Here is a 56,647-nt window from a genome sequence, read left to right on the forward strand (position 1 = left end):
ACGTTGTCTTGGTGCCCAGAGACGGAGTCGAACCGCCGACACGAGGATTTTCAATCCTCTGCTCTACCGACTGAGCTATCTGGGCAACGGGGCGCATTAAAAGGCTTTTTCAGGATTGCGTCAACAAAATTTTGAAAAATTTATTCAATTAATACCGACGCTTACGTTTTACGGGGTCATTCGGCCGGTGGAACGTAGCCTTCGGCCTTTGCGTACTCCTCGCCAGAGAAGAACTTGTCCATCTCGCCCTGGATGAACTTGCGGTCTTCGCCGTTCATCATGTTCAGGCGTTTCTCGTTGATGAGCAGGGTCTGGTGCTTCTGCCAGTCGGCCCAGGCCTTCTGCGAGATGTGCTCGTAGATGTCCTGGCCTTTCGGGCCCGGGTACGGTGGGCGCTCGAGGCCCGGCAATTCTTCGTGGTACTTGCGGCACATTACGGTGCGGGTCATGACGACTCTCCTGCAATCAATACGTCGGCCGCGCGTTTGAGCAGCTTCTTGACCGGGGCAGCGAGGCCCAGGCGCGGCGGGGTGGCGAGGTTATACCAGAGCCAGTCAGCCTCGGCCACGTGCGAGCCCTGTTGGCCGACGCGTACCAGCCACGGCTCGATGGCCAACTGGAAATGGCTGAAGGTGTGGGTCAGGCCGCTGAGTGCGTGGCGGGTTTCGATGTTGAGTTGGTGCTGGTCGGCCAGGTGTTCGAGGTCGTCCAGGTCGTCCAGCTCCGGCAAGCTCCACAAACCGCCCCACAGCCCGCTGGAGGGCCTTCGGTAAAGCAGGATGGCGCCCTCGTCGTTGGCGAGCATCGGCATCAGCGTGCGCTTTTGTGGCAGGGCCTTGCGCGGCTTGGGCAGCGGGTAGCGGATCTCCTGGCCGAGCATGTGCGCTTCGCAACCACGCTCCAGCGGGCACAGCAGGCAACTGGGCTTGCTGCGGGTGCAGAGGGTGGCGCCGAGGTCCATCATCGCCTGGGTGTAGTGGTTGACTCGCGCGTGCGGGGTGAAGCGCTCGGCAGTGGCCCACAGCGCCTTGGCCACCTTCGGCTCGCCGGGATAACCCTCTTGCGCGGTGTAGCGGGCCAGCACGCGCTTGACGTTGCCGTCGAGGATCGGCGCGCGCAGGCCCATGCTGATGCTGGCGATGGCGCCGGCAGTGGACAGGCCGATGCCCGGCAGATCGGTGAGTTTTTCCACGTCACGCGGGAATTCGCCGCCGTACTGCTCGACGACGATCCGGGCGGTCTTCTGCAGGTTGCGGGCGCGGGTGTAGTAGCCCAGCCCCGTCCACAAGTGCAGCACTTCGTCCTCGGGCGCCGCGGCCAGGGCCTGGACGTCCGGCAGGGCGTCCATAAAGCGGCTGAAGTAATTGAGCACGGTGCTGACCTGGGTCTGTTGCAACATGATCTCGGAGACCCACACCCGGTACGGGTTGATGCCCTGTTGCCAGGGCAGGTCGTGGCGACCATGGCGGTCGTACCAATCCAGCACGGCGCTGGAAAACTGCTCGGGGTTCATCGTTTGAACAGGCCTTTGAGTGTGTCTTTCAGCTCGGGACTGACCTTGTCGCCAAGCTTCTCGTCGAGTTTTTCATTGAGTTTTTCGTTGATGCGGTTGCCCAGCACCTGGCCGGCCAGCTTGCCGACGCCATCCTTGTCCACGCGGCAGGCGCGGGCGCCGAGTTCCAGCGGACCACGGCAGCGCAGCGGGAATTCCAGGCCGGCGAAGCGTTCGTTGACCTGGCAGGCCGGATCCGGCATGTCGCGCTTGTCGCCTTCGACGATGACGCCAATGCGGTAGTCCATGCCCAGCACGCGCAGGTCGAGGTCGCCGTTGCCGTTGACGGTCAGGCCGGGGATGCGGATTTTCAGGTCCGGGTTGCTGGCCACGCCGTTACGCAGCGTCAGGTTGCCTTTGAGCTCCTGGAACGGCGTGTCCTTGCCGCGTGGCTCGCCGCTCAGGGTCTTGCGGTTGAGCGTGGCGATGCCCTGGCAGAGCTGCTGTTCGAGGTTGGCGTCGACCAGCACGCCGTTGTTGATGACGAAGCTGGCGTTGCCGTTGAGGGTGTCGATCAGGCCCTTCTGGCTGTTGCCGCTGGCGGTCAGGTCGCTGTTGAGGCTGAGCAGGCCCTTGACCGGCGGGTTGTCGCCGTCGTGCTTGATGAAGTGTTCCACCGGCACGCGGTTGATCTTGCTGGTCAGGCCGATCTGCGGCACCTGTGGACGCACGTCGAGGGTGCCGTGGGTTTCGAAGTCGCCGTTGTAGAGGCCGCCGCGCAGGGTTTCGAGGGTGATCAGCCCGCCCTGGCCGTTGGCCTTGAGTTCAGCGTCCTGGATCGGCAGCTTGTTCAGGGTCAGTTCGCCGAAATTCAGGCTGGCTTGCAGGTCCAGTTCGCGCAGGCGGTCTACCGGCAGCAGCTTGTCGCTGCTCCAGGCAACCTGGGTCGGTGCGTCGGGCAGCGGCGTGGTGCCGGAGCCGGCGAGGGCGCTGACTTCGTTGCCCTTGACCTCGGCCTGGCGCGCGGCGGTGGCGCTGGCGGCCGCTTCGCTCTTGGCTAGCAGGTAGCGGTCGGCGTTGAACTTGTCGTTCTTCAACTGGATGCGCAGGGCTTTCTTGGCGAAGTCCTCCACGGCCAGGCGGCCGGTGAAGGTGCTGGCGTCGAGCTTCATCGCCAGGTCTTCCAGGGCCAGGCTGTTCTTGCTGCCTTGCAGGTGGCCGACCAGTTCGAAGCTGGTCAGGGTGGTCGGGTCGTTCATTGCCGGCAGCTCGACGCCGACGCTGTCGAGGAACTTGCGCAGGTCGAGCTGGGCGATGGACAGGCCGCCGCTGATCTTCGGCTCTTTATCCAGCTCGCGCACGCTCAGTTCGCCGAGGGCGCGGAGCTGGTTGGCGGAGAGCTTCAGGCCATTCCATTCGGCGACGTTGGCGGCCAGATCGGCAAGCAACTGGCCTTGTGCGGAGAAGGTCACGCTCTTTTGTTTCAGTGGTTCGCCGGACAGTTCGCCGGTGAGCTTCATGTCTTCGAACTGGTAGCGCTTGAGGGCGCGGTCGAAGCGTCCTTCGCCGGCGAGTTCGATGCGGGCGCGCAGTACCGGCTGGCCGGAACTGAGGAAGGCGGTCATTTTCAGCGGGATGTTGATCCCTTCATGAATGGCTTCGGTGCTCAACTGGATGCTTTCGGCGCTGAAGCTCTGGCCGCTGCGGGCGTCGCTGTATTGCACCCGGGCGTTGTTCACGGTGAGGCTGTCGATATCCAGTTTCACCGGACGTTCGCTGGCGGCCGGTTTGCTCTCGGTCTGCGCCGGCGCCGTGGTGGCTGGTGCCGTTTCAGCGGTCGCGGCCGGGGCGTTGGCGGGCAGCGGTTTGCCGATATCTTCCCAGTTGCCGTGGCCGTTTTCATCGCGGGCCAGGCTCAGGTTCAGCCCTTCCACGCGCACATCGCTCATCTGCACTTCGCGGCGCAGCAGCGGCAGTACGCGCACCGACAGGCCGAGCATTTGCAGGTCGGCGAACGGTTCGGTGGGCTTGTTCAGCGTGGCAATGCTCGCCTCGTGCAGCTCCAGGCCAAGCCAGGGGAACAGGCTCCAGCCGATGTCGCCATTGAGGGTCAGCTCGACATGAGCCTTGTCGCGAGCCAGTTGGCGGATCTCGTCTTTATAGTCGTTGGGATCGAAGAGGTGGGTCAGGGCGAAGCCGCCGGCCACCACGATCAGCAACAGCCCGAGAACCACCAGTCCCAGGATTTTGCCAAACGCTTTCATGGGCGAGTCCTTGTAGTCCGATGTCTGAAAATTCAGCCGCAGAGTATAGCCCCGCGGACTTCGCCACTGCGATTGGTCTGCGGTGAGGAGATTTCGACGGCGCTTGTCGGTGAAAAGTGCCAGTTGAAGCGAAAAACGCGATATCAGTTTGATAATAGTTAGCCGGCTAAATGCTACTCTTTTGGAGTTCCCGGGTCTTGCTGCGACGGATTGTCGCGACGAGGCCGGCTGCCCTCAAAAAACGACTCGTTGCCTGCGTGCGCCAAAGTCGAGGGGTGTCCGGTTCGGCCCGCGAGCCATACCTATCCACGAGGGCAATAATAATGAGCAGCATCACCGCGGGGGCCGTGGGCGGCACGCCCGGCTTCCTTTCCAAGGAGCGCATCGTCGCTCGACCTGGCTTCAATCGCTGGCTGGTTCCACCGGCCGCCCTGGCAATCCACCTCTGCATCGGCATGGCCTACGGCTTCTCGGTGTTCTGGCTGCCGCTGTCCAAGGCGATCGGCATCAGCACCCCGGTGGCTTGCGCGCCGGACATGGGCTTCTTCGCGCAGATGGTGTCTTCCACCTGCGACTGGCCGATCTCCATGCTCGGCTGGATCTACACGCTGTTCTTCATTTTCCTCGGCTGCTCGGCGGCGATCTGGGGTGGCTGGCTTGAACATGCCGGGCCGCGCAAGGCCGGTGTGGTGTCGGCGCTGTGCTGGTGCGGCGGCCTGCTGATTTCCGCGTTCGGGGTCTACACCCATCAGATCTGGCTGATGTGGCTGGGCTCGGGGGTGATCGGTGGTATCGGTCTGGGGCTGGGCTACATCTCGCCGGTTTCGACCCTGATCAAGTGGTTCCCGGACAAACGCGGCATGGCCACCGGCATGGCGATCATGGGCTTCGGCGGCGGTGCGATGGTCGGCGCGCCGCTGGCCGCGGCACTGATGAACCACTTCGCCAGCCCTGAAGGCGTCGGCGTCTGGCAGAGCTTCGTGGTGATGGCGGTGATCTACTTCATCTTCATGATCGGCGGCGCCTTGTCGTACCGCGTGCCGCCTACCGGCTGGAAACCGGAAGGCTGGGTCGCGCCGGCGAAGAAAGCCAGCAACGCGATGATCACCCATCGCCACGTGCACGTCAGCGTGGCCTGGAAAACCCCGCAATTCGCGCTGATCTGGCTGGTGCTGTGCCTGAACGTGTCGGCCGGTATCGGCATCCTCGGCATGGCTTCGCCGCTGTTGCAGGAAGTGTTCGCCGGCAAGCTGCTGGGCAACAACCTGACCTTCAGCGAACTGGACGCCACCCAACTGGGCCAGATCGCGGCGATCGCTGCCGGCTTCACCGGCTTGCTCAGCCTGTTCAACATCGGCGGGCGTTTCTTCTGGGCGTCGTTCTCCGACTACATCGGTCGCAAGAACACCTATTTCGCCTTCTTCGCGCTGGGCTTCGCCCTGTATGCGCTGGTGCCGAACATGGGCCACCTGGGCAACATCGCCCTGTTCGTGGCGGCGTTCTGCATCATTCTGTCGATGTACGGCGGCGGTTTCGCCACGGTGCCGGCGTACCTGGCCGACCTGTTCGGCACGCAGATGGTCGGCGCGATCCACGGCCGGTTGCTGACTGCCTGGGCAGCGGCGGGCGTGCTGGGGCCGGTGCTGGTCAACTACCTGCGTGAGTACCAGTTGAAGATCGGGGTGGAGCGGGCCGCGGCCTATGACATCACCCTGTACATCCTCGCCGGCCTGCTGGTGCTGGGTTTCCTCTGCAACGCGCTGGTGCGCCCGGTGGCGGACAAGTACTTCATGACCGACGCGCAACTGGCTGCCGAGCAGGCGCTGGGGCATGACAAAGGCGCTGACAACAGCACCGTGCTGGAATGGCACGCCTCGCCGGGCAGCAAGCCGCTGGTGATCGCGGCGTGGCTGGCGGTGGGGATTCCGCTGGCGTGGGGTGTGTGGGCGACCTTGCAGAAGACCGCCGTACTGTTCCACTGATTCAGGTAATTCGGGGCCGCTTTGCGGCCCTTCGCGACGGTTCGGCGCCCCGACGAGCTCGCTCCTACAATCGTCTCACGACGCGCAAATGTCCTCCGTAGGAGCGAGCTCGCTCGCGATGGCCCGAAAATCGGGCATCAAACCCCACCACCACACGTCATCTTCGTTTCAAGATGCGACGTTCTGGGCCTATAATGACCGCCTTTTTCGCCTAATGATTTTGCGGAGCTGGTGATGGTCGAACGTAAGGCATCCGTCGAGCGCGATACTCTGGAAACCCAGATCAAAGCCTCGATCAACCTGGATGGCACTGGCAAGGCCCGATTCGATATCGGCGTGCCTTTTCTCGAGCACATGCTGGATCAGATCGCCCGACACGGGTTGATCGACCTGGACATCGAGTGCAAGGGCGACCTGCATATCGACGATCACCATACCGTCGAGGACGTCGGCATCACCCTCGGCCAGGCTTTCAACAAGGCCATCGGTGACAAGAAAGGCATCCGCCGCTACGGCCACGCCTATGTCCCGCTGGACGAAGCGCTGTCGCGGGTGGTCATCGACTTCTCCGGCCGTCCGGGCCTGCAGATGCACGTGCCGTACACCCGCGCGAGCGTCGGCAACTTCGACGTGGACTTGTTCCAGGAGTTCTTCCAGGGCTTCGTCAACCACGCCAACGTCACCCTGCACATCGACAACCTGCGCGGGCACAACACCCACCACCAGATCGAAACCGTGTTCAAGGCTTTCGGCCGCGCGCTGCGCATGGCCGTTGAACTGGACGATCGCATGGCCGGGCAGATGCCTTCGACCAAGGGTTGCCTCTGATGCAGACCGTTGCCGTTATCGACTATGGCATGGGCAACCTGCACTCGGTGTCCAAGGCCCTGGAGCACGTGGGCGCCGGCAAGGTGCTGATCACCAGCGATGCCGCGGTGATTCGCGAGGCCGATCGCGTGGTGTTCCCCGGCGTCGGCGCGATGCGCGATTGCATGGCTGAAATCCGCCGCCTGGGCTTCGATGCGCTGGTCCGGGAAGTCAGCCAGGACCGTCCGTTCCTCGGCATCTGCGTCGGCATGCAGGCCCTGCTGGAGCACAGCGAGGAGAACGACGGTGTCGATGGCATCGGCCTGTTCCCCGGCAAAGTGCGCTTCTTCGGCAAGGACCTGCATGAAGACGGCGAGCACCTGAAAGTGCCGCACATGGGTTGGAACCAGGTCAGCCAAAGCGTCGACCACCCGCTCTGGCACGACATTCCCGACCAGGCGCGCTTCTACTTCGTGCACAGCTACTACATCGAGTCGGGCAAGCCGTCCCAGGTGGTCGGTCGCGGTCACTACGGTGTCGATTTCGCCGCGGCGCTGGCCGAAGGCTCGCGCTTCGCCACCCAGTTCCACCCGGAGAAGAGCCATACCCATGGCCTGCAATTGCTGCAGAACTTCGCTGGCTGGGATGGGCGCTGGTAATGAGCCGCTCCGGTAACAAGGCCCCCACGATCACCCTCACCCCCGAGCAGGAGCGTGAGGCGCTGGACACCCTCAAGCGCTTTCTCGAAGACCGCTTCGAATTGCAATTGGGTTCGTTCGAGGTGGCCGAGGTGCTGGAGCTGTTCAGCAAGGAAATTGCGCCGCATTACTACAACAGGGCGATTTTCGATGTTCAGGCGCATCTCAAAGAGCGCTTCGAGAGCATCGAGAGCGACCTGTGGTCGCTCGAGAAGAACTGACTTCCCGGGCTCACTGTTTACCGAATAGACAGGTTTTCCAGATGCTGATTATCCCCGCTATCGATCTCAAGGACGGTGCTTGCGTACGTCTGCGCCAAGGCCGCATGGAAGATTCCACCGTATTCTCCGACGACCCGGTGAGCATGGCCGCCAAATGGGTTGAAGGTGGCTGCCGCCGTCTGCATCTGGTCGATCTGAACGGTGCCTTCGAAGGCCAGCCGGTCAACGGCGAAGTGGTCACTGCAATCGCCAAGCGCTACCCGAACCTGCCGATCCAGATCGGCGGCGGCATCCGCTCGCTGGAAACCATCGAGCACTACGTCAAGGCCGGCGTCAGCTACGTGATCATCGGCACCAAGGCGGTCAAGCAGCCTGAGTTCGTCGCCGAAGCCTGCCGCGCCTTCCCGGGCAAGGTCATCGTTGGCCTGGACGCCAAGGACGGTTTCGTCGCCACCGACGGCTGGGCTGAAGTCAGCTCGGTACAGGTCATCGACCTGGCCAAGCGCTTCGAAGCTGACGGCGTCTCCGCGATCGTCTACACCGACATCGCCAAGGACGGGATGATGCAGGGCTGCAACGTGCCCTTCACCAAGGCCCTGGCCGAAGCCACGAAGATCCCGGTGATCGCTTCCGGCGGCATCCACAACCTGGGCGACATCAAGGCCCTGCTCGATGCCAAGGCCCCGGGAATCATCGGCGCCATCACCGGCCGCGCAATCTACGAAGGCACCCTGGATGTCGCCGAGGCGCAAGCCTTCTGCGACACCTACAAAGGCTGAGGAGAACGCCATGGCCCTGGCCAAACGCATCATCCCTTGCCTGGACGTGGACAACGGCCGGGTCGTGAAGGGCGTCAAGTTCGAGAACATCCGTGATGCCGGCGACCCGGTGGAAATCGCCCGTCGCTACGACGAGCAGGGTGCCGACGAAATCACCTTCCTCGATATCACCGCCAGCGTCGATGGCCGTGACACCACGCTGCACACCGTCGAGCGCATGGCCAGCCAGGTTTTTATCCCGCTGACCGTGGGCGGCGGCGTGCGCACCGTGCAGGACATCCGCAACCTGCTCAATGCCGGTGCCGACAAGGTGTCGATCAACACCGCGGCGGTGTTCAACCCGGAGTTCGTTGGCGAAGCGGCGGCGCATTTCGGTTCGCAGTGCATCGTCGTGGCGATCGACGCCAAGAAGGTTTCCGGCCCGGGCGAAGCGCCGCGCTGGGAGATCTTCACGCACGGCGGCCGCAAGCCAACCGGGCTGGACGCGGTGGAGTGGGCGAAGAAGATGGAAGGCCTGGGGGCTGGTGAAATTTTGCTCACCAGCATGGACCAGGACGGCATGAAGAGCGGCTTCGACCTCGGCGTCACCCGGGCCATCAGCGACGCGCTGGGTATCCCGGTGATCGCGTCCGGTGGGGTGGGCAACCTGCAGCACCTGGCTGACGGCATCCTTGAAGGTCATGCCAGCGCAGTATTGGCGGCGAGTATTTTCCACTTCGGCGAGTACACCGTGCCGGAGGCCAAGGCTTATATGGCGCAGCGCGGGATTGTTGTTCGCTGATATTTAGTAGCCCATCGCGAGCAAGCTCGCTCCTACAGGGTCCGAGCGACTAACTGTAGGAGCGAGCTTGCTCGCGATAGCTAATCTCCAGGCCTCTCGAATGCTCACTCGACTCCTGTTCCTCCTCTCCCTCGCAACCACAGCCCAGGCCACCGAACCTCTGGTCCTGCTCACCGAAAACTTCCCGCCCTACAACATGTCCACCGACGGCAAGAGCTTCGCGCGCGAGCCGGAAATCCAGGGCATCGCTGCCGATTTGGTGCGGGAGATGTTCCGCCGCGCGGAAGTCCCCTACAGCATGACCCTGCGCTTCCCCTGGACGCGGGTGTATCAGCAGGCCAGGGACACCCCCAACCACGGCGTTTTCGTCATGGCCCGCCAACCGGACCGCGAGAATCTGTTCAAGTGGGTCGGCCCGTTGGGCCCGGATGACTGGGTGCTGCTGGCGCGGGAAACCAGCGACATCCGGCTCGATAGCCTGGAACAGGCCAAGGGCCTGCGCATTGGCGCCTACAAAGGCGATGCCATTGCCGAGAGCCTGGCGAAGAGCGGCCTGAAGCCGGTGCTGGTCCTGCGTGATCAGGACAACGCCCGGAAGCTCTCCAGCGGCGAAATCGATCTCTGGGCCACCGGCGACCCCGCTGGCCGCTACCTCGCCCGGCAGATCGGCATGACCGCGTTCAAGACGGTACTGCGCTTCAACGGCTCCCAGTTGTACCTGGCGCTGAACAAGCAGGTGCCGGATGAGGTGGTGAAAAAGCTGCAGGACAGCCTGGAGCAGATGCGCGAAGAAGGCTTCGTCGACGCGACCTTCGCCCGCTACCTGTAGATCCCGCCTTTGCCGTGCGCCGGCATGGCGCGGTTGCTGCGCTCGGCGATCATCTGGCGCAGCTCGATCAGATCAACGCCCTGGCCCTTGAGCCGCGGCAGTTCGCGTTCCAGCACCTCAAGCGTCTGTGGATAAGGGTGACCGATCACCACCGCGGTGCCCTGCCGGCGTGCCAGTTCCACCGCCAGGCGCAACTGCCCGGCAATGGCTTCGCTGGTGCGCACATCATCCAGGAACACATCCCGCGATACGCTGGCCAGCCCCTGCGTTTGCGCCTTGGCCGCCGCCACGGTGGTGGCGCTGGTGCGGCTGTCGACGAAGAACAGGTCGCGGCGTTGCAACTCGCCCATCAACCAGGCCATGGCTTCCGGTTGCGCGGTCATGCGGCTGCCCATGTGGTTGTTGAGGCCGGCGGCGTAAGGCACCCGCAGCAGAGCGGCATTCAGGCGTTTTTCCAGTTCCGGCAGCGGCGTGCCGGGGTGCCAGGCGTAGGGGCCGGTCGCCGGGTCCATTGGCATGTGCAGGATGACCGTGCGCCCGGCGTGGTGGGCCTGGCGGGCGAAGTCGGTGGCGTGGGGCGTGTCCGGCATGATCGCCATGGTGACGGGGCCGGGGAGGGCGAGGGTGCGGGCGTCGCGGTCAGGGCTCTGGCCGAGGTCATCGATGATGACGCTCAGGTACGCTCGCTGCGGCTGGGCCGGCGCCGCAAGGGCGGCGCTGGTCAGCAGGCAGAGCAGGGTGAAGAGGAACGCGCGCATCACTTGTCGCGGGTGATGCTCAGGCCCTTGAGCAGGCTGAGGGCCTGGCTGAGCTGGTAGTCATCGTCCTGCGGACGGGCTTTCTTGCCCGTCTTGCCCGCCGTCGCCTTGCTGGTCGAAGGCCGGTCGGCGCCGCCGTTGCCGTTGCCGAGGTGGCCCTGCAGGTCAGCTTCCTTGAAGTTCTCGGTGTCCTGCTCGCTGGTGATCTTCGCCTGGCGCACTTCGATGTCCGGGACGATGCCCTGGGCCTGGATCGAACGGCCGTTGGGCGTGTAGTACAGCGCGGTGGTGATCTTCAGCGCGCGGTCGTTGTTCAGCGGCAGCACGGTTTGCACCGAGCCCTTGCCGAAGCTGTCGGTGCCCATCAGCACGCCGCGTTTCTGGTCTTGCAGGGCGCCGGCGACAATCTCCGAAGCCGAGGCGCTGCCGCCGTTGATCAGTACCACCAGCGGCACGCCTTCGCTGGCGTCGGCCGGGTCGGCCGAGAAGCGCAGCTCGGAGTTGGCGATGCGGCCCTTGGTGTAGACGATCAGGCCCTTGGTCAGGAAGTGGTCGGCCACTTCGACCGCCGATTGCAGGACGCCGCCAGGGTTGTTGCGCAGGTCGAGGACCACGCCGCTGAGCTTCTTGCCGTTGTCCTTGCGCAGCTTGGCCAGGGCCTTGCCGACTTCCTCGCCGGTCTTGACCTGGAACTGGGTGATGCGGATGTAGCCGTAGCCGTCTTCGAGCAGCTGGCTCTTGACGCTCTTGACCTGGATGACCGCGCGGGCAATGGTCACGTCGAATGGCGTGCCGCCGTCGCGGACCAGGGTCAGGGTGATCTTCTCGCCGATCTTGCCGCGCATCTTGTCGACGGCTTCGGTCATGGTCTGGCCGCGGGTCGGCTGGCCGTTGATCTTGACGATCAGGTCGCCCGCCTCGATGCCGGCGCGGGAGGCCGGGGTGTCGTCGATGGGCGAGACCACCTTGACGAAGCCGTCTTCCATGCCGACTTCGATGCCGAGGCCGCCGAATTCGCCGCTGGTGCTTTCCTGCAGTTCCTGGAAATCTTCCGGGCCGAGGTAGGCGGAGTGCGGATCGAGGTTGCTGAGCATGCCCTTGATGGCATTTTCCAGCAGGGTCTTGTCATCCACCGGTTCGACATAGGCCGCCTTGATGCGGTCCAGGACCTCGGCGAAGGTGCGCAGCTCGTCCAGCGGCAGCGGAGCCTTGGCGGTGACCGTCGTCGGTGCGACCGCCGCCGGCTTGGCGGGCTCGGCCGCGAAGGCCAGGGACGCGCCACTGATCAGGGCAACGGCCAGGGCCAGCGAGGTAAGGCGAGGCGAATGCAGCATGTCGAACGAACTCCTGATCCTGTGTGTGCCCCGTATGGAGCATCGCGTCAGCCGCCAGGCGGCCAGCGCGTGAAATAGAGAGGCGAGGCCTATCCCTGGCCACGGCACCATTGCGTCGGGTCGGTCGGCCGACCCTGCTGGCGGATGGCGAAGTACAACGCCGGGGTGCTCTGGCCACCGCTGTTGCCAACGGTGGAGATCGCCTCGCCGGCCTTGACGATGTCGCCGGCATCCTTGAGCAAGGTCTGGTTGTGACCGTACAGACTGAGGTAACCGTTACCGTGGTCGAGAATGACCAGAAGTCCGGCCCCGCGCAACCAGTCGGCGAACACCACGCGCCCGCCGTGCACTGCATGAACCTGGCTACCGGCCGAAGCGCTGATCATCACGCCGTCCCACTTGGCCCGGGCATCATCGCCCCGGGTTTCGCCGAAGCGCGCCAACAGTCGACCATTGACCGGCCAGGGAAGTTTGCCCTGTGCCGCAGAAAAAGCGCCGCCGAACACCGCGCCGTCGCTGGAAACCAGCGGGCCAGGCGTACTTTTCGGCTTTTTCGGGGTGTCATCCTTGGTGTCGCGGGTGGCCAGGGCGGCCTCCTGCTGGCGCTTCTTCTCGGCTTCCTGCGCCGCCAGCAGCGCGCGCTGGCGGGCTTCCTCGGCCTCGCGGGCCTGGCGGGCGAGGGTTTCCTCGATGGTCTTGAGTACGCGGCCCAGCTCGGCTTGGTCCTGTTGGCGGGCGGCGAGTTTCTGATCGTTGTCTTTCAGGGTGCCGTTGAGCTTGGCGAGGATTTCCTGGCGCTCGGCGCGGGTCTTTTCCAGGTCCTGGCGCTGGGCGTCGAGGGTGCCTTGCTGGACCAGCAACTGCGCCTGCTGGTGGGCGATGTCCTTTTCGACATTGGCCAGTTGGCGCAGGGTTTCGTTGAAGGCACGCAACTGCGCCAGGCGGGCCTGGCTCAGGTAGTCGTAATAGGTCAGGGTGCGGGCGAATTTTTCCGGGTTCTGCTGGTTGAGCAGCAGCTTCAGGTATTCCTCGCGGCCGTTGTTCTGGTAGGCGGAGCGGGCCTGGATAGCGATCAGGCGTTGTTGTTCAGTGCGGGCGGACTGGAGGTTTTTCTTTTCAGTGTCGAGGCGCTCCAGTTCGCCCTCGGTCTTTTTTAGTTCTTTTTGCAGGTCCTCCACCTGCTTCTCCAGCTTGCCGATGTCGGTTTCGGTGCCGCGCAGGTCTTTCTGCACGCCGGATTTCTCCTCCTGCAGTTGCCCGAGTTTTTTCTTCAGCTCGGCGATGTCCTGGCGCGTGGCGTCCAGTTGCTGCTGGGTTTGCGCGCGCTCGTCGGCGAAGGCCGGGCCGAGCAGGCAGGTCAAGGCGATAAGGATCAGGGCGCGAAGCATGGAATGGCGATAACCAGGGATGGAGACTGGCCTAGTATGCCCGCCGTTGACGCCAAAAAAAACGCCCCGAAGCAACTGCTTTGGGGCGTTTGTCCGGAATTCCGCTGATCTTCGGGCCGCTTCGCGAGGCAGGCCCTCAGGTTCAGGCTTTGACGAGAATCGACGTCCCGGTCATTTCCTTCGGAATTTCCAGCCCCATCAGCGTCAGCATGGTCGGCGCCACGTCGGCCAGCACGCCGCCTTCGCGGACCTTCAGGTCACGCTTGCCGTAATAGATGAACGGCACCGGCTCGGTGGTGTGCGCGGTGTGCGCCTGGCCGGTGCACTCGTCTTCCATCTGCTCGACGTTGCCGTGGTCGGCGGTGATCAGGGCTTCGCCACCGACCTTGTCCAGCGCCTCGACAATGCGACCGACGCAGCCGTCCAGCGCCTCGACGGCCTTGACCGCCGCGTCGAACACGCCGGTGTGACCGACCATGTCGCCGTTGGCGTAGTTGACCACGATCACGTCGTAGCGCTGCTGCTCGATCGCCTCGACGATGCGGTCGGTGACTTCCGGTGCGCTCATTTCCGGCTGCAGGTCATAGGTGGCGACCTTTGGCGACGGGATCAGGATGCGCTCTTCGCCTTCGAACGGCTCTTCGCGACCACCGGAGAAGAAGAAGGTGACGTGGGCGTATTTCTCGGTTTCGGCGATGCGCAGTTGGGTCTTGCCGTTCTTCGCCAGGTACTCGCCCAGCACGTTTTCCAGGCTGCTAGGCGCGAAGGCGGCCGGCGCGGCGATTTTCGCCGAGTACTGGGTCAGGCCGATGTAGGCGGCCATTTTCGGCAGGCGGGCGCGGGGGAATTCGTTGAACTCGGGTTCGACGAACGCACGGGACAGCTCGCGGGCGCGGTCGGCGCGGAAGTTCATGAAGATCACGGCGTCGCCGTCTTCGACCTTCACGGCGTCGCCGATGCGGGTGGCTTTGACGAACTCGTCGCTCTCGCCACGGGCGTAGGCCGCTTCCAGGCCGGCAACGGCGCTGTCTGCGCTGTACTCGGCGGCGCTGTCGACGATCAGGTTGTAGGCGGCGCTGACACGGTCCCAGCGGTTGTCGCGGTCCATGGCGAAGTAGCGGCCGATCAGGCTGGCGATGCGGCCCTTGCCCAGTCTGGCGAAGGCGGCGTCGAGCAGTTCGATGGAGGATTGCGCGCTTTTCGGCGGGGTGTCGCGGCCGTCGAGGAAGGCGTGCAGGTAGATGCGCTCGGCACCCTGCTGGGCCGCCAGTTCGGCCATGGCGACCAAGTGATCCTGATGACTGTGGACGCCGCCGTCGGAGAGCAGGCCGAGGATGTGCACGGCCTTGCCGGCGCTGACCGCCTTGTCCACCGCGCCCGTGAGCACGGGGTTCTTGAAGAACTCGCCGTCGCGGATCGCCTTGGTCACCCGGGTGAAGTCCTGGTACACGACCCGGCCGGCGCCGAGGTTCATGTGGCCGACTTCGGAGTTGCCCATCTGTCCGTCGGGCAGGCCGACATCCATGCCGGAGCCCGAGATCAAGCCATGCGGCTGGTTGGCGCGCAGGCGATCGTAGACGGGTGTGTTGGCGGCAAAGATGGCGTTGTACTCGGGGCTTTCGCTGTGACCGAAACCATCCAGGATGATCAGGACCAAAGGCTTGGGCGTGCTCGTCATCAAAATCTACTCACGGTTGTAGATGAGAAAGACCCGCATTTTAGGGCAAATTGGCCAGCCTTGACGAATTCCGCGTATTGGCGTGCCGACGGACAGTACCGGGAAGGTGAGAATTGCTGTCGACAACAGGGTCAAGCAGGCTTTGGCGGCCCATGGCTGCTGTGTATACTGGCCGACATTTTTAACGGCCCGGAACACCCTCCCAATGGTTGCTCACCTGATTGAATTCGCAACAAATCACTATCTGCTGGTTGCCATCTTCGCCGTTCTGCTGGTTTTGCTGATCGTCACCGAAGCACGCAAGGGCGGCCGCAGCCTGAGCAATGGCGAACTGACCGCACTGGTCAATGGCGACAAGGGCCTGGTGATCGACATCCGTTCGACCAAGGAATATTCCGCAGGCCACATCGTCGGCGCCGTGAACATCCCGCAGGACAAGTTCGCCGCCCGCATCGGCGAGCTGGAAAAGCACAAGGCGAACAAGACCCTGATCGTGGTCGACAACATGGGCCAGCACGCCGGCGCCATCTGCCGCGACCTGCTCAAGGCCGGTTTCACTGCCGCCAAGTTGTCCGGTGGTGTGTCGAGCTGGAAAGCCGACAACCTGCCGCTGGTGAAGTGACATGACCCAGGTCACCGTGTACTCCAGCGATTACTGCCCCTATTGCATCCGCGCCAAGCAGTTGCTGGCGAGCAAAGGGGTGGACTTCGAAGAAATCAAGGTCGACGGCAAGCCTCAGGTACGCGCGCAAATGGCCCAGAAAGCCGGCCGTACCTCGGTGCCGCAGATCTGGATCGGCGGCGCCCATGTCGGTGGTTGTGATGACCTCTATGCGCTGGAGCGCGCCGGCAAGCTGGATGCGCTGCTCAACGCTTGAATCCAAAACCCTCTAAAGACCCTGCAAAGAAGGATCTGCCATGACTGAGCAACAGACCAACGGCGCCTCGGCTGCCGAAGATAGCGCACCACAATTCTCCCTGCAGCGCATCTATGTGCGTGACCTGTCGTTCGAAGCGCCGAAAAGCCCGGCGATCTTCCGTCAGCAGTGGGAGCCGAGCGTTGCCCTGGACCTGAACACCAAGCAGAAAGGTCTGGAAGGCGACTTCCACGAAGTCGTGCTGACCCTGTCGGTTACCGTGAAAAACGGCGACGAAGTTGCCTTCATCGCTGAAGTGCAGCAGGCCGGTATCTTCCTGATCAAGAACCTCGACGGTGCGTCCTTGAGCCACACCCTCGGCGCGTTCTGCCCGAACATCCTGTTCCCGTACGCTCGCGAAGCGCTGGACAGCCTGGTGACCCGTGGTTCGTTCCCGGCGCTGATGCTGTCCCCGGTGAACTTCGACGCCCTGTACGCGCAAGAAATGCAGCGCATGCAGGAAGCTGGCGAGGCGCCTTCGCTGCAATAAGCGATGGTCTTGCTGGAATGAAAAAGCGCCTCTGAAGGCGCTTTTTTGTTTTGAGGCCGAACCGTCGCGATCAGACGAAACCTTGCTGCCGCCAGGCCTCGTAAACAGCCACGGCGACCGTATTGGACAGATTCAAACTCCGGCACCCCGGCCGCATCGGCAACCGCAGGCGCTGGCCGCTTTCCAGCGCATCCAGCACCTCCGCAGGCAGCCCGCGGCTCTCCGGCCCGAACAGGAACGCATCGCCCGGTTCGAAGGCGACTTCGTGAAACGGCTGCGAGCCCTTGGTGGTGAACGCAAACACGCGCGGCTGCCCAAGGCTTTCCAGGCACGACGCCAGGTCGCTGTGGCGCTTGAGGGTGGCGTACTCGTGGTAATCCAGGCCGGCGCGCCGTAACCGTTTGTCGTCCAGTTCGAAGCCCAGCGGCTCGATCAGGTGCAGGTCGCAGCCGCTGTTGGCGCAGAGCCTGATAATGTTGCCGGTATTCGGCGGAATTTCTGGTTGAAAAAGGATCACGTGAAACATGCACGGCTCCGAGTTTAAAGATGACGCGCATTCTACTCCTGACGAACCGGACCCGCGTTCGAAATCCTGGCCGCGGGTGCTGTTTTCCCTGGCGCTGTTCGGAATGCTGGTGGGCCTGATGATCGGTCGCCTGACCGCGCCCGAACCACGGGTGCTGGAGCGTGTGGAGGTGGTCGCTGGTGGGCTGGACCTGTGGTTCAACGAAGAACCCAAGCTGCACGGCGAAATGGTCGAGGGCACGGTGGCGGTGTTGTTCGAGGCGGAAGGGAAGAGCCAGAAGGGCCAGTTGACCTACGACGGTAAGCCGGTGAGCTGGCGGATACGCAAGAGTGATAAGGGGCTGCTGTTGAGCCTGGTGGCGGCCCGTCCACTGCAGGCCCGCTGGGCGGGTGAGTCAGTGGAGGACCGCTGGCGAGTGCAGGTGAGACTGCACGAATAAAAGAGGGGAATCCCCGGCCTGCCTGTACCAAGGTCCCCAAAACTGGAGATGTCTGTATTAATGCAGACGCCGTGCCAACTTCTCGAAACCCTTTGATCGCAAGGGTTTCAGGACGTTTTCGTGGGTGTGGCGGGCGATTCGCGAGGATTTTTGCCTTCAGGCGGTGCGCCGCGGGCTTTTTCGGTTCATCAATGGGGCATTCGTGCCTTCGCCCGGCTGAAACGACCGCGGGGCAGGCCCTCGTCACAGAAACTCTGTGGGAGGTGCCTGCCCCGCGTCGTGTTCAGCGGCGAATCAGGATTCTTCGTCGTCCCCGTCATCCGCGCCATCGACCTTCATGCCCAGCTCCTTGATCTTCCGGGTCAGGGTGTTGCGACCCCAGCCCAGCAGCACGGCGGCATCGCGACGGCGGCCGGCGGTGTGCTTGAGAGCCGTCTCGATCATGATCCGCTCGAAGCTCGGCACGGCGCTGTCGAGCAGGCTCGACTGGCCGCGGGACAACGCCTGGTCGGCCCATTGGCGCAGCGCCTGTTCCCAGTTGGTCACCGGCACCGCGTCCTGCGGCAGGCTCAGCAGCTCCGGCGGCAGGTCGCCGATGTGCACTTCACGGCCGGAGGCCATGACGGTGATCCAGCGGCAGGTGTTCTCCAGTTGCCGCACGTTGCCCGGCCACGGCAGGTTGCGGATGAACTCCTCGGTCTCTGCCTTGAGCAGCTTGGGCTCGACTGACAGCTCCTGAGCCGCGCGGCCCAGGAAGTGGCGGGCCAGGGTCGGGATGTCTTCGCGGCGGTCGGCCAGGCGCGGGATATGGATGCGGATCACGTTCAGGCGGTGGAACAAGTCTTCGCGGAACTTGCCGGCCTGGACCAGGGTTTCCAGGTTCTGGTGGGTCGCGGCGATGATGCGCACATCGACCTTGACCGGCACATGACCACCGACCCGGTAGAACTCGCCATCGGCCAGAACCCGCAGCAGGCGGGTCTGGGTGTCGGCGGGCATGTCACCGATTTCGTCGAGAAACAGGGTGCCGCCGTCGGCCTGTTCGAAGCGGCCACGGCGCAGGTTGGCGGCACCGGTGAAGGCGCCTTTTTCATGGCCGAACAGCTCCGATTCCATCAGGTCTTTCGGAATCGCCGCCATGTTCAGGGCAATGAAGGGTGCTGCCGCGCGCGGGCTGTGACGGTGCAGGGCGTGGGCTACCAGCTCTTTACCGGTCCCGGACTCGCCGTTGATCAGCACGGTGATGTTGGAATGGCTCAGGCGACCGATGGCGCGGAACACCTCCTGCATCGCCGGCGCTTCACCGATGATTTCCGGGGTGCGGGTCAGGGTGGGTGCCACGTCACCACCCTGTTGTTCCTGGGCATGCTGGTTCGCGCGCTTGACCAGCGAGACGGCTTCGTCGACGTCGAACGGCTTGGGCAGGTACTCGAAGGCACCGCCCTGATACGAAGCCACCGCGCTGTCCAGGTCGGAGTGCGCGGTCATGATGATCACCGGGAGCCGCGGATGCTGCTCGCGAATCTGCGCCAGCAGGTCGAGGCCGCTGGCGCCCGGCATGCGGATATCGGAAATGATCACATCCGGCTGCTGGCGGGCCAGGCGGCTCATGACGCCATCGGCACTGTCGAAGCTTTGGGTGGTCATGCCTTCCTGTTGCAAGGCTTTTTCCAGGACCCAGCGGATGGAACGGTCGTCATCGACGATCCAGACAGTTTCACTACGGCTCATGAGGAAGCGGCTCCTTGTTCCAGTGGCAGGAAGATCGAGAAGGTGGTGTGGCCGGGATGGCTGTCACATTCGATCAGGCCCTGATGCTGGCTGATGATGTTCTGGGTGATGGCCAGGCCCAGCCCGGTGCCGTCCGGGCGGCCGCTGACCATGGGATAGAAGAGGGTGTCCTGGAGTTCCGCGGGGATGCCGGGGCCGTTGTCGATGATCTCGATCTTGGCCACAAGGCGATGGCGGATATGGCCGATGGTGAACTGGCGCATGGCGCGGCTGCGCAGGGTGATGCGGCCCAGGCGCAGTTCGTTCTGCGCGCTGATGGCCTGCATGGCGTTGCGCACGATGTTGAGCACGGCCTGGATCATCTGTTCGCGGTCGATCAGGACGTCCGGCAGGCTCGGGTCGTAGTCGCGCACCAAAGTGATGCCACCCTGGGTTTCGGCCTCGACCAGGCTGCAGACCCGTTCAAGCACTTCGTGGACGTTGGTCAGCGCGAGCATCGGCAGCTTGTTCGAGCCGAGCATGCGGTCCACCAGGTTCCGCAGGCGATCGGCTTCTTCGATGATGACGTTGGTGTAGTCCTTCAATCCTTCGTCGGGCAGCTCACGGGCCAGCAACTGTGCTGCGCCGCGGATGCCGCCCAACGGGTTCTTGATTTCGTGGGCCATGCCGCGCACGAGCATCTTGGTGGTTTCCTGCTTGGACAGTTGCGCTTCTTCCTTGGTGATGCGCAGCAGGCGGTCGCGCGGATGCACTTCGAGCAGCAGCAGGGTCCGGCCACTGTTGAGGATCGGCGTGACGGCGTAGTCGACGGTCAGGCTCTGGCCGGTCAGCGAGGTGAGCATGGCTTCGCGCTTGGTGAACGGATGCGCGTGCTCCACGGCCTGGCGCAGGGAGTGCAGTGCTTCGGTCGATTCGGTGAACAGCTCGCTGATGAACTGGCCATGGCTGCGCTGGCCGCTGATGGCCAGGAGCATTTCCGCCGCCGGGTTCATGTACTCAAGGCGCAGTTCGGCGTTGAGCAGGATGGTGGCGGTGGTCAAGTTGTCCAGTAGTAATCGGTGCAGTGCATCGCTGATGGTCATGTGGCGTCTTTGACCTCTTTTGGCACATTTCGGGCCTGGTGCTAGCCAGGGGCGCGGGCGCTGGTATTCCGCTGATGCGAGGAAAATGCAAAAAGCAAACCAAGGCTCCGAAAAGAAGCGGAATCCCCGGAGAATCACCTGAATCTGCCCGAAAAAGGCCTACAAACGCCTGAGCAGGAAGAATTTATGACCCAAATTGGTGTGAAGGGCGTAGGTGCATGCAATTGCATGCACCAATATAGAGCATAGGTGGGGTCAGGGCTGGGGGTTACACAATTGGGCGCTGGCGCGGATCAAGGCAAGGTTGCGCTGCGGGCCAAGCTTGCGCTGTTCGATCAGCCGGGAGGTCATTCGCGGGCAGTGGGCGGGTCGTGCAACGTCCAGGGCGGCAAGGTTTTCCAGTAACTCGCCTTGCAAGGCGTCCAGGCGCGGGCGTAGCTGAGTGGCCAGGTCCATGCGTGGTATTGACGGCGCGCCGCCCTCGGCGAGCCAGCGTGTCAGCGCGCTGTATTGAAGCAGCTTGTTGGCTTCGATCTGGTCAGCGAAGAAATCATCGACTCGTTGTTCGCTCAGCCCGTGTTGCGCAGCCAGGGAGCGGGCGTTGGCGAGGACTTGGCGTTCACGGGAGGCGGCGTGTACGGGTTGGCCTGTGTCCCATTTGTTCAGTGCGACCGCTTCAGCGAGCTCAAGGCGTTGCTCGATGCTGTCGAGCAGCGCTTGCAGCGCTTCGGTTCCCGGCTCCTGAAATTCCTCGTCCGTTGTGGCGGCCAGCGACAGCGGCATGCTTTCGCTGCCCGCGTAGAACACCATCAGCTCGGCGGGCTGGCTGCCCGTTTTGCCGCGGTGAATGCCATCAACCATCTCCGCCACTGCATCACCGGCTTTCAGGCGTGTCTGCTGTGCGCCGCCTGGCGTTTCGACCAGCAGTTCACCCGATAACAGGTAGGCGGCATTGGGAATCGGGTGGCGGTGCCAGTCGAGGGTGGTGTGGGCCGGAATGCGTATTTTCAGCAGGGTCAGTTCCGGCTGGCCATCGGGATAGCGGGTATAGGGTGAGCCGTCCCATGCCTGGGTGCTGCGCAGGAGTACCCGGGATTCGATACCGGAGTGAGGGGTGGGTGCAGCGCAGGCAACGAGAGGGATAAGCAACGAAAGTAGCGCAAGGAAACGCATCATGCTGATCTCGGTAAAGGGCGAGACAGCATGGGCGAGGCCGTGCAGCGGAACGATCAGAGGGGGCTTATTTTGATGTCTGAAAAGAGCCTTTCAGCGCGAAGCCGTTTTCAATTTTGCAGCACGGCAGCCTCATCACGCGCTCACTCAAAATGCCCCGGCAAGCCGGGGCATTTTGAGTGAGCGCCAAGGACGGTATTTTCATGCCGCCCTTGGGTCACTCCGGAATCAGCAGCTGTAGTACAGCTCGTATTCCAGTGGGTGTACGAAGGTGCGAACCTTGATTTCTTCTTCGGATTTCAGCGCGATGTAGGCATCGATGAAGTCGTCGGAGAACACGCCGCCCTTGGTCAGGAACGCGCGGCCCTTGTCCAGCTCTTCCAGGGCTTCTTTCAGGCTGCCACAAACCTGTGGAATTTCCTTGGCCTCTTCAGGCGGCAGGTCATACAGGTTCTTGTCGGCGGCATCGCCAGGGTGGATCTTGTTCTGGATACCGTCCAGGCCGGCCATCAGCAGTGCTGCGAAGGCCAGGTACGGGTTGGCAGCCGGGTCCGGGAAGCGCGCTTCGATACGGCGGGCTTTCGGGCTGGAAACGTAAGGGATACGGATCGAGGCGGAACGGTTACGAGCCGAGTAGGCCAGCATTACCGGGGCTTCGAAGCCTGGAACCAGACGCTTGTAGGAGTTGGTCGAAGGGTTGGTGAAACCGTTCAGAGCCTTACCGTGCTTGATGATGCCGCCGATGAAGTACAGGGCGGTATCGGACAGGCCGGCATAGCCTTCGCCAGCGAAGGTGTTCTTGCCGTCTTTCCAGATCGACATGTGAACGTGCATGCCCGAGCCGTTGTCGCCGTACAGAGGCTTCGGCATGAAGGTCGCGGTGCGGCCGTAGGCATCGGCAACGTTGTGCACGACGTACTTCAGGGTTTGAACTTCATCGGCCTTCTTCACCAGGGTGTTGAACTTGACGCCGATTTCGTTCTGGCCGGCAGTCGCCACTTCGTGGTGGTGAACTTCGACGGTCTGACCCATTTCTTCCAGTGCGTTGCACATGGCAGTACGGATTTCGTGGTCATGGTCGAACGGCGGAACAGGGAAGTAGCCGCCTTTGACGCCTGGACGGTGGCCTTTGTTGCCGCCTTCGACGTCCTGGTCGGACATCCAGGAACCTTGCTCGGAGAAGATCTTGAACATCGAGCCGGAGATGTCGGACTTGAACTTCACTTCGTCGAAGATGAAGAACTCTGGCTCTGGACCGGCGAATACGGTGTCACCGATCAGGGTGCTTTTCAGGTGCTCTTCAGCGCGCTTGGCGATCGCACGTGGGTCGCGGTCGTAGCCTTGCATGCTCGAAGGTTCGATGATGTCGCAGACCAGGATCAGGGTCGGCTCTTCGGTGAACGGGTCGAGGACGGCAGTATCGTCAACCGGCATCAGGATCATGTCGGAGGCTTCGATGCCTTTCCAGCCAGCGATGGAGGAACCATCGAACATCTTGCCGACTTCGAAGAAGTCGTCATCCAGCGCATCACGGGCTGGCATGGTCACGTGGTGCTGAGTGCCTTTGGTGTCAGTGAAGCGCAGATCAATCCATTTAACGTCATGATCTTTGATGAGTTGAACCGACTTCGACATAGTGTCCTCCGGGTGGGGTAGAGCTTGCCTGTGCAGCCCTTTAATTTGGGTGATGCCGGGCGCGAATACTCGGCCAAGGCAACCTGCCTCACAAGGGAGCAAATTGCATGCCAGTGCCCCGAAGTGGAATTTTTGCCCCAATCTCAAGCGTTTCAGCCAGTCCTGGCGGATTTCCGGCTTTTTTGTGCACTCTTTAGGCGCGTAAATTTGTCGAGGCGACCCAAAACAGTGCAGCTAAAACCTTCTGTACAAAAGTTGGTCAAACCTTGAGCAATTTCCGCTATAATCCGCGCCCCCCTTTTTCGGCTGGCCACTCGCGCGCTGTTTTCATGAAACTAATCGTCAAAGTCTTCCCAGAAATCACCATCAAGAGCCGGCCGGTTCGCAAGCGTTTCATCCGTCAATTGGCCCGCAACATTCGCACCGTGCTCAAGGACCTCGATCCTGCGCTCGCGGTCGACGGTGTCTGGGACAACCTCGAGGTGGTGACCCGCATCGAAGACGAGAAGGTGCTGCGCGAGATGACCGAGCGCCTGAGCTGCACGCCGGGTATCGCGCATTTCCTGCAGGTTGATGAATACCCGCTGGGCGACTTCGACGATATCGTCGCCAAGTGCAAGGCGCACTTCGGCCACCTGCTGGCCGGCAAGCGCTTCGCCGTGCGCTGCAAGCGCGGCGGCCACCACGACTTCACCTCGATGGACGTCGACCGTTATGTTGGCAGCCAGTTGCGCCAGCAGTGCGGAGCCGCCGGCATCGACCTGCGCACCCCTGAAGTCCAGGTGCGCATCGAGATTCGTGACAAGCGCCTGTACGTGATCCACAACCAGCACAAAGGCATCGGCGGTTACCCGCTGGGCGCGCTGGAGCAGACCCTGGTGCTGATGTCCGGTGGTTTCGACTCCACCGTCGCCGCCTACCAGATGATGCGTCGCGGCCTGATGACCCATTTCTGCTTCTTCAACCTGGGTGGCCGTGCGCACGAACTGGGCGTGATGGAAGTTGCTCACTACCTCTGGAAGAAATACGGCAGCAGCCAGCGCGTGCTGTTCGTCAGCGTGCCGTTCGAGGAAGTGGTGGGCGAGATCCTCGGCAAGGTCGACAACAGTTATATGGGCGTGACCCTGAAGCGCATGATGCTGCGCGCCGCCAGCAACATCGCCGACCGCCTGCAGATCGATGCACTGGTGACCGGCGAGGCGATTTCCCAGGTGTCGAGCCAGACCCTGCCGAACCTCGCCGTGATCGACTCGGCCACCGAGAAGCTGGTACTGCGCCCGCTGCTGGCCAGCCACAAGCAAGACATCATCGACCAGGCCTACGAAATCGGCACCGCCGAATTCGCCAAGCACATGCCCGAGTATTGCGGCGTGATTTCGGTGAACCCGACTACCTGCGCCAAGCGTCACCGTGTCGACCACGAAGAGAAGCAGTTCGACATGGCCGTGCTGGAGCGCGCCCTGGAGCGTGCTCGCCTGGTCTCGATCGACAACGTGATCGATGAACTTGGCCAGGATATCCAGATCGAAGAAGTCAGCCAGGCGCTGGCCGGGCACGTGGTGATCGATATTCGTCACCCCGACGCCCAGGAAGACCAGCCCCTGGAACTGGACGGCATCGAGGTCCAGGCCTTGCCGTTCTATGCCCTCAACAGTCGCTTCAAGGAACTGGATGCTACGCGCCAGTACCTGCTGTATTGCGACAAGGGTGTGATGAGCCGGCTGCACGCTCACCACTTGCTGAGTGAGGGACATGCCAATGTGCGCGTTTATCGTCCGACATAAGACGCCCGGGCTGTATGGCGGCAGTATCCGCCACCGCCCTCCCGACCGACGGGTCCGCTGAGCGCCGTTCATTCATATTCGCCACCTAGACTGGGTGGCAACCCGAATCCTCTGATCGAGATACACCACGTGATCGAAAATCTGCGCAACATCGCCATCATTGCCCACGTTGACCATGGTAAAACCACCCTGGTTGACAAACTCCTGCGTCAGTCCGGCACTCTGGAGCGTAACGAGCTCAACGACGAGCGCGTCATGGACTCCAACGACCAGGAAAAAGAGCGCGGCATTACCATTCTGGCGAAGAACACCGCCATCAACTGGAATGGCTACCACATCAACATCGTCGACACCCCCGGCCACGCCGACTTCGGCGGTGAAGTAGAGCGCGTGATGTCGATGGTCGACTCCGTTCTGCTGCTGGTCGACGCTCAAGACGGCCCGATGCCGCAAACCCGCTTCGTGACCAAGAAGGCCTTCGAAGCCGGTCTGAAGCCGATCGTCGTGATCAACAAGGTTGACCGTCCGGGCGCGCGTCCTGACTGGGTTCTGGACCAGATCTTCGACCTGTTCGACAACCTCGGTGCCACCGACGACCAACTGGACTTCCAGGTGGTGTACGCCTCGGCCCTGAACGGCATTGCCGGTCTGGACCACACCGCAATGGGCGAAGACATGACTGCCCTGTACCAGGCGGTCATCGACCACGTTCCAGCGCCAGCTGTTGACCGTGACGGCCCGTTCCAGATGCAGATCTCCGCTCTGGACTACAACAGCTTCCTGGGTGTTATCGGTGTTGGCCGTATTGCCCGTGGTCGCGTCAAGCCGAACACCCCGGTTGTTGCCATCGACGCTGACGGCAAGAGGCGTAACGGCCGTATCCTCAAGCTGATGGGCCACCACGGCCTGCACCGCGTCGACGTCGAAGAAGCCCTGGCTGGCGACATCGTCTGCATCAGCGGTTTCGACGAGCTGTTCATCTCCGACACCCTGTGCGCCCCTGATGCCGTTGAGGCGATGAAGCCGCTGACCGTCGACGAGCCTACCGTTTCGATGACCTTCCAGGTCAACGACTCGCCGTTCTGCGGCAAGGAAGGCAAGTTCGTCACCAGCCGTAACATCAAAGACCGTCTGGACAAAGAGCTGCTGTACAACGTTGCCCTGCGCGTTGAAGAAACCGACTCCCCAGACAAGTTCAAGGTCTCGGGCCGTGGCGAGCTGCACCTCTCGGTTCTGATCGAAACCATGCGTCGCGAAGGCTTCGAACTGGCCCTGGGCCGTCCGGAAGTGATCATCCGTGAAGTGGACGGCGTGAAGCAGGAACCGTTCGAAAACGTCACCATCGACATCCCTGAAGAGTCCCAGGGCAAGGTCATGGAAGAGATGGGCCTGCGTAAAGGCGACCTGACCAACATGGTCCCGGATGGCAAGGGCCGTGTACGCCTGGAATACAACATCCCGGCCCGTGGTCTGATCGGTTTCCGTAACCAGTTCCTGACCCTGACCAACGGTGCAGGCATCCTGACTTCGATCTTCGATCGCTACGACACCGTGAAGTCCGGCCACATGTCCGGCCGTCAGAACGGCGTACTGGTTTCGGTTGAAACCGGCAAAGCCCTTACCTACTCGCTGGAAACCCTGCAGGCGCGCGGCAAGCTGTTCGTCGAGCACGGTCAAGAGGTCTACAACGGCCAGATCGTCGGCCAGAACAGCCGCGACAACGACCTGGGCGTCAACCCTACCAAGGGCAAGAAGCTCGACAACATGCGTGCTTCGGGTAAAGACGAAGTCATCGCCCTGGTTCCGCCTGTTCGCTTCACCCTGGAACAGGCCCTGGAATACATCCAGGAAGACGAGCTGTGTGAAGTGACGCCTAAGTCCATCCGTCTTCGCAAGAAGATCCTGGACGAAAGCGAGCGTACCCGCGCTGCGAAGAAAGCCAAGGCCAACTAAGCCTGGCTTGAAATGAAAACGCCCCCGGTCGAAAGACCGGGGGCGTTTTTGTTTCCGCTGTTTATTGCCAGGCTCAGAGCACTGTAGGAGCGAGCTCGCTCGCGAAGGACCGCAAGGCGGTCCCAAAACCATTCAGCACGAGCCGCAGTCAATCCAGCATCTGATGTAACAGGATATGGGACCGCTGTGCGGTCCTTCGCGAGCAAGCTCGCTCCTACAAGGAGTAGGGGTTAGCGCTGCATCGGCTTCGGCTTGTACGCGCAATACCCCGGGCGCGGCCCGATCTTGGGGTGGTTGCGGCAGGTGTCCGGGCGCTTGTCATAAATGGTGCACAGTCGGCTCTTGCGGTCCAGATAGAGGCAATCGTCGTTGCTCATCCGGGTCAGGGTGAAGATCCCCGACTTCTGACTGAAGCGCTCGACAATGCCGTCCTTCTGCAGGCGCTTGGCGATGTTCTTCGGCGGCTCGCCCAGTTCGAACTCATCGACCACGCCGATGCGGATCAAATCCTTCAACTTGACCTCCACCGGCAGGGTGCAGCAGGTGGACATGCAGCTACCGCACATGTGGCTGGCGTATTTCTGCCACGTCTCGAGACGGTCAAGCTCGGCGGCGGCGATCAGGGTCGGTTTCATCAGGGATCAGGCATATAGGTATAGGAAGGCGCGCGATCATACCGGAGTTGATCAATTTGTGAACAACCAATTGCGCGACAGCCGTCGGCCGGTCCCGCTCTTGCATCTCCTTTTCCCATGAAAGGTGCGAACCAGCGCCTACGCCCTGTGTCGAACCGTCTAGGCTGTCAAATCTCCATCCGCAATCGTCATATTTGCCCGAGGACGTCGCATGTCTCAGGAAACAAACAATCGTGACGCAGAGGTGGCCGCTTTTCGCACCGCTGTGCTGGACAAACTGACCTATGCGGTCGGCAAGGACCCCGAACACGCCTTCGACCACGACTGGTTCGAAGCCATCGCCCTGGCCGCCAGGGACCACATGGTCGATCACTGGATGGACCACACCCGGCAGATCTACCGCAAGAGCCAGAAGCGGGTCTATTACCTCTCCCTTGAATTCCTGATCGGCCGTCTGCTCTACGACAGCCTGAGCAACCTCGGCCTGTTGGACGTCGCCCGCGAGGCGCTGGAAGGCCTCGACGTCGACCTGGAGCGCATCCGCCTGCTGGAGCCGGATGCGGCGCTGGGCAACGGCGGCCTGGGCCGGCTGGCGGCGTGCTTCATGGAAAGCATGTCGACCCTCGGCATCGCCGCCCACGGCTACGGCATCCGCTACGAGCACGGCCTGTTTCGTCAGGCGGTGGTCGATGGCTGGCAGCAGGAGCAGACCGAGAACTGGCTGGATTTCGGTAACCCATGGGAGTTCGAGCGGGCCGAGGTGATCTACCCGATCAGCTTCGGCGGCCGGGTCGAAACCGTGCATAGCGGCGACGGCGAGCCGCGTCAGGTCTGGTGGCCGGCGGAAACGGTACGCGCGGTGGCGTATGACACGCCGGTGGTGGGCTGGCGCGGTTCCAGCGTCAACACCCTGCGCCTGTGGCGTGCGCGGGCGCTGGAGGAGCTGCACCTGGAACGCTTCAACGCCGGCGACCACCTCGGCGCCGTGGCTGAAGTCGCCCGGGCCGAGAGCATCTCCCGCGTGCTGTACCCGGCCGACAGCACCGAGGCCGGCCAGGAACTGCGCCTGCGCCAGGAATACTTCTTCGTTTCGGCCTCGCTGCAAGACCTGCTGCGCCGCCACCTGAACATGCACGACACCCTGCTCAACCTGCCCGAACAGGCGGCCATCCAGCTCAATGACACTCACCCTTCGATTGCCGTGGCCGAACTGATGCGGCTGCTGGTCGACCAGCACGAAGTGCCGTGGGATACCGCCTGGAAAGTGACCGTGGACACCCTGGCCTACACCAACCACACCTTGCTGCCGGAGGCTCTGGAAACCTGGCCCGTGGGCCTGATGGAACGCATGCTGCCGCGGCACATGCAGATCATCTACCTGATCAACGCCTTCCATATCGACGCGCTGCGGGCCAAAGGCATCCACGATTTCGACGTGCTGCGCGCGGTATCGCTGATCGAGGAAGACAACGGCCGCCGGGTACGCATGGGTAACCTGGCGTTCCTCGGTTCCCACAGCATCAACGGCGTGTCGGCGCTGCACACCAAGCTGATGCGCAGCACGGTGTTCGCCGAGCTGCACAAGCTCTACCCGGACCGCATCAACAACAAGACCAACGGCATCACCTTCCGCCGTTGGCTGTACCAGGCCAACCCGCGGCTCACTGGCATGCTGGTGGATGCCCTGGGCAAGGAGCTGCTGGACGACCCGGAAACCTTGCTGCGCGGGCTGGAACCGTTCGCCGACAAACCGGCGTTCCGCAAGAAATTCGCCGAGCAGCGCCTGCACAGCAAGCGCGTGCTGGCGAGCCTGATCCAGGAGCGGGTGGGGATTACCGTCAACCCGGAAGCGATGTTCGATGTGCAGGTCAAGCGCATCCATGAATACAAGCGCCAGTTGCTCAACCTGATGCACACCGTGGCCCTGTACCAGGCGATCCGCGCCGAGCCCGGCACCGACTGGGTGCCGCGGGTGAAGATCTTCGCCGGCAAGGCGGCCGCCAGTTATCACCAGGCCAAGTTGATCATCAAGCTGGCCAACGACATCGCCAAGGTGGTCAACAACGACCCGACCGTGCGCGGCCTGCTCAAGGTGGTGTTCCTGCCCAACTACAACGTCAGCCTGGCGGAAAGCATCATCCCGGCGGCGGACCTCTCCGAGCAGATTTCCACTGCCGGCTACGAGGCGTCCGGCACCAGCAACATGAAGTTCGGCCTCAACGGCGCGCTGACCATCGGCACCCTCGACGGCGCCAACGTGGAAATGTGCGAGCAGGTGGGCGCCGACCACATGTTCATCTTCGGTCTTACCGCCCAGCAGGTGGAGGCGCGCAAGCGCAGTGGCGATTTCGGCGCCGGGGCTGCGCTGGGTGCTTCGCACCGGCTCAACGATGTGCTGCAGGCGATCCGTGGCGGGGTGTTCTCGCCGGACGATCCGGCGCGTTATGTCGGGCTGGTGGACTCGCTGGTGACCTACGACCGCTTCCTGCTCTGCGCCGATTTCGACGCCTACTGGGAAGCCCAGCGGCGGGTCGACGAGCTCTGGCACGAGCCCAATCGCTGGTGGCGCTCGGCGGTGCTCAATACCGCGCGGATGGGCTGGTTCTCCTCGGACCGGACAATCCGCGAATACGCCCGTGAAATCTGGACCGCGCTGGAGTGACCCGCGCCAACCCGGCGGACGGCATGAACTCGCGGGCCGATGTGCCGTCTGATCGGGCAAGCATGTCCTGGTGCTCGCCCGCGCTTCACTCTCCCTGTAAACTGCGTGGGTTTTTCTCTCCCCATTCCTTCGGAGCTATACATGTCCCGCGTTACCCTGAGTCGCTATCTGATTGAGCAGACCCGTAGCAACAGCACCCCTGCCGATCTGCGCTTCCTCATCGAAGTGGTGGCGCGCGCATGCAAGGAAATCAGCCACAACGTGTCCAAAGGCGCCCTGGGCGGCGTGTTGGGCAGCATGGGCACTGAAAACGTGCAGGGCGAAGTCCAGAAGAAACTGGACGTGATTTCCAACGACATCCTGCTTGAAGCCAACGAATGGGGCGGCCACCTGGCCGGCATGGCGTCCGAAGAAATGGACAATGCCTACCAGATCCCCGGCAAATACCCGAAAGGTGCCTACCTGCTGGTCTTCGACCCGCTGGACGGCTCGTCGAACATCGACGTCAACGTTTCCGTCGGCACCATCTTCTCGGTACTGCGTTGCCCGAACGAGTACCTGAGCCAGAACGAAAGCCTGAACGAAAAGGCCTTCCTGCAGCCAGGCACTGAGCAGGTCGCCGCCGGCTACGCGATCTACGGTCCGCAGACCATGCTGATCCTGACCCTGGGCAACGGCGTCAAAGGCTTCACCCTGGACCGTGAGCTGGGCAGCTTCGTCCTGACCCACGAGAACATCAAGGTTCCGGAAACCACCGCCGAATTCGCCATCAACATGTCCAACCAGCGCCACTGGGAAGCCCCGGTCAAGCGCTACGTCGGTGAGCTGCTGGACGGTGAGACCGGCCCGCTGAAGAAAAACTACAACATGCGCTGGATCGCCTCGATGGTTGCCGACGTGCACCGCATCCTGACCCGCGGCGGCCTGTTCATGTACCCGCGCGATGCTCGCGAGCCTTCCAAGCCGGGCAAACTGCGCCTGATGTACGAAGCCAACCCGATGTCCTTCATCATCGAACAGGCCGGCGGTGCTTCCACCGACGGCAAACAGCGCATCCTCGACATCCAGCCGGAGAGCCTGCACCAGCGCGTGGCGGTGTTCCTCGGTTCGAAAGAGGAAGTCGAGCGCGTTACCGGTTATCACCAGGAGTAAACAGGTCATGCTCGCACCTTGGCAGCCGTTGCTGGAGTGGTGGTTCGGTTGGGGCACCAGCCCGCAGGCCGTGGCTGACGAGAAGAGCACGCTGTGGTTCGGCAGGCAGCACGATGCCGAGGCGCAAGAGCGCTTCGGCGACCTGGTCGAGCAGGCGTTGGCCGGCGGTCTGGACGAGTGGCTGCAAAGCCCGCAGGGCTGGCTTGGCCTGGTCCTGTTGCTGGACCAGTTGCCGCGCATGATCCACCGCGACACGCCGCGCGCCTTCGATGGCGACCGGCGTGCCCAGGTGCTGGTGATGCAGGGTCTGGACCGCGCCTGGGACTATCAACTGCTGCCGATCCAGCGGGTGTTCATCCTGCTGGTGCTGGAGCATGCCGAAGTACTCGACTGGCAGAACATCAGCGTCGAGCGCTACCGGGCCTTGCTCTCGGGCCAGCCGGCCGAGCATCAGCGGTTGTTCGAAGGTTTCCTCGACTATGCCGAGCAGCACCAGCGGGTGATTGCCCGGTTCGGGCGCTTCCCGCACCGCAACCCGCTGCTGGGGCGGCCGAGTACCAGTGAGGAAATGGATTTTCTGCTGGAGCCTGGGTCCAGGTTCTGATCTGAATCCTGATGCCAGTCAGTTAGGCCAGTTGGGGCCTTCGCGACGGTTCGGCGCCCCGACAAGCTCGTTCCTACAGAATCGACACTGAACCTGTAGGAGCGAGCTTGTCGGGGCGCCGAACCGTCGCGAAGGGATTACCCCGAAGCCCGCCTTAAATCCTGAAACTCCCCACCAGATGCTTCAACCGCTCGACCTGCTGCTCAAGGTCGTTACAGGCACGCAACGTCGCCTGCAGGTTTTCAACCCCTTCCTGATTCAGCGTATTGATCTCGGTGATGTCGACATTGATCGACTCCACCACGGCGGTCTGTTCCTCGGTGGCGGTGGCGACCGACTGGTTCATGCCGTCGATTTCGCCGATGCGCTGGGTCACGCTGCCCAGCCGTTCGCCGGCCCGGTTGGCGATGCCGACGCTGTGCTGGCTGTGGCTCTGGCTCTCGGTCATGGTGCTCACCGCCACCTGCGCGCCGGCCTGCAGTTCTTCGATGATGCGTTGCACCTGCTGCGCCGAGTCCTGGGTGCGGTGGGCCAGATTGCGCACTTCGTCGGCAACCACCGCAAAACCACGCCCGGCCTCGCCCGCGCGCGCCGCCTCGATGGCGGCGTTCAGAGCGAGCAGGTTGGTCTGCTGGGAAATGCCGGCGATCACTTCGAGGATCTGGCCGATGTTCACCGTGTTGGCGTTCAGCGTCTCGATGTTGCCGCATGAATCGCTGATCCGCGCCGACAACTGGTTCATCACGTCGATGGTCTGGTTGACCACCTGCTGGCCGTCCTCCGCCAGGCTGCGCGCTTCGCTGGAGTGCTGCGAGGCGAGGGCGGCGTTCTGGGCGATTTCCTGGGCAGCGGCGCCCAGTTCGTTGATCGCTGCGGCAACGCTGTTGGTGCGGCTGGACTGCTGGTCGGCGTTGTGGATCGAGGCATTGGACGCGCTGACGACCCGCAGGGCGACTTCGTTGACCTGGCCGGTGGCCGAGGACACTTCGCGAATCGATTCGTGAATCCGCTCGACGAAGCGGTTGAACGACTGGCCCAGCGTGCCGAATTCGTCGTGGGCATGAATGCTCAGGCGCTTGGTCAGGTCGCCCTTGCCCTCGGCGATGTCGTGCATGGCCCGGCCCATCACGTGCAGCGGCTCCATCAGCACGCGGATCAGCAGGCCGAGCAGGCCGATGATGATCAGTACCGCGGCGATGGTCGCCACCACGGCGGTGCTGCGCAGTTCACTGAGCATGGCGAACGCCGCGTCCTGGTCGAGGACCAGCGCGACATACCAGTCCGCCGACGGCACGCCGTCGATGTGGGTGAAGCTGATGAATTGCCTGCGGCCGTCGATCTCGACTTCCTTCAGGCCTTTGCCGATGACCGGCGCGCCCTGTGGATAAGCTTCGCCGAGGGCCTTCAGGGCCAGCTCGTTCTTTGGATGGATCAGGATCTTGCCGTCGCCGTTGACGATGAAGGCGTGGCCGTGGCCGTCGAAATTCAGCGAGTTGATGATGGCGCTGATGGTGTCCAGCGCGGTGTCGGCGCCGGCCACACCGATGGGCTTGCCGGCCTGTTGCACCGGCGTGGCGATGGTCACCACCAGTTTGCCCATGGAGGCGGAAACATAGGGCTCGGTGATCACGGTCTGGCCGGCGCTGCTGGCGCTCTTGTACCAGCCGCGCACGCGCGGGTCGTAGTCGGCCGGGCGGTTGCCGACCGGTACTGATTGCATGCTGCCGTCCTGGCCGCCGAAATAGGTGAGGGCGAAGTTGCTGGCGTACACCGGCAGCGCCAGGCTGCGGCTCAGCGCGTCCTTGCCTGGTCCGTCGACGGCCACTTGCTGGGCAAAAGAGTTGAGCAACTGGATGCGGCTGTCCAGCCAGGTGCGGATGTTGCCCGCGGTGAGGCTGCCCAGTTCCTGCATCGAGGCTTCGGTGCTGGCGCGCAGCGATTGGCGCTGGCGGTAGTCGTTGAACAGGACGAAGCAGGTGAAGGCCACCACGACCACGAGGGCGGCGGCCAACAGGATCTTGTGGCTGAATTTCAGGTTTTTAGTCATCGCAAGGTCACGGCAATCTACGAAGGGGGCGCGGCGATCCGCCGCAGCGTCTGTTGTGTCGTCAGGTGTAGGAAAAAGATTAATCGGTTCCGCAATCATTCGACCAATGGCAAAGGATTACGCTGATCTGAAAGCCGGGCGCTTCGGGAACCGGAACGGGGTTTTTCCTTCTAAGCTCTCGACAGGCTGTAGTCCTGTCGCCTTTATTTTCAGGAGCACCCTTCATGTCGTTGCGTTCCCTCGCCTTGTTGTCCTTGTGCGTGTTGCTGGCTGCGTGCAGCAAACTCAACCAGGAAAACTATTCCAAACTCAAAACCGGTATGGACAAGGCCCAGGTCGAAGCCCTGCTGGGGAGTCCAACCGAGTGTTCCGGCGCGTTGGGTGTTTCCAGTTGTACCTGGGGTGATGAAAAGACCTTCATCAGTGTCCAGTACGCAGGTGACAAAGTGTTGATGTACGCGGGGCAGGGTCTGAAATGAAACACGTCTATCCACTGCTGGCCTTGTGCGCGGCACTGACGTTGGGCGGTTGCGCCACGTCCGCGGCGGACGGCCCGCTGCCGCCGAAGACCGTGGGGCAGGTCGACCTCAAGCGTTACCAGGGCAAATGGTTCGAACTGGCGCGCTTGCCGATGTATTTCCAGCGTGATTGCGCCCAGTCCGAGGCGCACTACAACCTGCGCGCGGACGGCAGTGTCGGGGTGCTCAATCGTTGCCTGACCCTGCAAGGCGAGTGGCAGGAAGCCAGCGGCAGCGCCACACCGCAAGTGCCGGGCAAGACCGACAAGCTCTGGGTGGAATTCGACAACTGGTTCTCGCGGCTGCTGCCGGGCGTGACGAAAGGTGATTACTGGGTGCTGTACATCGGCGACGACTACCAGACCGCGCTGGTCGGCAATCCGGACCGCAAATACCTGTGGCTGCTGTCGCGCAAACCGACCGTGACGGCGGTGGAGCGGGAGAGCCTGCTGGCCAAGGCGCGGCAGCAGGGGTATGACACGACGCGGCTGATCTGGCGGGTGTCGGATCGGGATATGGCGCGTAAGCCTTGATCGATCTTCAGGGCCTCATCGCTTGTCAGCGATGAGGCCCTGAAATTCAACCCAGCAATTCCCTCAATACCCCGGCAAACGCCCGCGCACTGTCTTCCTGTCCGTCATGCCGGCCTTCGCGCACCACCCAGGCCCCGTTGACCATCACATCCCGCACCTGGCGATCCCCGCCAGCGAACAGCCAGCGGTTGAGGATGTTGTCGTCACTGGCCGTCGCCAGATACGGGTCCAGCCCATCCAGCACGATCCAGTCCGCCCGCTTGCCCACCGCCAGTTCACCCACCGGCTGCCCCAGCGCCTGGGCGCCACCGCTCAGTGCCGCGTCGAACAGCGTGCGTCCGACCATCGGCTGGTTGGTGCCGTACAAGCGGTTGCGCCGCTGGTCGCGCAGGCGTTGGCCGTATTCCAGCCAGCGCAGTTCTTCCACCACGCTCAGTGACACATGGCTGTCGGAACCGATGCCCAGGCGTCCGCCTTCGGCGAGGAAATCCACCGCCGGGAAGATACCGTCACCAAGGTTGGCTTCGGTGGTCAGGCACAGGCCGGCCACCGCGCCGCTGCGGGCCATGAGGCTGACTTCGTCGGCCTCGGCATGGGTGGCGTGGACCAGGCACCAGCGCTGATCGACCTCGACGTTTTCATACAGCCACTGCAACGGCCGGCGTCCGCTCCAGGCCAGGCAGTCGTCGACTTCTTTCTTTTGTTCGGCGATATGGATGTGCACCGGGCAGGCGCTATCGCTGGCCGCCATGACCGTGGCGATCTGCTCCGGCGTCACCGCGCGTAGTGAGTGGAAGCACAGACCCAGCGTTTGCGCGGGCTGGGCGGCCAGCAGCGGTTTCAGCCGGGATTGCAGGTCGAGGTACTGCTCGGTGCTGTTGATGAACCGCCGCTGACCCTCGTTGGGCGCCTGCCCGCCGAAGCCCGAGTGGCTGTAGAGAACTGGCAGCAGGGTCAGGCCGATACCGCTCTGCCGGGCCGCCGCGCTGATGCGTCGGGACAGCTCGGTCGGATCGGCGTAGACGTTGCCGTGCGGATCATGGTGGACGTAATGGAATTCGGCGACCGAGGTGTAGCCGGCCTTGAGCATCTCGATGTAGAGCTGGCGGGCGATGATTTCGAGCTGCTCGGGGCTGATCTTTCCTACCAGGCGGTACATCAGTTCGCGCCAGGTCCAGAAACTGTCGTTGGGATTGCCCGCCACTTCGGCGAGGCCGGCCATGGCGCGCTGGAAGGCGTGGGAGTGCAGGTTGGGCATCCCCGGCAGCAGCGGTCCGCCGAGCTTTTCGGCGCCGTCGGCCTCGGCATTGGCCTGCACCCGGGTCAGCAGACCGTCGGCGCCGACCTCGATTCGGACGTTTTCAGCCCAGCCACTGGGCAACAGAGCGCGTTCGGCAAAGAAGACGGACATCGACACGACACCTCGTTTTGTTTATTTGTATATACATATACAGACGTTTGCCTGCTGGGTAAACTCCGGCAAGCTACCGTTCATTCAATAGAACAAGGACTTTTCCTGTGCCGAAACCTCCTGTCTCCACGCTGGTTGCCCAGATGGGCGAGGGGCCGGCGCCGCTGTATGCCCGGGTCAAACAAATGATCGTCCAGCAGATCGAGAACGGCACCTGGCCGCCGCACCACCGGGTGCCGTCGGAGAGCGAGCTGGTCAGTGAGCTGGGCTTCAGTCGCATGACCATCAACCGTGCCCTGCGCGAACTCACCGCCGAAGGGCTGCTGGTGCGCATGCAGGGCGTCGGGACCTTCGTGGCTGAACCCAAGACCCGTTCGGCGCTGTTCGATGTGAACAACATCGCCGACGAAATCGCCGCCCGCGATCACCAGCACACCTGCCGGGTGGTGACCCTGACCGAAGAGGCCGCCGGCTCCGAGCGCGCCCTGGCGCTGGACATGCGCGAAGGCCAGCGGGTGTTCCATTCGCTGATCGTGCATTACGAAAACGGCGTGCCGGTGCAGATCGAAGACCGTTACGTCAACGCGCAGATCGCGCCCGACTACCTCCAGCAGGATTTCACCCGGCAGACGCCCTACGCCTATCTCTCCCAGGTCGCGCCGCTGACCGAGGGCGAGCATGTGGTCGAGGCGATCCTCGCCGAGCCTGACGAGTGCAAGCTGCTGCAGATCGAACAAGGCGAGCCTTGCCTGCTGATTCGCCGCCGCACCTGGTCCGGTCGCCAACCGGTGACCGCCGCCCGCCTGATCCACCCCGGTTCCCGCCATCGTCTCGAAGGACGCTTCAGCAAATGACTGAGTTGACCCTGCTACGTGCCGCCGATTACCCGCGCATGCCCTGGAAGAACGGCGGTGGCAGCACCGAAGAAATCACCCGCGATGCCGGCGAAGGCCTGGACGGTTTCGGCTGGCGCCTGTCGATTGCCGATATCGAGGAGTCCGGTGGATTCTCCAGTTTTGCCGGTTACCAGCGGATCATCAGCGTGTTGCAGGGCGACGGCATGGTCCTGCAGGTGGATGGCCAGCAGAGCCGCGCATTGCTGCCGTTCGATGCCTATGTGTTCAGCGGCGAGAGCCAGGTCAGTTGCCGCCTGCTGGGCGGTCCGATCCGTGACTTCAACCTGATCTACGCGCCGCAGCGTTACCGTGCGCGCCTGCAGTGGTTCAGCGGCTACAGCCGGGTATTCAGCTCCGCCAGCACGGTGTTGCTGTTCAGTGCCCAGGCCGCGCTGGACGTCGGCGTCAGCGGCCATCCGTTGCAGACACTCGGTCTTTACGACTGCCTTTACCTGCACGACAACACGCAATTGCGCGAGCTGGATATCACCGGTCGTTGCTGCCTGATCGAACTCATCCCTGTTTCCGTGTAACGCACCACGCCCGCACATTCTGTTACCGAATGCCCCAAGGTGGCGCAATGCCGCCTTGGTCCTCGCACCGCCTTCCGCTGTCCTCCCACCTTCTTTGCAAGATTTCTGCGCCTTGATCCACAAGGGTTTGAAGCCCCTGGGGGATTTTTTTCATCAAGCGTTTTGCGGACTTGGCAATTCAATTGCATATGCTTGTATGTACAAGTAAAGATGTGTGCGTATGAGTGGATAGGCCATCCCCTCCACGCTGTTCGTAAAACGGTTATCACCGCTGGCCCACTGCCTGGGTTGGGATTGGATAGATGCTCGAGGAGCCCTTTCGTGACTGACAACAACCTGAACAAATTCCGTGATGTCGAAATCCGTGCACCCCGCGGCAACAAGCTGACCGCCAAAAGCTGGCTGACCGAAGCGCCGCTGCGCATGTTGATGAACAACCTCGACCCGGAAGTGGCGGAGAACCCGAAGGAACTGGTGGTATACGGCGGTATCGGCCGTGCCGCGCGCAACTGGGCGTGCTACGACAAGATCGTCGAGAGCCTGACCAACCTGAATGACGACGAAACCCTGCTGGTGCAATCGGGCAAGCCGGTCGGCGTGTTCAAGACCCACGCCAATGCGCCGCGTGTACTGATCGCCAACTCCAACCTGGTGCCGCACTGGGCCACGTGGGAACACTTCAACGAACTGGATGCCAAGGGCTTGGCGATGTACGGCCAGATGACCGCCGGTAGCTGGATCTACATCGGCAGCCAGGGCATCGTCCAGGGCACCTACGAAACCTTCGTCGAAGCCGGTCGCCAACACTACAACGGCAGCCTCAAAGGCAAGTGGGTGCTGACCGCCGGCCTCGGCGGCATGGGCGGCGCCCAGCCACTGGCCGCGACCCTGGCCGGCGCCTGCTCGCTGAACATCGAATGCCAGCAGAGCCGCATCGACTTCCGCCTGAGCAGCCGCTACGTCGACGAACAGGCCAACGACCTCGATGACGCCCTGGCGCGCATCGCCAAGTACACCGCCGAAGGCAAGGCCATCTCCATCGCGCTGCTGGGTAACGCTGCCGAAATCCTCCCGGAACTGGTCAAGCGCGGCGTGCGCCCGGACATGGTCACCGACCAGACCAGCGCCCACGACCCGCTCAACGGCTACCTGCCCGCCGGCTGGAGCTGGGACGAATACCGCGACCGCGCCAAGACCGAGCCGGCCGCAGTGGTCAAGGCCGCCAAGCAATCCATGGCCGTGCACGTCCAGGCCATGCTCGACTTCCAGAAGCAAGGTATCCCGACCTTCGACTACGGCAACAACATCCGCCAGATGGCCAAGGAAGAGGGCGTCGCCAATGCCTTCGACTTCCCGGGCTTCGTGCCGGCCTACATCCGTCCGCTGTTCTGCCGTGGCATCGGGCCGTTCCGCTGGGCCGCGCTGTCGGGCAACGCCGAAGACATCTACAAGACCGACGCCAAGGTCAAGGAACTGATCCCGGACGACGCCCACCTGCACAACTGGCTGGACATGGCGCGCGAGCGCATCAGCTTCCAGGGTCTGCCGGCGCGTATCTGCTGGGTTGGCCTGGGCCTGCGCGCCAAGCTTGGCCTGGCGTTCAACGAAATGGTCCGTCGCGGCGAGCTGTCCGCGCCTATCGTTATCGGTCGCGACCACCTGGACTCCGGCTCGGTATCGAGCCCGAACCGTGAAACCGAGTCGATGAAAGACGGCTCCGACGCCGTGTCCGACTGGCCGCTGCTCAACGCCCTGCTGAACACCGCCAGCGGCGCGACCTGGGTTTCGCTGCACCACGGTGGTGGCGTGGGTATGGGCTTCTCGCAGCACTCGGGCATGGTGATCGTCTGCGACGGCACCGACGAGGCCGCCGAGCGTATCGCCCGCGTACTGACCAACGACCCGGGCACCGGCGTGATGCGTCATGCCGATGCCGGTTATGACATTGCTATCGAGTGTGCCAAAGAGCAGGGCCTGAACCTGCCGATGATCACCGGCTGATCCGCGTCGCGGGGGCCTCTACCGGTGGCCCCCGCCGCGGCGTTTCATGGAAGGGACGACCGGACGCCTGGCTGAAAGGCCGCTGAACTGCCGATATCCACTTTCCTGTTTGGGAGCGTCATGCAATGAAAACCAACAAGACCCTGCTTGCGTCGCTGTGTGCCCTTGGCCTGTTGAGTCTCTCGGGGGGCAGCCAGGCCGCGGGCTGGTGCGAATCCGGCAAACCGGTGAAGTTCGCCGGGCTGAACTGGGAAAGCGGCATGCTGCTGACCGACGTCATGCAGTTCGTGCTGAAAAACGGCTACGGCTGCGAAACCGACAGCCTGCCGGGTAACTCCATCACCATGGAAAACGCCCTGGGCACCAACGATATCCAGGTATTCGCCGAGGAGTGGGTGGGTCGCAGCGAGGTCTGGAAGAAGGCCGAGACCGCCGGCAAGGTAGTCGGTGTCGGCGCGCCGGTGGTGGGTGCGGTGGAAGGCTGGTACGTGCCGCGCTATGTGATCGAGGGTGATGCCAAGCGCAAGCTCGACGCCAAGGCGCCCAACCTCAAGGCCATCGCCGACCTGGGCCAGTACGCGTCGGTCTTCAAGGACCCGGAAGAACCCGGCAAAGGCCGCTTCTACAATTGCCCGGCGGGCTGGACCTGCGAGCTGGACAACAGCGAAATGCTCAAGGACTACGGCCTCGAGTCGAGCTACACCAATTTCCGTCCGGGCACCGGCCCGGCCCTGGATGCGGCGGTGCTGTCGAGCTACAAGCGTGGCGAGCCGATCCTCTTCTATTACTGGACGCCAACCCCGCTGATGGGCCAGGTGGACCTGGTAAAGCTGGACGAGAAACCCGGCGTCGACAAGACCGTGACCATCAAGGTCGGCCTATCCAAGGCGTTCCACGAGCAGGCGCCGGAACTGGTCGCCGTGCTGGAAAAGGTCAACCTGCCGATCGACCTGCTGAACCAGAATCTGGCGCGCATGACCAAAGAGCGGATCGAGTCGCCGAAGCTGGCGAAAGCCTTCCTCAAGGAACATCCTGAAATCTGGCATGCGTGGGTCAGCGAAGAGGCGGCGAAGAAAATCGACGCAGCGCTCTGAGCTACTCCTTCTACCTGACGAGTGAACCCTATGTTCCCCGAAAACTTTACCTTCTCCATCGCCGACTGGGTCAACGGCTGGGTCGATGCGCTGGTGACCAACTACGGTGATGTGTTCCGGCAGATCTCCGACACCCTGCTCTGGGCCATCGTCAACCTCGAAGGCCTGCTGCGCGCCACGCCGTGGTGGCTGATGCTGGCGATCGTCGGCGCCATTGCCTGGCACGCGACCCGGCGCATCCTGCCAACCGTGGTGATCGTCGGCCTGCTGTTCCTGGTGGGGGCGGTGGGGCTCTGGGACAAACTGATGCAGACCCTGGCGCTGATGCTGGTGGCGACGCTGATCTCGGTGCTGATCGGCATCCCGCTGGGGATCCTGTCAGCCCGCAGCAATCGCCTGCGCGCGGTGCTGATGCCGCTGCTGGACATCATGCAGACCATGCCCAGCTTCGTGTACCTGATCCCGGTGCTGATGCTGTTCGGCCTGGGCAAGGTGCCGGCGATCTTCGCCACGGTGATCTACGCCGCGCCGCCGCTGATCCGCCTGACCGACCTGGGGATTCGCCAGGTCGACGGTGAAGTCATGGAAGCGATCAACGCCTTCGGTGCCAACCGCTGGCAGCAACTGTTCGGCGTGCAACTGCCGCTGGCCCTGCCGAGCATCATGGCCGGGATCAACCAGACCACCATGATGGCCCTGTCGATGGTGGTGATCGCCTCGATGATCGGCGCCCGTGGCCTGGGCGAAGACGTGCTGGTGGGCATCCAGACCCTGAACGTCGGCCGCGGCCTGGAAGCGGGCCTGGCAATCGTGATTCTCGCGGTGGTGATCGACCGTATTACCCAGGCCTACGGCCGGGCGCGGCATGAGGTGAGCAAATGAGTACCCAGGCGATGAACAAGATCGAAGTGAAGAACGTCTTCAAGATCTTCGGCCAGCGTGCCGACGAAGCGCTGCAACTGATCCGCGAGTCCCACAGCAAGGAACAGGTACTGTCGAAAACCGGTTGCGTGGTGGGGGTCAATGACCTGTCGCTGTCCATCGGCGCTGGCGAAATCTTCGTCATCATGGGCCTGTCCGGTTCCGGCAAATCGACCCTTGTGCGCCACTTCAACCGCCTGATCGACCCCACCAGCGGGGCGATCCTGGTGGATGGCGAAGACATCATGCAGTACGACATGGAAGCCCTGCGCCAGTTTCGCCGGCGCAAGATCAGCATGGTCTTCCAGAGCTTCGGCCTGCTGCCGCACAAGACCGTGCTCGACAACGTCGCCTACGGCTTGAAGGTTCGCGGCGAAAGCAAGCAACTGTGCGCCGAGCGCGCCCAGCACTGGATCACCACCGTGGGCCTGAAAGGCTACGAGAAATCCTGGCCGCACCAACTTTCCGGCGGCATGCGCCAGCGTGTCGGCCTGGCCCGCGCCCTCGCGGCGGACACCGACATCATCCTCATGGACGAAGCGTTCAGCGCCCTCGACCCGCTGATCCGCGCCGAAATGCAGGACCAGCTCCTGGAGCTGCAAAAGACCCTGCACAAGACCATCGTGTTCATCACCCATGACCTCGATGAAGCCGTGCGCATCGGCAACCGCATCGCGATCCTCAAGGACGGCCGCCTGATCCAGGTCGGCACGCCGCGAGAAATCCTCCACAACCCGGCGGACGAGTACGTCGACCGTTTCGTCCAGCGCCGCGCCGCCACCGTATGAGGGCTGACATGCAGCAACCTGAGAATGTCGTGATCGCCGACGCGCCGCTGCGTTGGCAGGACATCGTCGCCGTGGCCCGCCACGGCGCCGTCCTCTCGCTGTCCGACAGCGCCTGGGCGCGGATCGAGAATGCCCAGGGCATCGTCCGGCGCATCGTCGCAAGCGGCGAGCGCGCCTATGGCGTCAACACCGGCCTCGGCGCGCTGTGCAACGTTGCGCTGCAAGGCGAGCAACTGAGCCGGCTGTCGAGCAACACCCTGCTCAGTCATGCCTGTGGCGTCGGCCCGGTACTGCCGGACGAACAGACCCGGGCGATCATCTGCGCCGCCATCACCAACTACAGCCACGGCAAGTCCGGCATCCAGCGGCCGGTGGTCGAAGCACTGCTGGCGCTGCTGGAACGCGGCATCACCCCGCAAGTGCCGTCCCAGGGGTCGGTGGGCTACCTGACCCACATGGCCCATGTCGGCATCTGCCTGCTGGGCGTAGGCAAGGTCAGCTATCGCGGGCGTATCGTCGAGGCCGCCGAGGCGTTGGCCGAGGAAGGACTGAAACCCGTGGTGCTCGGTGCCAAGGACGGTCTGTGCCTGGTCAACGGCACGCCGTGCATGACCGGCCTGAGCTGCCTGGCGCTGGCCGATGCCACGCACCTGCTGCAATGGGCCGACGTCATCTCGGCCATGAGCTTCGAAGCCCTGCGCGGGCAGATCGCCGCGTTCGACGCCGAAATCATCGCGCTCAAGCCGCACCCTGGCATGCAGCAGGTCGGCAGCAACCTGCGAGCCTTGCTCGAGGGCAGCGAAGTGATCGCCAGCAGCAAGGGCATCCGCACCCAGGACGCCCTGAGCATCCGCTCGATTCCGCAGGTCCACGGCGCCGCCCGCGACCAGTTGGCCCACGCGGCGAAGCAGATCGAGACCGAGCTCAATTCCGCCACTGACAACCCGTTGCTGCTCGGCACGCCGGACAACTTCCGGGTCATGTCCCAGGCCAACCCGCACGGCCAGTCCGTGGCCATGGCCGCCGACCTGCTGGCGGTGGCGATCGCCGAAACCGGCTCGATCGCCGAGCGTCGCCTGGACCGTCTGGTCAACCCGCACGTCAGCGGTTTGCCGGCGTTTCTGGTCGCAGAGCCCGGGGTCAACTCCGGGATGATGATCGTGCAGTACGTCGCCGCCTCGCTGTGCGCGGAGAACCGCCAGTTGGCGCAACCGGCGGTGCTCGACAACTACGTCACCTCGGGCCTGCAGGAAGATCATCTGAGCCTCGGCACCAGTGCCGCGCTCAAGCTGCACCGCGCCTTGGAAAACTGCACGCAGATCCTCGCCATCGAGTACCTGCTGGCGGGCCAGGCCTTCGAATTTCTCAAGGAGCAGCGCTTCGGCGCCGGCACCGGACGCGCCTGGCAGTTGCTGCGCGAACAGGTTCCGGCCTATCAGCAGGACCGTTGGCTGGCACCGGATATCGCCAGCGCGGCCGCGCTGCTCAAACAGCCGCAGTTGCCGCAGCGCGTGCTGCCGGCGCTGCTCTGAACCACGACAAGGAGCCAGAACATGAACGTCTTCAACTTGAATCCCGGCCAGGTCAGCCTCGCCGAATTGCGTGGTATCTACAAAACCCCGGTGCGCCTGAGCCTTGCCGCCAGCGCCGGCGCGCAGATCGACTCCAGCGTTGCCTGCGTCGAGCAGATCCTCGCCGAGAACCGCACCGCCTACGGCATCAACACCGGCTTCGGCCTGCTGGCCTCGACCCGTATCGCCACCCACGATCTGGAAAACCTGCAGCGCTCGCTGGTGTTGTCCCATGCCGCCGGCATCGGCCAGCCGCTGGATGACGCCATGGTGCGGTTGATCATGGTGCTCAAGATCAACAGCCTCAGCCGTGGTTTCTCCGGCATTCGCCGCACCGTGATCGACGCGCTGATCGCCCTGGTCAACGCCGAGGTGTATCCGCATATCCCGCTCAAGGGCTCGGTCGGCGCGTCCGGCGACCTCGCGCCGCTGGCGCATATGTCGCTGGTGCTGCTGGGCGAGGGCAAGGCCCGCTACAAGGGCGAGTGGCTGTCGGCCGTGGACGCGCTGGCGGTTGCGGGCCTGAAGCCGCTGACGCTGGCGGCCAAAGAAGGGCTGGCGCTGCTCAATGGCACCCAGGCCTCGACGGCTTACGCGCTGCGCGGCCTGTTCGAAGCCGAAGACCTGTTCGCCGCGGCCATCGCCTGTGGCGGCCTGACCGTCGAAGCGGTGCTGGGCTCCCGTTCGCCGTTCGATGCGCGCATCCATGCCGCACGCGGCCAGCGCGGCCAGATCGACGCGGCCGCCTGCTACCGCGACCTGCTGACCGACGGCACCGAGGTTTCCGCTTCCCACGAAAACTGCGGCAAGGTCCAGGACCCGTACTCCCTGCGTTGCCAGCCCCAGGTCATGGGCGCCTGCCTGACCCAACTGCGCCAGGCCGCCGAAGTGCTCGCGGTGGAAGCCAACGCCGTTTCCGATAACCCGTTGGTATTCGCCGAACAGGGTGACGTGATTTCCGGCGGCAACTTCCACGCCGAACCCGTGGCCATGGCCGCCGACAACATGGCCCTGGCGATTGCCGAGATCGGCTCGCTGAGCGAGCGGCGCATCTCGCTGATGATGGACAAGCACATGTCGCAACTGCCGCCTTTCCTGGTGGAGAACGGCGGGGTCAACTCCGGCTTCATGATCGCCCAGGTCACTGCGGCGGCGCTGGCCAGCGAAAACAAGGCGCTGTCCCATCCGCACAGCGTGGACAGCCTGCCCACCTCGGCGAACCAGGAAGACCACGTCTCGATGGCCCCGGCTGCTGGCAAACGTCTGTGGGAAATGGCCGAAAACACTCGCGGCGTCCTCGCCATCGAATGGCTGGGCGCCTGCCAGGGCCTGGACCTGCGCACCGGCCTGAAGACCTCGGCCAAGCTGGAAGCAGCCCGCAAGACTCTTCGTGAGCGCGTTCCGCACTACGACAAGGACCGCTTCTTCGCCCCCGACATCGAGATTGCCGTGGAACTGCTCGCCGAAGGCCGGCTGACCGGTCTGCTGCCTGTCGGCATCCTGCCGAGCCTGACCTGACGGAGACTTGTGGATGAAGACCCTCTGGCACAACTGCCATGTGGCACGCATGGCCCAAGGCGTCTACTCGGTCATCGACGACGCGGCCATCATCACCGCCGGCGGACGCATCGAGTGGATCGGCCCGCGTCAGGCGCTGTCGGATCCGGGCATCGAGCAGCGGGTGGACCTGGGCGGTGCCTGGGTCACCCCGGGCCTGATCGACTGCCACACCCACGCCGTGTTCGGTGGCAACCGCAGCGGTGAGTTCGAGCAACGCCTGCAAGGTGTCAGCTATGCCGAAATCGCCGCCCAGGGCGGAGGCATCGCCAGCACCGTGCGCGCGACCCGCGCGGCCAGCGAGGATGAGCTGTACAGCAGCGCTCTGCGCCGGGTGCGGGCATTGATGCGCGATGGCGTGACCACGCTGGAAATCAAGTCCGGCTACGGCCTGGACCTGGACAGCGAGCGCAAGCTGCTCAAGGTCATCCGGCGCCTTGGCGAAAGCCTGCCGCTGACCGTGCGCGCCACTTGCCTCGCCGCCCACGCTTTACCGCCGGAATATGCCGGGCGCAGTGATGACTACATCGAGCACATCTGCGAAGTGATGCTTCCGGCGCTGGCCGCCGAGGGGCTGGTGGATGCGGTGGACGCTTTCTGCGAGTACCTGGCGTTTTCCCCGGCGCAGGTCGAGCGGGTGTTCATCAAGGCGCAGGCGCTGGGGCTGCCGGTGAAGCTGCATGCCGAGCAGTTGTCGTCCCTGGCCGGTTCCAGCCTGGCGGCGCGTTATCAGGCGCTGTCGGCGGATCACCTGGAATTCATGACCGAAGACGACGCCATCGCCATGGCCGCCGCTGGCACCGTCGCGGTGCTGCTGCCCGGTGCTTTCTATTTCCTGCGGGAAACCCAACTGCCGCCGATGGACGCCCTGCGCAAGCACGGCGTGAAGATCGCCATCGCCAGCGACCTCAACCCCGGCACCTCGCCGGCGTTGTCGTTGCGGCTGATGTTGAACATGGCCTGCACCCTGTTCCGCATGACCCCGGAAGAAGCGCTCGCGGGCGTCACCCAGCACGCCGCCACGGCGCTGGGCCTGGGCGACAGCCACGGCTCGCTGGAGGTCGGCAAGGTCGCCGACTTCGTTGCGTGGGATATCGAGCGGCCAGCCGACCTCTGCTACTGGCTGGGCGGTGATCTGGACAAGCGCGTGGTACGCCACGGCGTTGAACTGACTGACTGAGGCAAGCAACGATGGATAAGGTTTTGAGTTTTCATCAGGGCACGCTGCCGCTGCTGATCAGCATGCCGCATGCCGGCCTGCGCCTGGCCCCGGCGGTCGAGCGCGGACTGGTTGACCCGGCGCGCAGCCTGCCGGACACCGACTGGCACATCCCCCGGCTGTACGACTTCGCCCGCGAACTGGGCGCCAGCATCGTTGCCGCCGAGTACTCGCGTTTCGTCATCGACCTCAACCGGCCGGAAGACGACCAACCTTTATATGCGGGCGCGACCACCGGCCTGTTCCCGGCGACCCTGTTCGACGGCCAGCCGCTGTTCGAAGAAGGGCAGGTGCCGTCGAGCGCCGAGCGCGCCGCCTACCTCGAAGCGATCTGGCGCCCGTACCACGACACCCTGCGCCAGGAACTGGCGCGGCTGAAGGCGCAGTTCGGGTATGCGCTGCTCTGGGACGCTCATTCGATCCGCTCCCATGTGCCGCACCTGTTCGACGGCAAGCTGCCGGACTTCAACCTCGGCACCTTCAATGGCGCCAGTTGTGATCCGCAACTGGCCGAGCGGCTGCAAGCGGTGTGCGGCGAGGCCCAGGGCTACAGCCATGTGCTGAACGGGCGCTTCAAGGGCGGGCACATCACCCGGCATTACGGTGATCCGGCCAATGACATCCATGCGGTGCAACTGGAACTGGCGCAGAGCACTTATATGGAAGAGGTGGAGCCGTTCAGGTATCGGGAGGATCTGGCGCAGCCGACCCAGGTGGTGCTGCGGCAGATGCTGGAAGAAGTTCTGGCCTGGGGGCAGCGGCGTTATTGCTGACTTCACCACACAGATACCTGAAGAACACTTGACCCAACAGGGCATGCTCAAAGCGTAATTCGGGTTTATGATGCCCAACGGCAGAATAATTCCCACACGGAGTGCGTAATGCAGACCTTGTACCCGCAGATCAAACCCTACGCCCGGCACGATCTGGCCGTCGAATCACCGCATGTCCTGTACGTCGATGAAAGCGGTTCGCCGGAAGGTCTGCCGGTGGTGTTCATTCACGGTGGTCCCGGCGCGGGCTGCGATGCCCAGAGCCGCTGCTATTTCGACCCCAACGTCTACCGCATCATCACGTTCGACCAGCGTGGTTGCGGCCGCTCCACGCCCCACGCCAGCCTGGAAAACAACACCACCTGGCACCTGGTCGAAGACCTCGAGCGCATTCGCAAGCACCTGGGTATCGACAAATGGGTGCTGTTCGGCGGTTCCTGGGGCTCGACCCTGGCGCTGGCCTACGCCCAGACCCACCCCGAGCGCGTTCATGGCCTGATCCTGCGCGGCATCTTCCTGTGCCGTCCGCAGGAAATCGACTGGTTCTACCAGGCCGGCGCCAGCCGCTTGTTCCCTGACTACTGGCAGGACTACATCGCGCCGATCCCGGTGGAAGAGCGCGGCAATCTGGTCCAGGCCTTCCACAAGCGCCTTACCGGCAGCGATCAGATTGCCCAGATGCACGCCGCCAAGGCCTGGTCCACCTGGGAAGGTCGCACCGCCACGCTGCGCCCGAACCCGTTGGTGGTCGACCGCTTCTCCGAGCCCCAGCGCGCGCTGTCGATCGCCCGGATCGAATGCCACTACTTCATGAACAACGCCTTCCTCGAAGAAAACCAGTTGATCCGCGACATGGAGAAGATCGCCCACTTGCCGGCGGTGATCGTGCACGGTCGCTACGACGTGATCTGCCCGCTGGACAACGCCTGGGAACTGCACCAGGCCTGGCCGAACAGCGAGCTGAAGGTCATTCGCGACGCCGGTCATGCCGCCTCCGAACCGGGTGTCACCGATGCCCTGGTGCGCGCCGCCGACCAGATGTCCCGGCGTCTGCTGGACCTGCCACTGGACGAAGCATGAAGGGGCTGCTGCAACGCGTGCGTGGCGCGCGGGTAGAAGTGGAGGGCGAAATCGTCGGCTCCGTGGACCAGGGCCTGCTGGTGCTGGTCGCGGTGGAGCCGGGCGACACCCCGGCCCACGCCGACAAGCTGCTGCACAAGTTGCTCAACTACCGGGTCTTCAGTGACCCGCAGGGCAAGATGAATCTGTCCCTCAAGGACATCGACGGCGGCCTGCTGCTGGTGTCCCAGTTCACCCTGGCCGCCGACACCCAGAGCGGCCTGCGCCCGAGCTTCTCCACCGCCGCGCCACCGGCCCTCGGCGCCGAGTTATTCGACTACCTGTTGGCCCAGGCCAAGGCCAAACATGGCACCGTCGCCAGCGGCCGTTTCGGGGCCGATATGCAGGTGCATCTGGTCAATGATGGCCCCGTAACATTTATGTTACAAATATGAAGACAAAAAACCCCCTGTTTGCAGGAAAACAAGGGGTTTTACAGCAAAAATAGTTGGCTGGCCCTGATGCGTTGTAACGCAGCCTGCTAGATAATCGCGCGCTACGTGGGCCGACGTTCGACGGCCTGTTTCACTCTGATTCGAGAACTGTCCGGAACCGTATGGGGAATCATTAAGCCCTTTCGGAGTCCGAACAGTGCTCGCCAACCCGGCATGTGTAGCTGGCCGTTGGTTCTCTAGATCTGTTTTCGGCGAGGGTTGCTCGTGATTGTAAGTCCCTGTAATGCACCAAGAATGCCTGCCAGCCGGCTGCGCAAGGCCCTGCTCGCAGGTTCGGCGCTGGTGTGCCTGCTCAGTGCCGGCCAGCTCTGGGCGTTCAACCTTGACGACGTAGCGGCCAAGGCGAAAGACCTGGCCGGGCAGAAGTACGAAGCACCAAAGAGCAACCTGCCGGCGGTCTTCCGCGACATGAAGTTCGCCGATTACCAGAAGATCCGCTTCCTGTCCGACAAGGCCGAATGGGCCAACGACAAGACCCCCTTCAAGCTGTCCTTCTATCACCAGGGCATGCACTTCGACACGCCGGTGAAGATCAACGAAGTCACCGCCACCAGCGTCGATGAAATCAAGTACGACCCAACCCGCTTCGATTTCGGCGACCTGAAGTTCGACGCCAAGGCCACCGAGCAGCTCGGTTATGCCGGTTTCCGCGTGCTGTTCCCGATCAACAAGGCGGACAAGCAGGACGAAATCATGACCCTGCTCGGCGCCAGCTACTTCCGCGTCGTCGGCAAGGGCCAGGTGTATGGTCTGTCGGCCCGTGGCCTGGCCATCGACACCGCGCTGCCGTCCGGCGAAGAATTCCCGCGCTTCACCGAGTTCTGGGTCGAGCGCCCGAAAGCCAACGACAAGCACCTGGTGATCTACGCGCTGCTCGACTCGCCGCGTTCCACCGGCGCCTACAAGCTGATCCTGCGTCCGGGCAGCGACACCATCGTCGACGTGCAGTCCAAGGTGTTCCTGCGTGATCACGTCAGCCGTCTGGGCATCGCCCCGCTGACCAGCATGTACCTGTTCGGCAGCAACCAGCCGTCGCGCGTGCCGAACTACCGTCCAGCGCTGCATGACTCCGAAGGCCTGTCGATCCACGCCGGTAACGGCGAGTGGCTGTGGCGTCCGCTGAACAACCCGAAACACCTGGCCGTGAGCAACTTCAGCGTGGAAAACCCGCGCGGCTTCGGTCTGCTGCAGCGCAACCGCAACTTCAGCTTCTATGAAGACCTGGACGACAACTACCAGAAGCGCCCAAGCACCTGGATCGAGCCTCGCGGCGACTGGGGCAAAGGCACCGTCGACCTGGTGGAAATCCCGACCGCCGATGAAACCAACGACAACATCGTTGCGTTCTGGAGCCCGGAAAAGCTGCCTGAGCCAGGCACCCCGGTCGAATACGAATACCGCTTGCACTGGACCATGGACGAGTCGGCCTACCATTCGCCGAACCTCGGCTGGGTCAAGCAGACCCTGCGTTCCACCGGTGACGTCAAACAGTCCAACCTGATCCGCCAGCCGGATGGCAGCGTGGCCTTCCTGGTCGACTTCGAAGGCCCGGTCCTTGCGGCCCTGCCGGAAGACGCGGCGGTCCGCAGCCAGGTCAGCCTGGGCGACAACGCCGAGCTGGTCGAGAACAACCTGCGCTACAACCCTGAAATCAAGGGCTGGCGCCTGACCCTGCGGATGAAGGTCAAGGATCCGGGCAAGGCCGTCGAAATGCGCGCCGCGCTGGTTCGCGACGTCCCGGTCGAGCCGGCCAAACCCGAGAAGCAGGAAAAACAGGAAAAACCTGCCAAGCAGGACAAGGCCGCCGCTAAAGCCGCGAAGGCCGAGCAACCTGCCGAGCAGCCTGCCGCTGAAGCGGCGCCCACTACTGGGGCACCGGCGACCACCGAACAGGTGTTGACCGAGACCTGGAGCTATCAGTTGCCAGCCGATGAGTAACTCTTCAGTACGGCCAGAATCGCTTGCCGAGTACCTGGCCCATCTACCCCTGAGCGACGAGCAGCGGGCGGAACTCGCCAACTGCAACTCGTTCAGCGAGTTGCACCAGCGCCTGTCTGCGCAGCCGAGCGTTGTCGATGCCGAGCCCGCCCAGGGTTCGGTCGGCAGCCGCCTGAGCCTGCTCAGCGCCACCGATATGGAAGAGGCCGAGATGCTCGGTCTCGACGCCAGCGGCCGGGTCTGCCTCAAGGCGACCCCGCCGATCCGTCGCACCCGGGTGATCCCCGAGCCATGGCGGACCAACATCCTGGTCCGTGGCTGGCGCCGCCTGACCGGTCGCACCAACGCCCCGGCTCCGGAGCAGCGTGAGCTGCCCAAGGCCCGCTGGCGCTGGGTCGGTTCGATGCGCCGCTACATCCTGCTGGCACTGATGATCGGTCAGACCATCGTCGCCGGCTGGTACATGAAAGGCATCCTGCCGTATCAGGGCTGGTCGTTCGTCGACCTCGACGAAGTCCTGCACCAGCCACTGCTGCAGACCGCAGCGCAGGTGTGGCCGTATGCGTTGCAGACGTCCATCCTGATTCTGTTCGGCATCCTCTTCTGCTGGGTGTCGGCGGGTTTCTGGACCGCCCTGATGGGCTTCCTCGAACTGCTCACCGGGCGCGACAAATACCGCATCTCCGGCAGCAGTGCCGGCAACGAGCCGATCGAGGCGGGCGCGCGTACCGCGCTGGTCATGCCGATCTGCAACGAAGACGTGCCACGGGTGTTCGCCGGCCTGCGCGCGACCTTCGAGTCGGTCGCCGCCACCGGTAACCTCGACCGTTTCGACTTCTTCATCCTCAGCGACACCAACGACCCCGACATCGCCGTGGCCGAGCAACAGGCCTGGCTGGAAGTCTGCCGCGAGGCCAAGGGCTTCGGGCGGATCTTCTACCGTCGCCGCCGTCGCCGCGTGAAGCGCAAGAGCGGCAACCTCGACGACTTCTGCCGCCGCTGGGGCAGCGACTACCGCTACATGGTTGTTCTCGACGCCGACAGCGTGATGAGCGGCGACTGCCTCTCCAGCCTGGTTCGGTTGATGGAAGCCAACCCGGACGCCGGGATCATCCAGACCGCGCCGAAAGCCTCGGGCATGGACACCCTGTATGCGCGCATGCAGCAGTTCGCCACCCGCGTCTACGGCCCGCTGTTCACCGCCGGCCTGCACTTCTGGCAACTGGGTGAGTCGCACTACTGGGGGCACAACGCGATCATCCGCATGAAGCCCTTCATCGAGCACTGCGCCCTGGCGCCGTTGCCGGGCAAGGGCGCGTTCGCCGGTGCGATCCTCTCCCACGACTTCGTCGAAGCCGCGCTGATGCGCCGCGCCGGCTGGGGCGTGTGGATTGCCTACGACCTGCCGGGCAGCTACGAAGAATTGCCGCCGAACCTGCTTGATGAACTCAAGCGCGACCGGCGCTGGTGCCACGGCAACCTGATGAACTTCCGCCTGTTCCTGGTCAAGGGCATGCACCCGGTGCACCGTGCGGTGTTCCTCACCGGGGTGATGTCCTACCTGTCGGCGCCGTTGTGGTTCTTCTTCCTGGTGCTGTCCACCGCGTTGCTGGCGACCAACACCCTGATGGAGCCGCAGTACTTCCTCGAACCACGGCAGTTGTACCCGCTGTGGCCGCAGTGGCACCCGGAAAAAGCCATCGCGCTGTTCTCGACCACCATCGTGCTGCTGTTCCTGCCCAAGCTGCTCAGCGTCATTCTGATCTGGGCCAAGGGCGCGACGGAGTTCGGCGGGCGGATCAAGGTCACCCTGTCGATGCTGCTGGAGATGCTCTTCTCCATGCTGCTGGCGCCGGTGCGGATGATTTTCCACACCCGTTTCGTCCTCGCCGCGTTCCTCGGCTGGGCCGCGACCTGGAACTCGCCGCAACGTGACGACGACTCCACGCCGTGGAGCGAAGCGGTCCGCCGCCATGGTCCGCAGACCCTGCTGGGCGTGGCCTGGGCATTGCTGGTGGCCTGGCTGAACCCGAGCTTCCTGTGGTGGCTGGTGCCGATCGTGGGCTCGTTGACCCTGTCGATCCCGGTGTCGGTGATTTCCAGCCGGGTCAACCTGGGCCTGCGCGCCAAGGACGAGAAGCTGTTCCTCATCCCCGAGGAATACGCGACGCCGCCTGAGCTGTTGGCCACTGACCAGTACACCCACGAGAACCGCTGGCACGCTCTGCACGACGGTTTTGTCCGGGCCGTGGTCGATCCGCAGCAGAATGCGCTGGCCTGTGCCCTGGCCACCGCTCGCCACGGTGTCGCCGAGCCGATCGAGGCGCTGCGCGCCGAGCGTATTGCCAAGGCATTGCAGGTCGGACCGTCGGGTCTGGACGGCAATAACCGCCTGGCACTGCTCAGCGATCCGGTCGCATTGTCCCGCCTGCACGACCGCGTCTGGGCCGAGCACAACAGTGCCTGGCTGGACGTCTGGCGTCAGTCGATCGACAACGATCCGCACTCGCCGCTGTTGCCTCTGCATCCCGAAGAGGCAGCCCAGCCAACGCTGGCCAATGCCTGATCCCCACGCGGGGCGACATTCGTCGCCCCGCGCTGTTTTTCTGGTACCAATAAGTAACAAAGTCGTCATGGGGCTAGGTCCCATGCCGCTCATGCGTTAGCATCCCGCCCCGACTATCGCGCGACGTCTGTAGGACTTTTCGCGCAACAATAAAATTAAGCGTTTTCTTGTTGGGGGAACCTGGTGATGTTCAAAAAGTACCTGTCGATGCTGCTGGTCGGCGTCGCCGCCACTGTCGCGGTCAGCACCGCACAAGCCGGCGCAATCGATGACGCGGTCAAGCGCGGCACCCTGCGGGTGGGCATGGACCCAACCTACATGCCGTTCGAAATGACCAACAAGCGTGGCGAGATCATCGGCTTCGAAGTAGACATCATCAAGGCCATGGCCAAGTCCATGGGCGTCAAGCTGGAGATGGTTTCCACCGCCTATGACGGCATCATCCCGGCACTGATGACCAACAAGTTCGACATCATCACCAGCGGCATGACCCTGACCCAGGAACGCAACCTGAAGCTGAACTTCAGCGAGCCCTTCATCGTTGTTGGCCAGACCCTGCTGATCCGCAAGGAACTGGAAGGCAAGATCAAGTCCTATAAAGACCTCAACAGCGCCGAATACCGCCTGACCTCCAAGCTGGGCACCACCGGTGAGATGGTCGCGAAGAAACTGATCGCCAAGGCCCAGTACCACGGCTACGACAACGAACAGGAAGGCGTACTGGACGTGGTCAACGGCAAGGCTGATGCCTTCGTCTACGACGCACCCTACAACGTGGTGGCCGTGACCAAGGTCGGCGCCGGCAAGCTGGTCTACCTCGACGAACCGTTCACCTACGAGCCGTTGGCCTTCGGTCTGAAGAAAGGCGACTACGACAGCATCAACTTCATCAACAACTTCCTGCACCAGATCAAGCACGACGGCACCTACGATCGAATCCACGACAAGTGGTTCAAGAAGACCGAATGGCTGAAGGACATGGAATAAAAGACAGCGACTAGCCGCGAGCTACAAGCTGCAAGCAAAGCGGGTCGCTGATGACCCGCTTTTTTCTTGCGGCCTGTAGCTTGCGGCTTTTGGCTTCATGGGGAATCCCAACGTGATCAAACACAAGAAATCCCAGTGGCCCTGGCACGGGCTGACCGCGCTGGTCCTGGTCGGACTGGCGATAAGTCTGTATTTCGCCACCTCGATGATTTCCTACGAGTGGCGCTGGAACCGCATCCCGCAGTACTTCGCCTACCAGGCCGAGGAAGCGCATCGCGCCGCCGGCTACGGCACGGTGCAGGAGATCGTGCGCAAGGGCGACAGCGCACGCGTGACCCTGCGTGACGAAGACGGCGCCGAACAGGTGCTGGACGTCGACCAGGCCAGCCTGCAACTGGCCAAGGGCGACGACGTTGCCGAGGGCGACCTGATCGGCCTGACGCACCACTGGGCGGCCGGCCCGCTGGCCTGGGGGCTGTGGACCACGGTATGGATTTCCGTGGCGTCCGGCGTCATCGGCCTGCTGATCGGTCTGTTCGCCGGGCTGTGCCGCCTCTCCAGCAACCCGACCCTGCGTGACCTGTCCACGGTGTATGTCGAGCTGGTGCGCGGCACGCCGTTGCTGGTGCAGATCTTCATTTTCTATTTCTTCATCGGCACCGTGCTCAACCTCTCCCGCGAGTTTGCCGGGGTTGCCGCGCTGGCTCTGTTCACCGGCGCGTACGTGGCTGAAATCGTCCGCGCCGGCGTGCAGTCCATCGCCCGGGGGCAGGGCGAGGCCGCGCGGTCCCTGGGCCTGAGCGCCGCCCAGTCGATGCGCCATGTGGTTCTGCCGCAAGCGTTCAAACGCGTGCTGCCGCCGCTGGCCGGGCAGTTCATCAGCCTGGTCAAGGACACGTCGCTGGTCTCGGTGATCGCCATCACCGAACTGACCAAGAGTGGCCGCGAGGCGATCACCACCTCGTTCTCGACGTTCGAGATCTGGTTCTGCGTCGCCGGGCTGTACCTGCTGATCAACTTGCCGCTGTCGCATTTCGCCAGCCGGCTCGAGCGGAGGCTTGCGCAAAGTGATTGAAGTCCGTGATCTGGTAAAAGTCTTCGACACCCGCGGCCAGGTGGTGCGGGCTGTGGATAACGTCAGCACCAACGTCTCCCGCGGCGAAGTGCTGGTGGTGCTCGGCCCGTCCGGCTCCGGCAAATCGACCTTCCTGCGCTGCCTGAACGGCCTGGAGTCGTTCGATGCCGGCAGCGTCGCCATCGATGGCCTGCAACTGGCCGACCCGAAGACCGACGTCAACGCCTACCGTCGTGAAGTCGGCATGGTGTTCCAGCACTTCAACCTGTTCCCGCACATGACCGTGCTGGAGAACCTGTGCCTGGCGCAGAAAGTCGTGCGCAAGCGCGGCAAGGCCGAGCGCGAAGCCAAGGCGCGGGCACTGCTGGAGAAAGTGGGGATCGGGCAGAAGGCCAACGAATACCCGTCGCGGCTCTCGGGCGGGCAGCAGCAGCGCGTGGCAATTGCTCGGGCGCTGGCGATGGACCCGAAAGTCATGCTGTTCGACGAGCCCACCTCGGCGCTGGACCCGGAAATGGTCGGCGAGGTGCTGGACGTGATGAAGACCCTGGCCCAGGAAGGCATGACCATGGTCTGCGTGACCCACGAAATGGGCTTTGCTCGTGAAGTGGCGGATCGGGTGCTGTTCTTCGATCACGGCAAACTGCTGGAGGATTCGCCGCCGGAAGAATTCTTCACCACGCCGAAGGACCTGCGGGCCCAGGCGTTCTTGCGTCAGGTCCTGTAACTCTCGCGACGGTTCGGCGTTCCGACAAGCTCGCTCCTACAGTCAGTTACGCAGTCTCTGTAGGAGCGAGCTTGCTCGCGATTCAGATCCGGAACCGCGCCAGCTCAACGCTGGACGCCGCCGT

The 56,647-nt window shown here is 63.3% G+C and carries 50 protein-coding genes, 1 tRNA gene and 2 pseudogenes; 35 read left to right on the forward strand and 18 right to left on the reverse strand.

The features are described from left to right. Positions 1-9: 9 nt before the first annotated feature. The 4 genes from CKW37_RS11360 to CKW37_RS11375 form a co-directional block, all read right to left on the reverse strand. Positions 10-85: transfer RNA gene (locus CKW37_RS11360), tRNA-Phe, on the reverse strand. 91 nt (positions 86-176) lie between these two features. After that, entirely contained in the window at positions 177-449 is a 273-nt protein-coding gene (locus CKW37_RS11365; protein ID WP_095155786.1) for an oxidative damage protection protein, read from the reverse strand. Next, a complete protein-coding gene (gene mutY, locus CKW37_RS11370; RefSeq protein ID WP_095155787.1) occupies positions 446-1,513 on the reverse strand; it encodes an A/G-specific adenine glycosylase in 1,068 nt (355 codons plus the stop codon). Before mutY ends, CKW37_RS11365 begins: the two co-directional genes overlap by 4 nt. Next, a complete protein-coding gene (locus CKW37_RS11375; RefSeq protein ID WP_095155788.1) occupies positions 1,510-3,756 on the reverse strand; it encodes an AsmA family protein in 2,247 nt (748 codons plus the stop codon). Before CKW37_RS11375 ends, mutY begins: the two co-directional genes overlap by 4 nt. 320 nt (positions 3,757-4,076) lie before the next feature. On the opposite strand from CKW37_RS11375, the gene CKW37_RS11380 reads away from it, so the two are divergent. The 7 genes from CKW37_RS11380 (at position 4,077) to CKW37_RS11410 (ending at position 9,853) form a co-directional block, all read left to right on the forward strand. Next, the gene (locus CKW37_RS11380) at positions 4,077-5,738 is read left to right on the forward strand and encodes an OFA family MFS transporter (protein WP_095156100.1); all 1,662 of its coding nucleotides are present in this window, start codon (positions 4,077-4,079) and stop codon (positions 5,736-5,738) included. A gap of 234 nt (positions 5,739-5,972) precedes the next feature. Next, positions 5,973-6,566 carry an imidazoleglycerol-phosphate dehydratase HisB gene (hisB, locus tag CKW37_RS11385; protein WP_095155789.1) on the forward strand — a complete coding sequence of 198 codons (594 nt, stop codon included), beginning with the start codon at positions 5,973-5,975 and terminating at the stop codon, positions 6,564-6,566. Then, positions 6,566-7,204 carry an imidazole glycerol phosphate synthase subunit HisH gene (hisH, locus tag CKW37_RS11390; RefSeq protein ID WP_095155790.1) on the forward strand — a complete coding sequence of 213 codons (639 nt, stop codon included), beginning with the start codon at positions 6,566-6,568 and terminating at the stop codon, positions 7,202-7,204. The genes hisB and hisH overlap by 1 nt, the downstream gene beginning before the upstream one ends. Further along, positions 7,204-7,464, forward strand: coding sequence for a DUF2164 domain-containing protein (locus tag CKW37_RS11395; RefSeq protein ID WP_095155791.1), 261 nt, complete (start codon positions 7,204-7,206; stop codon positions 7,462-7,464). Before hisH ends, CKW37_RS11395 begins: the two co-directional genes overlap by 1 nt. 41 nt (positions 7,465-7,505) lie before the next feature. Further along, a complete protein-coding gene (gene hisA, locus CKW37_RS11400) occupies positions 7,506-8,243 on the forward strand; it encodes a 1-(5-phosphoribosyl)-5-[(5-phosphoribosylamino)methylideneamino]imidazole-4-carboxamide isomerase (RefSeq protein ID WP_095155792.1) in 738 nt (245 codons plus the stop codon). A 10-nt stretch (positions 8,244-8,253) separates the two neighbouring features. After that, positions 8,254-9,024 (forward strand): imidazole glycerol phosphate synthase subunit HisF, encoded by a 771-nt coding sequence (gene hisF / locus CKW37_RS11405; protein ID WP_095155793.1) that lies wholly within the window; start codon positions 8,254-8,256, stop codon positions 9,022-9,024. 100 nt (positions 9,025-9,124) lie between these two features. Then, the gene (locus CKW37_RS11410) at positions 9,125-9,853 is read left to right on the forward strand and encodes an ABC transporter substrate-binding protein (RefSeq protein WP_095155794.1); all 729 of its coding nucleotides are present in this window, start codon (positions 9,125-9,127) and stop codon (positions 9,851-9,853) included. On the opposite strand, the gene CKW37_RS11415 is transcribed toward CKW37_RS11410, so the two are convergent. The 4 genes from CKW37_RS11415 to gpmI all read right to left on the reverse strand — a co-directional run bounded on the left by CKW37_RS11415 (position 9,844) and on the right by gpmI (position 15,011). Next, the gene (locus tag CKW37_RS11415; protein ID WP_095155795.1) at positions 9,844-10,611 is read right to left on the reverse strand and encodes a divergent polysaccharide deacetylase family protein; all 768 of its coding nucleotides are present in this window, start codon (positions 10,609-10,611) and stop codon (positions 9,844-9,846) included. The genes CKW37_RS11410 and CKW37_RS11415 overlap by 10 nt on opposite strands. Continuing rightward, the gene (locus tag CKW37_RS11420) at positions 10,611-11,945 is read right to left on the reverse strand and encodes a S41 family peptidase (protein WP_095155796.1); all 1,335 of its coding nucleotides are present in this window, start codon (positions 11,943-11,945) and stop codon (positions 10,611-10,613) included. The genes CKW37_RS11415 and CKW37_RS11420 overlap by 1 nt, the downstream gene beginning before the upstream one ends. An 89-nt stretch (positions 11,946-12,034) precedes the next feature. Next, positions 12,035-13,333, reverse strand: coding sequence for a murein hydrolase activator EnvC (locus tag CKW37_RS11425; RefSeq protein ID WP_218241262.1), 1,299 nt, complete (start codon positions 13,331-13,333; stop codon positions 12,035-12,037). A gap of 142 nt (positions 13,334-13,475) precedes the next feature. Next, positions 13,476-15,011: a 2,3-bisphosphoglycerate-independent phosphoglycerate mutase gene (gene gpmI / locus CKW37_RS11430; protein ID WP_095155798.1), complete on the reverse strand. Its 1,536-nt coding sequence runs from the start codon at positions 15,009-15,011 to the stop codon at positions 13,476-13,478. Between the two features lie 205 nt (positions 15,012-15,216). On the opposite strand from gpmI, the gene CKW37_RS11435 reads away from it, so the two are divergent. From CKW37_RS11435 to secB, 3 genes are read left to right on the forward strand one after another with little or no spacing between them, the layout of a single operon-like run. Then, positions 15,217-15,633, forward strand: a complete 417-nt coding sequence (locus tag CKW37_RS11435; protein ID WP_095155799.1) for a rhodanese-like domain-containing protein — start codon at positions 15,217-15,219, stop codon at positions 15,631-15,633. Position 15,634: 1 nt separating this feature from the next. Next, a complete protein-coding gene (grxC, locus tag CKW37_RS11440; protein WP_095155800.1) occupies positions 15,635-15,889 on the forward strand; it encodes a glutaredoxin 3 in 255 nt (84 codons plus the stop codon). A gap of 40 nt (positions 15,890-15,929) precedes the next feature. Further along, positions 15,930-16,418 (forward strand): protein-export chaperone SecB, encoded by a 489-nt coding sequence (gene secB, locus CKW37_RS11445; RefSeq protein WP_095155801.1) that lies wholly within the window; start codon positions 15,930-15,932, stop codon positions 16,416-16,418. Between the two features lie 70 nt (positions 16,419-16,488). Here the strand turns inward: secB and trmL are convergent, their stop codons facing one another. After that, on the reverse strand, positions 16,489-16,944 hold the full coding sequence (gene trmL / locus CKW37_RS11450; RefSeq protein ID WP_095155802.1) for a tRNA (uridine(34)/cytosine(34)/5-carboxymethylaminomethyluridine(34)-2'-O)-methyltransferase TrmL: 456 nt from the start codon (positions 16,942-16,944) through the stop codon (positions 16,489-16,491). Here trmL and CKW37_RS11455 point away from each other — a divergent pair. Further along, positions 16,943-17,383, forward strand: a complete 441-nt coding sequence (locus CKW37_RS11455; RefSeq protein ID WP_095155803.1) for a hypothetical protein — start codon at positions 16,943-16,945, stop codon at positions 17,381-17,383. The two genes, trmL and CKW37_RS11455, sit on opposite strands and share 2 nt — an antisense overlap. 294 nt (positions 17,384-17,677) lie before the next feature. Here the strand turns inward: CKW37_RS11455 and ntrC are convergent, their stop codons facing one another. From ntrC to glnA, 5 genes and pseudogenes are all read right to left on the reverse strand, one after another. After that, the gene (gene ntrC / locus CKW37_RS11460) at positions 17,678-19,114 is read right to left on the reverse strand and encodes a nitrogen regulation protein NR(I) (protein ID WP_095155804.1); all 1,437 of its coding nucleotides are present in this window, start codon (positions 19,112-19,114) and stop codon (positions 17,678-17,680) included. Beyond that, positions 19,111-20,196: a nitrogen regulation protein NR(II) gene (glnL, locus tag CKW37_RS11465; RefSeq protein WP_095155805.1), complete on the reverse strand. Its 1,086-nt coding sequence runs from the start codon at positions 20,194-20,196 to the stop codon at positions 19,111-19,113. Before glnL ends, ntrC begins: the two co-directional genes overlap by 4 nt. 255 nt (positions 20,197-20,451) lie before the next feature. Continuing rightward, positions 20,452-20,979, reverse strand: a complete 528-nt coding sequence (gene aroQ, locus CKW37_RS11470; RefSeq protein WP_095156101.1) for a gamma subclass chorismate mutase AroQ — start codon at positions 20,977-20,979, stop codon at positions 20,452-20,454. Then, positions 20,968-21,372 (reverse strand): annotated as a pseudogene (locus tag CKW37_RS33195) (cupin domain-containing protein); the annotation flags it as partial. The pseudogene CKW37_RS33195 and the gene aroQ, both read right to left, overlap by 12 nt. A 225-nt stretch (positions 21,373-21,597) precedes the next feature. Then, the gene (gene glnA, locus CKW37_RS11475) at positions 21,598-23,004 is read right to left on the reverse strand and encodes a type I glutamate--ammonia ligase (protein ID WP_095155806.1); all 1,407 of its coding nucleotides are present in this window, start codon (positions 23,002-23,004) and stop codon (positions 21,598-21,600) included. Between the two features lie 329 nt (positions 23,005-23,333). On the opposite strand from glnA, the gene thiI reads away from it, so the two are divergent. Then, positions 23,334-24,788, forward strand: a complete 1,455-nt coding sequence (thiI, locus tag CKW37_RS11485; protein ID WP_095155807.1) for a tRNA uracil 4-sulfurtransferase ThiI — start codon at positions 23,334-23,336, stop codon at positions 24,786-24,788. A gap of 129 nt (positions 24,789-24,917) precedes the next feature. Beyond that, positions 24,918-26,741: a translational GTPase TypA gene (gene typA / locus CKW37_RS11490; protein ID WP_095155808.1), complete on the forward strand. Its 1,824-nt coding sequence runs from the start codon at positions 24,918-24,920 to the stop codon at positions 26,739-26,741. A gap of 230 nt (positions 26,742-26,971) precedes the next feature. Here the strand turns inward: typA and CKW37_RS11495 are convergent, their stop codons facing one another. Then, a complete protein-coding gene (locus CKW37_RS11495; protein ID WP_095155809.1) occupies positions 26,972-27,376 on the reverse strand; it encodes a YkgJ family cysteine cluster protein in 405 nt (134 codons plus the stop codon). A 211-nt stretch (positions 27,377-27,587) separates the two neighbouring features. Between CKW37_RS11495 and CKW37_RS11500 the strand changes: the two genes are divergently transcribed. From CKW37_RS11500 to CKW37_RS11510, 3 genes are all read left to right on the forward strand, one after another. After that, positions 27,588-30,038, forward strand: coding sequence for a glycogen/starch/alpha-glucan phosphorylase (locus tag CKW37_RS11500; RefSeq protein ID WP_095155810.1), 2,451 nt, complete (start codon positions 27,588-27,590; stop codon positions 30,036-30,038). A 141-nt stretch (positions 30,039-30,179) separates the two neighbouring features. Then, on the forward strand, positions 30,180-31,190 hold the full coding sequence (locus CKW37_RS11505) for a class 1 fructose-bisphosphatase (RefSeq protein WP_095155811.1): 1,011 nt from the start codon (positions 30,180-30,182) through the stop codon (positions 31,188-31,190). Between the two features lie 7 nt (positions 31,191-31,197). Next, a complete protein-coding gene (locus CKW37_RS11510; protein ID WP_095155812.1) occupies positions 31,198-31,794 on the forward strand; it encodes a DUF924 family protein in 597 nt (198 codons plus the stop codon). Between the two features lie 154 nt (positions 31,795-31,948). On the opposite strand, the gene CKW37_RS33600 is transcribed toward CKW37_RS11510, so the two are convergent. Beyond that, a complete protein-coding gene (locus tag CKW37_RS33600) occupies positions 31,949-32,779 on the reverse strand; it encodes a methyl-accepting chemotaxis protein (protein ID WP_371864284.1) in 831 nt (276 codons plus the stop codon). Positions 32,780-32,803: 24 nt separating this feature from the next. Continuing rightward, a pseudogene (locus tag CKW37_RS33605) lies at positions 32,804-33,940 on the reverse strand (cache domain-containing protein); the annotation flags it as partial. Between the two features lie 125 nt (positions 33,941-34,065). Between CKW37_RS33605 and bamE the strand changes: the two are divergent. Both bamE and CKW37_RS11525 read left to right on the forward strand, forming a co-directional pair. Next, positions 34,066-34,320: an outer membrane protein assembly factor BamE gene (bamE, locus tag CKW37_RS11520; protein WP_095155814.1), complete on the forward strand. Its 255-nt coding sequence runs from the start codon at positions 34,066-34,068 to the stop codon at positions 34,318-34,320. Next, entirely contained in the window at positions 34,317-34,892 is a 576-nt protein-coding gene (locus CKW37_RS11525; RefSeq protein WP_095155815.1) for a lipocalin family protein, read from the forward strand. The genes bamE and CKW37_RS11525 overlap by 4 nt, the downstream gene beginning before the upstream one ends. 46 nt (positions 34,893-34,938) lie before the next feature. Here CKW37_RS11525 and CKW37_RS11530 read toward each other — a convergent pair whose 3' ends face one another. After that, complete coding sequence (locus CKW37_RS11530; protein WP_095155816.1) at positions 34,939-36,303, reverse strand: formimidoylglutamate deiminase; 1,365 nt, start codon at positions 36,301-36,303, stop codon at positions 34,939-34,941. A gap of 143 nt (positions 36,304-36,446) precedes the next feature. On the opposite strand from CKW37_RS11530, the gene hutC reads away from it, so the two are divergent. The 17 genes from hutC to CKW37_RS11615 all read left to right on the forward strand — a co-directional run bounded on the left by hutC (position 36,447) and on the right by CKW37_RS11615 (position 56,523). Further along, a complete protein-coding gene (gene hutC, locus CKW37_RS11535) occupies positions 36,447-37,157 on the forward strand; it encodes a histidine utilization repressor (RefSeq protein ID WP_177431605.1) in 711 nt (236 codons plus the stop codon). Further along, the gene (locus tag CKW37_RS11540) at positions 37,154-37,732 is read left to right on the forward strand and encodes a HutD family protein (protein WP_095155818.1); all 579 of its coding nucleotides are present in this window, start codon (positions 37,154-37,156) and stop codon (positions 37,730-37,732) included. The genes hutC and CKW37_RS11540 overlap by 4 nt, the downstream gene beginning before the upstream one ends. Before the next feature lie 321 nt (positions 37,733-38,053). Beyond that, complete coding sequence (gene hutU / locus CKW37_RS11545; RefSeq protein ID WP_095155819.1) at positions 38,054-39,733, forward strand: urocanate hydratase; 1,680 nt, start codon at positions 38,054-38,056, stop codon at positions 39,731-39,733. 125 nt (positions 39,734-39,858) lie between these two features. Further along, a complete protein-coding gene (locus CKW37_RS11550; RefSeq protein ID WP_095155820.1) occupies positions 39,859-40,827 on the forward strand; it encodes an ABC transporter substrate-binding protein in 969 nt (322 codons plus the stop codon). Positions 40,828-40,857: 30 nt separating this feature from the next. Beyond that, complete coding sequence (locus CKW37_RS11555) at positions 40,858-41,709, forward strand: proline/glycine betaine ABC transporter permease (protein WP_095155821.1); 852 nt, start codon at positions 40,858-40,860, stop codon at positions 41,707-41,709. Beyond that, positions 41,706-42,536: a glycine betaine/L-proline ABC transporter ATP-binding protein gene (locus tag CKW37_RS11560; RefSeq protein WP_095155822.1), complete on the forward strand. Its 831-nt coding sequence runs from the start codon at positions 41,706-41,708 to the stop codon at positions 42,534-42,536. The genes CKW37_RS11555 and CKW37_RS11560 overlap by 4 nt, the downstream gene beginning before the upstream one ends. A gap of 8 nt (positions 42,537-42,544) precedes the next feature. Beyond that, positions 42,545-44,068 carry a histidine ammonia-lyase gene (gene hutH / locus CKW37_RS11565; RefSeq protein ID WP_095155823.1) on the forward strand — a complete coding sequence of 508 codons (1,524 nt, stop codon included), beginning with the start codon at positions 42,545-42,547 and terminating at the stop codon, positions 44,066-44,068. Positions 44,069-44,089: 21 nt separating this feature from the next. Continuing rightward, positions 44,090-45,625 carry a histidine ammonia-lyase gene (gene hutH / locus CKW37_RS11570; protein WP_095155824.1) on the forward strand — a complete coding sequence of 512 codons (1,536 nt, stop codon included), beginning with the start codon at positions 44,090-44,092 and terminating at the stop codon, positions 45,623-45,625. A 13-nt stretch (positions 45,626-45,638) separates the two neighbouring features. After that, positions 45,639-46,844, forward strand: coding sequence for an imidazolonepropionase (gene hutI / locus CKW37_RS11575; RefSeq protein WP_095155825.1), 1,206 nt, complete (start codon positions 45,639-45,641; stop codon positions 46,842-46,844). Positions 46,845-46,855: 11 nt separating this feature from the next. Further along, a complete protein-coding gene (hutG, locus tag CKW37_RS11580) occupies positions 46,856-47,656 on the forward strand; it encodes an N-formylglutamate deformylase (protein WP_095155826.1) in 801 nt (266 codons plus the stop codon). A 108-nt stretch (positions 47,657-47,764) separates the two neighbouring features. Further along, positions 47,765-48,736, forward strand: a complete 972-nt coding sequence (pip, locus tag CKW37_RS11585; RefSeq protein ID WP_095155827.1) for a prolyl aminopeptidase — start codon at positions 47,765-47,767, stop codon at positions 48,734-48,736. Then, positions 48,733-49,170, forward strand: coding sequence for a D-aminoacyl-tRNA deacylase (gene dtd, locus CKW37_RS11590; RefSeq protein WP_095155828.1), 438 nt, complete (start codon positions 48,733-48,735; stop codon positions 49,168-49,170). The genes pip and dtd overlap by 4 nt, the downstream gene beginning before the upstream one ends. A 264-nt stretch (positions 49,171-49,434) precedes the next feature. Next, positions 49,435-51,168, forward strand: coding sequence for a glucan biosynthesis protein G (locus CKW37_RS11595; RefSeq protein ID WP_095156102.1), 1,734 nt, complete (start codon positions 49,435-49,437; stop codon positions 51,166-51,168). Beyond that, on the forward strand, positions 51,161-53,734 hold the full coding sequence (gene mdoH / locus CKW37_RS11600) for a glucans biosynthesis glucosyltransferase MdoH (protein WP_095155829.1): 2,574 nt from the start codon (positions 51,161-51,163) through the stop codon (positions 53,732-53,734). The genes CKW37_RS11595 and mdoH overlap by 8 nt, the downstream gene beginning before the upstream one ends. Positions 53,735-53,920: 186 nt before the next feature. Further along, positions 53,921-54,721 carry a transporter substrate-binding domain-containing protein gene (locus CKW37_RS11605; protein WP_095155830.1) on the forward strand — a complete coding sequence of 267 codons (801 nt, stop codon included), beginning with the start codon at positions 53,921-53,923 and terminating at the stop codon, positions 54,719-54,721. Between the two features lie 112 nt (positions 54,722-54,833). Further along, entirely contained in the window at positions 54,834-55,796 is a 963-nt protein-coding gene (locus CKW37_RS11610; protein ID WP_095155831.1) for an amino acid ABC transporter permease, read from the forward strand. After that, on the forward strand, positions 55,789-56,523 hold the full coding sequence (locus CKW37_RS11615; protein WP_095156103.1) for an amino acid ABC transporter ATP-binding protein: 735 nt from the start codon (positions 55,789-55,791) through the stop codon (positions 56,521-56,523). The genes CKW37_RS11610 and CKW37_RS11615 overlap by 8 nt, the downstream gene beginning before the upstream one ends. The last annotated feature ends 124 nt before the right edge of the window (positions 56,524-56,647 follow it).

It is taken from the genome of Pseudomonas sp. Irchel 3E13, assembly GCF_900187455.1.
In the GTDB taxonomy this organism is placed as follows: domain Bacteria; phylum Pseudomonadota; class Gammaproteobacteria; order Pseudomonadales; family Pseudomonadaceae; genus Aquipseudomonas.

Bases quoted from the DNA above. Each gene is read 5' to 3' on its own strand.
- CKW37_RS11365 (WP_095155786.1), bottom strand. From the start codon at position 449: ATGACCCGCACCGTAATGTGCCGCAAGTACCACGAAGAATTGCCGGGC.
- mutY (WP_095155787.1), bottom strand. From the start codon at position 1,513: ATGAACCCCGAGCAGTTTTCCAGCGCCGTGCTGGATTGGTACGACCGC.
- CKW37_RS11375 (WP_095155788.1), bottom strand. From the start codon at position 3,756: ATGAAAGCGTTTGGCAAAATCCTGGGACTGGTGGTTCTCGGGCTGTTG.
- hisB (WP_095155789.1), top strand. From the start codon at position 5,973: ATGGTCGAACGTAAGGCATCCGTCGAGCGCGATACTCTGGAAACCCAG.
- hisH (WP_095155790.1), top strand. From the start codon at position 6,566: ATGCAGACCGTTGCCGTTATCGACTATGGCATGGGCAACCTGCACTCG.
- CKW37_RS11395 (WP_095155791.1), top strand. From the start codon at position 7,204: ATGAGCCGCTCCGGTAACAAGGCCCCCACGATCACCCTCACCCCCGAG.
- hisA (WP_095155792.1), top strand. From the start codon at position 7,506: ATGCTGATTATCCCCGCTATCGATCTCAAGGACGGTGCTTGCGTACGT.
- hisF (WP_095155793.1), top strand. From the start codon at position 8,254: ATGGCCCTGGCCAAACGCATCATCCCTTGCCTGGACGTGGACAACGGC.
- CKW37_RS11410 (WP_095155794.1), top strand. From the start codon at position 9,125: ATGCTCACTCGACTCCTGTTCCTCCTCTCCCTCGCAACCACAGCCCAG.
- CKW37_RS11415 (WP_095155795.1), bottom strand. From the start codon at position 10,611: ATGCGCGCGTTCCTCTTCACCCTGCTCTGCCTGCTGACCAGCGCCGCC.
- CKW37_RS11420 (WP_095155796.1), bottom strand. From the start codon at position 11,945: ATGCTGCATTCGCCTCGCCTTACCTCGCTGGCCCTGGCCGTTGCCCTG.
- CKW37_RS11425 (WP_218241262.1), bottom strand. From the start codon at position 13,333: ATGCTTCGCGCCCTGATCCTTATCGCCTTGACCTGCCTGCTCGGCCCG.
- gpmI (WP_095155798.1), bottom strand. From the start codon at position 15,011: ATGACGAGCACGCCCAAGCCTTTGGTCCTGATCATCCTGGATGGTTTC.
- CKW37_RS11435 (WP_095155799.1), top strand. From the start codon at position 15,217: ATGGTTGCTCACCTGATTGAATTCGCAACAAATCACTATCTGCTGGTT.
- grxC (WP_095155800.1), top strand. From the start codon at position 15,635: ATGACCCAGGTCACCGTGTACTCCAGCGATTACTGCCCCTATTGCATC.
- secB (WP_095155801.1), top strand. From the start codon at position 15,930: ATGACTGAGCAACAGACCAACGGCGCCTCGGCTGCCGAAGATAGCGCA.
- CKW37_RS11455 (WP_095155803.1), top strand. From the start codon at position 16,943: ATGCACGGCTCCGAGTTTAAAGATGACGCGCATTCTACTCCTGACGAA.
- trmL (WP_095155802.1), bottom strand. From the start codon at position 16,944: ATGTTTCACGTGATCCTTTTTCAACCAGAAATTCCGCCGAATACCGGC.
- ntrC (WP_095155804.1), bottom strand. From the start codon at position 19,114: ATGAGCCGTAGTGAAACTGTCTGGATCGTCGATGACGACCGTTCCATC.
- glnL (WP_095155805.1), bottom strand. From the start codon at position 20,196: ATGACCATCAGCGATGCACTGCACCGATTACTACTGGACAACTTGACC.
- aroQ (WP_095156101.1), bottom strand. From the start codon at position 20,979: ATGCCGCTGTCGCTGGCCGCCACAACGGACGAGGAATTTCAGGAGCCG.
- glnA (WP_095155806.1), bottom strand. From the start codon at position 23,004: ATGTCGAAGTCGGTTCAACTCATCAAAGATCATGACGTTAAATGGATT.
- thiI (WP_095155807.1), top strand. From the start codon at position 23,334: ATGAAACTAATCGTCAAAGTCTTCCCAGAAATCACCATCAAGAGCCGG.
- CKW37_RS11495 (WP_095155809.1), bottom strand. From the start codon at position 27,376: ATGAAACCGACCCTGATCGCCGCCGCCGAGCTTGACCGTCTCGAGACG.
- CKW37_RS11500 (WP_095155810.1), top strand. From the start codon at position 27,588: ATGTCTCAGGAAACAAACAATCGTGACGCAGAGGTGGCCGCTTTTCGC.
- CKW37_RS11505 (WP_095155811.1), top strand. From the start codon at position 30,180: ATGTCCCGCGTTACCCTGAGTCGCTATCTGATTGAGCAGACCCGTAGC.
- CKW37_RS11510 (WP_095155812.1), top strand. From the start codon at position 31,198: ATGCTCGCACCTTGGCAGCCGTTGCTGGAGTGGTGGTTCGGTTGGGGC.
- bamE (WP_095155814.1), top strand. From the start codon at position 34,066: ATGTCGTTGCGTTCCCTCGCCTTGTTGTCCTTGTGCGTGTTGCTGGCT.
- CKW37_RS11525 (WP_095155815.1), top strand. From the start codon at position 34,317: ATGAAACACGTCTATCCACTGCTGGCCTTGTGCGCGGCACTGACGTTG.
- CKW37_RS11530 (WP_095155816.1), bottom strand. From the start codon at position 36,303: ATGTCCGTCTTCTTTGCCGAACGCGCTCTGTTGCCCAGTGGCTGGGCT.
- hutC (WP_177431605.1), top strand. From the start codon at position 36,447: ATGGGCGAGGGGCCGGCGCCGCTGTATGCCCGGGTCAAACAAATGATC.
- CKW37_RS11540 (WP_095155818.1), top strand. From the start codon at position 37,154: ATGACTGAGTTGACCCTGCTACGTGCCGCCGATTACCCGCGCATGCCC.
- CKW37_RS11550 (WP_095155820.1), top strand. From the start codon at position 39,859: ATGAAAACCAACAAGACCCTGCTTGCGTCGCTGTGTGCCCTTGGCCTG.
- CKW37_RS11555 (WP_095155821.1), top strand. From the start codon at position 40,858: ATGTTCCCCGAAAACTTTACCTTCTCCATCGCCGACTGGGTCAACGGC.
- CKW37_RS11560 (WP_095155822.1), top strand. From the start codon at position 41,706: ATGAGTACCCAGGCGATGAACAAGATCGAAGTGAAGAACGTCTTCAAG.
- hutH (WP_095155823.1), top strand. From the start codon at position 42,545: ATGCAGCAACCTGAGAATGTCGTGATCGCCGACGCGCCGCTGCGTTGG.
- hutH (WP_095155824.1), top strand. From the start codon at position 44,090: ATGAACGTCTTCAACTTGAATCCCGGCCAGGTCAGCCTCGCCGAATTG.
- hutI (WP_095155825.1), top strand. From the start codon at position 45,639: ATGAAGACCCTCTGGCACAACTGCCATGTGGCACGCATGGCCCAAGGC.
- hutG (WP_095155826.1), top strand. From the start codon at position 46,856: ATGGATAAGGTTTTGAGTTTTCATCAGGGCACGCTGCCGCTGCTGATC.
- pip (WP_095155827.1), top strand. From the start codon at position 47,765: ATGCAGACCTTGTACCCGCAGATCAAACCCTACGCCCGGCACGATCTG.
- dtd (WP_095155828.1), top strand. From the start codon at position 48,733: ATGAAGGGGCTGCTGCAACGCGTGCGTGGCGCGCGGGTAGAAGTGGAG.
- mdoH (WP_095155829.1), top strand. From the start codon at position 51,161: ATGAGTAACTCTTCAGTACGGCCAGAATCGCTTGCCGAGTACCTGGCC.
- CKW37_RS11605 (WP_095155830.1), top strand. From the start codon at position 53,921: ATGTTCAAAAAGTACCTGTCGATGCTGCTGGTCGGCGTCGCCGCCACT.